The organism is Micromonospora sediminimaris (assembly GCF_016863575.1).
GTDB classification, from domain to species: domain Bacteria; phylum Actinomycetota; class Actinomycetes; order Mycobacteriales; family Micromonosporaceae; genus Micromonospora; species Micromonospora sediminimaris.
The window spans coordinates 1-55405 of sequence record NZ_BOPD01000023.1 but is presented as its reverse complement, the minus strand read 5'-3'; the positions used below and the strand labels follow the sequence as shown (position 1 = coordinate 55405).

Genomic DNA, 55405 nt, shown 5'->3' with positions numbered 1-55405 from the left:
TGTGCTCGACGCCGAGTACGAGGGGTTGGTCTTCGGCCGACTCGACCTGCGTGACGGGCAGACCCTGTATGTCGGGCGACTCGGTATCCGCGACGAGGACGCCACCACGCTTGTGGTGGACTGGCGGGCCCCGGCTGCCGCCGCCTTCTATCGGGCGACCCCGGCCGAGCCGCTGGGCGTCGTCCGGCGTCGGACGATCCAGTCCAGCGGGGAGCGGGTCACCCGGATCGAGGACGACCTGCTGGACCCGGACGCGGCCCCGCCGGACATGCCGGTGGTCGGCGACGGCGCGCTGCTGGCCACCCTGTCCCGGACCACCGGCCGGGGCATGCGGGACATCGTGGCCACCATCCAGCGCGAGCAGGACGAGGCGATCCGCTCCCCCGGCTCGGGAGTGACCCTCGTTTCCGGCGGCCCGGGCACCGGCAAGACGGCGGTGGCGCTGCATCGCGCGGCGTACCTGCTCTACGCCGACCGCAGCCGGTACGCCGGAGGCGGCATCCTGGTGATCGGTCCCTCCTCGGTCTTCGTCGAGTACATCGCCTCGGTGCTGCCGTCGCTGGGCGAGGACACCGCCACCCTGCGCTCGCTGGGCACCCTGTTTCCCGGGGTGGTGGCCACCCGCACCGACCCGCCCGAGGTGGCGGCGATCAAGGGCTCGCTGCGAATGCGCCGGGTGCTGGAACGGGCGGCCCGGGACGCGGTCCCCGACTCCCCGACCGAGCTGCGCCTGCTGTACCGGGGCACGTTGCTGCGGTTGGAGCAGGCCGAGCTGGACGCCATCCGGGACCGGGCGCTGCCCCGCGGCGCCCGCCGCAACGAGGTGCGTCGGGCCGGCTTCGACGGCGTGCTCGCCGCGCTCTGGGCGCAGGCTCGCCGGCTGGGCATCGCCGGGTTGCCCGAACAGCGTGCCTTCGAGGACGAGCTGATCGACCGGACGGACTTCCGCGAGTTCCTCAAGGCGTGGTGGCCCCGGCTGCATCCGCGGCATGTGCTCGCCTGGTTGGCCGAACCGCAGCGGCTGCGCCGGTACGGCGGGGGCCTGCTCTCCGGTGCCGAGATCCGGCTGCTCGGTGCGGCGTACCGGGAGCTGGCCACGGACGGGCCGACCGTGGCCGACGTCGCGCTGCTGGACGAGTTGGACGCGCTGCTCGGCAAGCCGATGCGTCCCGCCCGCCCGAAACGGGATCCGTTCCAGCTGGCCGGCGGGGTACGTGAGCTGAGCACCCATGCCGACCGGCAGCGGGCTGCCCGTCAGGCCGCCCGGGAACGCCCCGAGGACTACCGCGACTACGCCCACCTGGTGGTCGACGAGTCCCAGGACGTCTCACCGATGCAGTGGCGGATGGTGGGCCGGCGCGGGCGGCTGGCGTCCTGGACGGTGGTGGGTGATCCGGCGCAGACCGCGTGGACGGGAGATCCGCAGGAGTTGGCCCGGGCCCGCGACCAGGCGCTGGGGCGCCGCCGCCGGCACCGGTTCACGCTCACCACGAACTACCGCAACTCGGCGGAGATCTTCGCGGTGGCGGCGGCCGAGATCCGGCGGGCGTACCCGGATCTCGCATTGCCCACCGCGGTCCGTTCCACCGGGATCGATCCACTCCAGCTCGAGGTGCCGGCGCCCGAGCTGGAGACCACCGTCGTGACGGCCGCCAGCGCCCTGCTCGGCGAGGTCGAGGGGACCGTCGGCGTGATCACTCCGGTGCCCCGACGGGACCAGGTCGCGGCCTGGCTGGGGGCGCTGGGCGGGCAGCGGTTGCAGGTGGTGACCAGCCTGGAGGCCAAGGGCATGGAGTACGACGGTGTGGTGCTGGTCGCCCCGGCGGAGATCCGGGCGGAGCCGGGCTCCGGTGTCCGTACCCTCTACGTCGCCCTGTCCCGGGCCACCCAGCGGTTGACCACCGTCGACCCGACCGGTTGAAACCGAGCACGGCGACCCGCCCGACGATTGCACACATAGCGATGTTGGCATAGCTCCGTCCCCGGTCCGGCGGACGACGCAAGGTGTCTGGGTGGGCGCCGGCCATGACCACCACCACGCTGCGGTGTCGAACGCCGCCCACCGCCACTCCGGCCGGCTGTGGGCAGCGTTCGCCCTGCTCAGCGCGCTGATGGTGATCGAGGCAGGCACCGCTCTGCGGACCGGTTCGCTGGCCCTGCTCTCCGACGCCGGGCACATGTTCACCGACGTGTTGGGCATCGGGATGGCCCTCGCGGCCGTGGCCGCCACCCGTCGGGCCGACACGGACCCGCAACGCACCTTCGGGCTCTACCGACTGGAGGTGCTCGCGGCCCTGGCCAACGCCGTACTGCTCTCCGGCGTCGCGGTGTACGTGCTGGTCGAGGCGGTACGCCGAATCGGCGATCCGCCCGAGGTGCTCGCCGGCCCGGTCCTGGTGGTGGCCGCACTCGGCCTGCTCGCCAACGTCGCCGCGTTCGCCCTCCTGCGTCCGGGGGCGCGGGAGAGCATCAACCTGCGCGGGGCGTATCTGGAGGTGCTGGCGGACCTGCTCGGTTCGCTTGGCGTGATCACGGCCGCCCTGCTGATCGCCGTGACCGACTGGTGGTGGGCCGATCCTCTGGTGGCCACCGCGATCGCCACGTTCATCCTGCCCCGGACCTGGCGCCTGGGCCGGGCCGCGGTACGCATCCTGGTCCAGGCCGCTCCGGAACACCTTCAGGTCACCGCGGTGTACGACCGGCTGGCCGCGGTGCCGGGCGTGGCCGGCGTCCACGACCTGCACGTCTGGACGTTGACCTCCGGCATGGAGGTCGCCTCGGCGCACCTCACCGTCAGACCGGGCGCCGACGTCGGCGCCGTGCTGGCGGCGGCCCGCTCGGCGCTGCACGAGGACTTCCAGATCGAGCACGCGACCCTCCAGATCGAGCCGCGGTCGGATCCCGGGCACTGCGGGGCGGCGCAGTGGTGACCGGAAGAATCAGAGAAAAGGGGTTATTGTCCGCTTTTGGTCTGTTCTACTAGTCAACAACTGAACACCAGCAGTAACAGCAGCTGCACCGGTCACATGGGCACCGGTAGGCTCGGACCCGGCCTCCGCCAGGCGGCACCCACAGGTGCCGGCGGCGGCCGCCGCCTAATCGCCCGCCAGGGCGAACCGGGGAACCAGGTTCCTGGGGTGTATCCGCGTCAGCGGTAGGGATCTTCCGTCCCGAACCCGTCAGCTAACCCGGTCGGCGGCTGACGGAAGGAAACGTGCATGCCAGCAGTGGCAACGGTAAGACCGGCCGCCCGTACGGCGGCCCTGATCGCCGCCGCGCTCGCCCTCACTCTCGGCGTCGCGCTGGCCCCCTTCACCCCCGCCGCCGCGGCATCGCCGCCATTGCGGGCGGCTGCCCCGGGCGACGTGGACGACGAGGGCGGCACCCCGGCGCTGCGGGCCCAACTGGAGGCCGCCAGCAAGGGCTACCTCGACGCCAAGACCGCACTCGACCGCTCGGTCAAGCGCCAGAAGAAGCTTGCCGAGCAGCTCAAGACGACCGAGAGTCAGGTCGCCGAGCGGGGCACCAAGGTCGCCGAGATCGCCGCACAGGCGTACCGCACCGGGCGGCTGGGCGCCGCGTCGGCTCTGCTCAACAGCGGTTCACCGGCCGGCTTCATGGACCGGGCGGCAGCGCTGGACGCGGTGGCTGCCAACGAGGATCGCGCGCTGCGTGAGCTCCAGGTGGCCCGGGACGAGGTCAGCGCCACCAAGCAGGCCCTGGACGTGGAGATCCAGGAGCAGCGCAAGCAGGTGGCCGTGATGGCCAAGCGCAAGGACCAGGCCGAGCGGGCGTTGACCGTGGCCATCGAGCGGGACGAGGCGGCCGAACGGGCCCGGGCCGCCGAGCGGGCCGCCCGGTCACCGTCGCGCAGCAGCGGGTCGAGTCCCACCGCCAAGCCCGCTCCCCGCAACTCCGACGGGTCGTGGCCCTCGGAGTCGTGCAGCGTCAACGACCCCACCCCGGCCAACGGCTGCATCACCCCACGCACCCTGCATGCGCTGAAGCAGGCCAAGTCGGCTGGCTTCACCCGGTACGTCTCCTGCTACCGCTCCGGCGGCTCGGGCGAGCACCCGAAGGGTCGGGCCTGCGACTTCGCCGCCCAGAAGAACGGCTTCGGCGGGGACGCGACCGGAGGCGACCGGACCTACGGCAACAACCTGGCGGCGTACTTCGTCAAGAACGCCGACCGGCTCGCGGTGCTCTACGTGATCTGGTACAGGCAGATCTGGCTGCCCAGCAGCGGCTGGAAGTCGTACAGCGGTGCCCGGGGTGACCCGTCCAGCGACCACACCAACCACGTCCACCTGTCGGTGTACTGACTTCCTCTTCGCGCCGGGTGAACTGCTCTTCACGAGCGGTTCACCCGGCGCTGCGTTTCACCGTTGGCCGGCGGGGCACCGTCCCTTCGGCGCGCATCGACGCGCCTCCTTGGTTACCGTCGTACCAGGAAGCGGTATTTGTCCGCTAACGGGAGGAACGCCATGAACGAGCGAATCGCCAGACCCGGCGGCGGTACGGACAACGGGGAGCGGTCATGACCGGCCGCGTCATGATCTTCGCACCGACACCGCTGCTGACCGTGACCATCGACCAGCCGAGCGACGCACCGGAGTTGCACCTGCACCCGGGCGGGCAGGGGGTGTGGCAGGCCAGGATGGTGTTGTCCCTCGGCGTCGACGTGGTGCTCTGCGCGGCGCTCGGCGGCGAGGTCGGGCAGGTACTGCAACCGTTGCTGGTAAGCGAGGGAGTCGACCTGAAGGTGGTGGCCCGCGACTCCGGCGGCACCGGCGGGTACGTGCACGACCGCCGCGAGGGGACCCGTCAGGAGATCGTCGACGTCATCGGCCAGCCGTTGAGCCGGCACGAGTTGGACGAGCTCTACAACCTCGCACTCGGCGAGGGCCTGCGCGCGCCGGTGAGCGTGTTGAGCGGGCCGAACCATCCGTCCCTGGTCCCCGCCGACCTCTACCGGCGCTTCGCGGCCGATCTCGGTGCCAACGGTGGCCGAGTGGTGGTGGATCTCTGCGGCGAGCACCTCGCCGCCGTCCTGGAAAGCGGTGTCTTCTTTCTCAAGGTCAGCCACGAGGAACTGATCGCCGACGGGCGGGCCGACGGCGACGACGAGGAGGAGCTCACCCGCGCGATGTACGACCTGCACGCCTCCGGCGCCGAGAACGTGGTGGTCAGCCGGGCCGACAAGCCCGCGTTGGCGCTTGTCGACGGCGAGGTGTTCGAGGTGCGGATGCCGCGGCTGGAGGCCGCCGACCCGCGCGGGGCGGGCGACTCGATGACCGCCGGGGTGGCCGCCGTGGTGGCCCGGGGCGGCGACGTCCGCACGGCGATCCGTACCGGCGCGGCGGCCGGCGCGCTCAACGTCACCCGACACGGCCTCGGCACCGGCCGCCTCGACTCGATCAACGGCCTCGTCGACCGGGTCCGGTTGGAACCGGCGGGCAGCCGTCCCCAGGAGCGGACCACCCCCGACGAACTGGCGCAACGGGCGGGTGGCCGATGACGCTGCGGGTGTTGATCACCAACGACGACGGGATCGCCGCGCCGGGCATCCAGGCGCTGGCTCGGGCGGCCGTCGACCGGGGCCTGGACGTGGTGGTGGCTGCCCCACTGGAGGAGGCGAGCGGCACCAGCGCCGCGATGAGCGCCATGGAGCAGGACGGGCACGTGGTGGTCCACGACCATCCGTTACCGGAGCTCGACGGCGTGCCGACGTTCGGCGTCGGTGGCTCGCCCGGGTTCATCGCGCTCATCGCCGTACACGGTGCCTTCGGACCGCCGCCGTCGGTGCTGCTGTCGGGCATCAACCGAGGCGCCAACGCCGGCCGCGCGGTGCTGCACTCCGGCACCGTCGGGGCCGCCTTCACCGCTGCGGCCAACGGCTGCCGGGCGATGGCGGTGTCGCTGGACGTGCTCTCGGCGGGTGAGGCGACGGCGGCCAGCGGAGGTGCCGCGGTGGCGGCTGCCGCCCGGGTTCGCGACGCCGAACGGAACTGGGCCACCGCCGCCCACGTCGCCCTGGATCTGCTGCCCCGGCTGACCGCCGCGCCGACGGAGAGCGTGCTCAACGTCAATGCGCCCGATCTACCGCTGGCTCGACTGCGTGGGGTACGCCATGCCACCCTGGCGACCTTCGGCCAGGTGCAGATGACCGTCGCCGAATCCGGGCACGGCTTCGTGCGTACCTCGCTGGAGGAGCCGGGACAGGCGGTACAGCCCGGCACGGATCTGGCTCTGCTCGCCGACGGCTACGCATCGGTGACCGCGGTCCGGGCGGTCACCGAGGTGGCCGACGTGGACCTGTCCGGCCTCGACCGGGAGTGATCAGGTGCCCCTGCGGTAGTCGATGCGGTCAGGCCCCGGGGAGCACCTCGGGAGCCGTGGCCGCCCCGGCGTAGTAGGGCTCCGGCGCGCCGAAGAGGCCGAGCAGGCCGGTCACCCAGAGCTGCCGGTGCACGAACCGGCTCGGCTCGGTGACGATCAGCTTCACCCCGCTGACCTCGGCGGTCTGGAATCCGGCGACCATCGCGCTGATGCCCACCGAGTCGATGAAGGTGACCAGCCGCATGTTGAGCTCGATCCGGGCCGGCCGCCCCTTGGCCAGCACCTCGGCGATGGCCTCTTTCACCTCGTACGCGGTGTCGACGTCGATCTCACCCCGAGGGGCGATCTCGATGACACCACCGGGCCGAACCGTCTGCAGGATCGACAGGCTCACGCGAGCACCTCCACTCGCCCGTACGACGGGCGCCTCATCAGTACGCGGGCCGCGACCGACAGTATTCCTTCAACCGCCTCGGTCGCCACCCCTCGGGATGAGCAATTCACGGATGCGGGCACAACAAATCACCCATATCCGAACTATATTGGCCTTATCACTCAGCGTTCGACCTCTGCCGACGCCGCCGAACCAGGGTAGCGGGCCGACGCCATCCCCGTCGTTTTCCAGCACTGCCGGCGTGCCCACGAACAACCGGCCTGACCTGCGCTGGGCGCGCGATAGTGGCGCGGTGTGCCTAGCATCACGAGTGACCCCTATGACGGGAGGACCACATCATGCTCCGCAGACTCGCCGCGCTCGCCGGTGTCAGCGCCCTGCTCGCCCTCGTACTGGCCTGCGGTTTCGGCGGCGGCGACGGTGACGACGACGATGACGATGACGACGACTTCGCCCGCGCCGCGGCGGTGGCGGTCGCCGTCCGCTGACCAATGCGACGAACCCGGCGTGGTCCGGACCGCACCGGGAAACGCGCCTGCCCTTCCGGTCGGGTCGGGCGTTTCGATGGTTTGCGTCCGGGCCGGTGTGGGCACAGCCTCCGATGCGAACCGCCACCGGCCGGACAACGCCGCCGACAGCTGATGCGTGCACCGGCTCCGGCACCGTCGAGGAGGGAACCACCATGTTCGGAACACATCTGCTGGAGCGCCGCAGCAAGCCGGAGCGGGTCGCGGACCAGGCGTGGCAACACCTCGTCTCGGCGGTGAACAACGCCGGCGACAGCCTCCGCGGCACCGCCCGCACCGCCCGCCACAGCTCCGCCGGTTTCGCCGGCGACGCTGGTGACCTGGTCGAGTCGGCCGCCGAGGAGGCCCGTCACCGCGCCAGCCGCGCCTTCGACGCGCTCGCCGGACGCCGCCCGGCGCTGCCCTGGACGCTGCTGATCGGCGCCGCCCTGGTCGGTGCCGCGGTCGGCTGGGCCGCCGGCACCGCGGCACGCGCCGCGGGGAGCCGGGACCGGGCCCTGGAGGACATCGAGTTCGTCGACGTGGACCGACCCGACTCCCCCGCCGACCCGACAAATCCCGTCAGCTGACGGTTCTGTGTGACGACGGGCCCCACCGACCGAGGCGGTCGGGCGGGGCCCGTCGTGCTGTCATGCATCAGCCCTTCGCCCGCTGGAACCTCCCGGGCAGCTCAGGTCGGGAACGGCCGACCTCGTCCGATCCGGGTGAGGCCGATTCATCCGGACGGTCACCAGGCTCGGTCGCGGCGGGCCTGGCGTGTCGGTCCGCGCCACCGTGGTGAGAAGGGAGCGACCGATGGCCAGCATCTCGACGATCAATCGCACCGACCAGGACATCCGGTCCGCGGTGCTGGACGAACTCGACTGGGAGCCCCGGGTCCGGCCGCACGAGATCGGGGTGGCCGTCACCGAGGGCGTGGTGACGCTGACCGGGCATGTGGACAGCTACGCCAAGAAGTGGGCGGCCGAGCGCGCCGCGCACCGGGTCACGCAGGTGCGGGCGGTGGCCAACGACCTCGCGGTGCGCCTGGTGACCGGCGCGGAACGCACCGACCCGGAGATCGCCGCCGCGGTTCAGCACGCCCTGCAGTGGCAGGCGTTCGTGCCGGTCGACGCGCTCGACGTCACGGTTTCCCAGGGCTGGGTCACCCTGCACGGCGAGGTCGAGTGGGAGTACCAGCGCCGCGCCGCCGAACAGGCCGTCGGCCAACTGCACGGCGTACGCGGGGTCAGCAACGGCATGAGCGTCCGGCCGTCGGTACGCCCCGACGGTGCCCTGCTGGCCCGGCGCATCGTCGACGCGCTGGCCCGCAACCGCGCCACCGACGCGGAACAGGTGACGGTACGCGTACACGGCGACACGGTGCTGCTCGGCGGACTTGTGCACTCGATGCCCGAACGCGCCGAGGTGGAACGGGTCGTCTGGTCCGCCCCCGGCATCCGGGAGGTGCAGAACCACATCGCGGTCGCCCCGGTGCTCCGCTGAGTCGCCCGGAACCACCCGGGTCGGGTGAGTCGCGCTCACCCGACCCGGCCCGAGGCTGGGGGGTATGACCGATCAGCTGACCACGCCCCTACAGGTCACTGCGCGACTCCGCACACCCGTCACCGAGCACGACCACATCCGTGGTCCGCTGAAGGCACCGGTGACGATCGTCGAGTACGGCGACTTCCAGTGCCCCTTCTGCGCCCTCGCCCACGCCAATCTGACGGAGGTGCTACGGCAGCGCGCCGACACCGTCCGCCACGTCTACCGTCACTTCCCGATCACCAACATGCACCCGTACGCCGAGCGGGCCGCCGAGGTCGCCGAGGCCGCCGGACGGCGGGGTCGGTTCTGGGAGATGCACGACTGGCTCTACGAGCACCAGGACCAGCTGGATCCGGTGCACCTGACGCTCGGTGTCGAACAGCTCGGCCTGCCGGTCGACGAGGTGGAGGCGGAGATCGGACGGCACGCCCATGGCGACCGGATCCGGCACGATTTCGTCGGCGCCATCCGCAGCGGGGTGGACGCCACCCCTACCCTCTTCGTCAACGACATCCGCCACGACGGCGAGTTCACCCCAGCCAGCCTCCTGACCGCCGTCGACGCCGCCGCCTGACCTTTCACGAGGGTCGGCCGCACAGTCAGATGAGGCGGAGTTGGCGGGCGCGGCGGACGGCGTCGCGACGGCGGGTTGCATCGAGCTTGCGGTAGATGTTGCGGACGTGGGTCTTGACCGTGTTGACGGAGACCGACAGTTCGGCGGCGATCTCCACGTTGGACAGGATGCTCTGCAGGTACCGCAGGATCGTCAGCTCCCGCTCGGTGAGCGGCTCGTCCAGCGACGGCACCGCCGCGTCGGCGGCACCTGAGCCGCCCGTCTGTCCGGCCGGCGCGTCGACGGCGCGTACCAGGTCACTCACCAGCGACCAGTGGGCGGTACCGGAGTCGAGGTGGGCGGTGAGCAGTTCCCGCAGTCCCGGCTCGGCCTGTCGGAACGGGCGACGGTAATCCTCCGGCGCGGCCAGGTCGAGCGCCTGTTCCAGCAACCGGCCCGCCCGACGGTCGTCACCGGACCGGACGGCCAGCACCGTGGCCAGCAGCGCGGCGTCGAGGCGTACCGGCAGCGGCCAGTCGGCCGCAGGTGCGGCGGTCCAGTCCGGCAGCAGACGGTCGGCGGCACGGGGGTCACCGGCCCGCAGTTCGGTCCGGGCCGCCGCGACGGCCAGCGCCGCCGCCGCACCGGTCATCGGCTCGGCCAGCGGCTCACCGGCCAGTTCCCGGGCCGTCTGTACGTCGCCCCGCGCGCTGTGCAGGTCCAGTTCGGCGGCGCGCAGCCACGTGCCCAGCTCACCGCCGCGTGCCCCCCACCCGGTGCGGGCCTCCACCAGCAGCCGGTGGCCGACACTCGGCTCCCCCTCGTCGAGGCGCAGGTACGCGCGGCACCAACCGGCCACCGCGCCGGGCACCGGTTCCGCGCCGGCCGGCGCGGCCAGCCCCAGGTGCGCCTCGGCCTCCGCCGGCTGGTTCCGGTGCAGCGCCACAACGGCCAGCGCCAGGTGCGCGTACCCGCAGTCGAGCAACGCCGCCCAGCCCTGGCAGGCCGGCAGGGCCAACGCCGCCCGGGCCAGTTCCTCGGCGGCGCGCAGCTGTCCACGCAGCGCCGCCACCAGGGACCATCGGCTGGCGCAGACCAGTTCGGTGCGCGGACGTGCCGCCTCCCGGGCGGCCGCCAGCGCTTCGGCGAAGCCGGTCGCCGCCCCGGTCAGGTCGCCGTCGTCCAACGCGAGCAGGGCGAGCGCGGTGCCGGCCACGGCCCGTACGTCAGCGTGCTCGATGGCATGGTCGGCTCGCGGGTCGCCGGTCGGGTGTCCACCGTCGGTGGCGAGCAGGCGGGCGGCGGCGGCGCGTACGGGCGGCGGGTCACCGGCGAGTCGGGCCAGGGTGAGTTCGACCGCGGCGACCAGCCGACCGAACCGGGCCCGGCGCGGTTGCGGCAGCCGCCGGAGGTGCCCGCCGGCCAGCCGTAGGTAAGCCTCGGCCGCCCCGGTGTCGCCGTCGAGGGCCCGTTCGGCGGCGCAGGCCAGCGCGAGTTCCGGGTCACGTTCCACCGCCTCCGGCGGGGGTGGCGCGGGCACCGGCCCGACGCCGGCCGGCCGCTCGTAGGGCACCAGTTCCGGCCAGCGGATCACGAACAGATCGGTGGCGGCGGTCCAGTCACCGGCGGCGAGCGCGTGGCGCAACGCGTCGGCGGGTCGGCCGTTGCCGGCGTACCATCCGGCCGCCCGCAGGTGCAGGTCGCGCAGCTCCGCTGCGGGTAGCCGGACCAGCTCGCGGTGCAGCAGGTCGGTCAGCAGCGGATGGCACCGGTACCACACCGGCCGGCTGCCGTCATGGTGGAGCAGACCGCTGTCGTCGGCGAGCGTGCGCAGGCGTTCCTCGGCGTCCGCGTCGCCGCTGAGTGCGGCGGCGAGGCCGGCGCAGACGGCGTCGACGATCGCCGCGCGGCGCAGCAGCTCACGGTCCGTCGGCTCCAGCCCGGCCAGCGGCTCCGCCCGCAGGTAGCCGGCGATCTCCGGCTGGTCGGCGCCGAGTTCGCTGATCCAGCGCTCCGGGTCCGGTTGGTCCCGCAGGGCGAGGGCGGCGATTCGCAGCACGGCCGCCCACCCCCCGGTCCGCTGCCGCAGCCGGGCCACCGCGGCGGCCGGCACCACCACCCCGTGCGCGGTGAGCAGGTCGGCGATCTCGTCGCCGGTGAAAGCCAGATCGTCCGGGCCGATCTCGGTCAACTCCCCGGCCAGCCGCAGCCGGTGCACCGCCATTGGCGGACCGGTCCGTCCGGCCGCCACCAGCCGTAGCCGCTGCTCGCTGTGGCGGAGCAGGAACTCCAGACCGGCCAGCGCCGCCGGTTCGGTGATCAGGTGCAGGTCGTCCACGATCAGCACCACCGGCCGTTCCCGGACGGCGAGGGCGGCGGCCATGATCTCCAGCTCGTCCGGACGTGGCGCCCGGTCGGGCATCGGCGTCTCCGCCGGATCCGCGACGGAGCGCAACGCGGCGCCGAGATACGACCAGAGGCGGTCCGGGTCGTCCCCCGCCTCGACCGACACCCAGGCCGGAACCGGGGCCTCCGATTCAGCCTCCTGCCGCATCCGTCGCCAGGTGGCCAGCAGCGTCGTCTTACCCCAGCCGGCGGGTGCCCGGAGCACGGTGACCGGGCGGGCCACCGCCTCGTCGAGCAACCGGGCCAGCCGGGGCCGGAGCACCATCGTCTCTCCCGGCGCGGCGGGTGCCAGCCGGGAGGCCAGCAGGGGTGGGCCGCCCGGTGGGCGGACCCCTGCGTCGGCCCGGACGGTGCTGCGGTCATCCGGCATCCGGCCCACCCCCACGGACGCGTGCTTCCTCCCCCGGCCCTGCGGCGGGCGGTTACCCGACCCGCGACGGTTCACCCCTTCCGGGGGAACCGGGTTCACCCCGCCAGCGGCAACGCTGGCCCTGAGCTGGGCGGACGCGTCGCGGATCCCACCGGGTCACCCGCCGACCCGTTCGTTGGGACGGACCACACGGTGCGGAAGCGGGATCGGAGGTACGAGTGGGACAGGTCGGGACTGTTGTCGCGGTGGCCGGCGCCCTCGGCGTGGCGGCGGCCCGGGCCGCGCGTACCGCCGTCATCCGGCAGCGCACCCGGCGTGCCCGACACCCCGGAGGTTGGCAGGTGGTGACGGTCGACCGGCCGCCGGAGCAGGTGCTGCCCACCGGGGCCTGGCCGGTGCCGCTCCGCCGCCTCGACGGTGCCGTCGAGGTCGCGGTGGCACCCGCGCCGGGTGGCCGGGGTACCGAACTGGCGGCCCGGCCACGGCCGCACGCGGCCTGGCCCGGGCTCGCCGCGCACCTGCTCGGCGACGATCCCGGCCTGCTGGTACGGCAGGCGTTGTGGCAGGTCAAACAGCTCGCCGAGACCGGCGAGGTGCTGCGCGTCGACCGGACACCCGGCGAGCGCGGGCCGGTGGCGCCGACCCACAGCTTTCCGCCGCGAGCGGACGGGCCGCCACGGTGAGAGCGCTGTGCTGGACCACCGGTGGCGAGTTGGCCGTCCGCCAGGTGCCCGATCCGGAGCTGCGTAACGACCACGACGTGATCGTCCGGGTGCGGCGCAGCGCCACCTGCGGTGCCGACCTGCCGCTGCTCACCGGGCAGGTGCCGGGCCTGGCCGCCGGTGACGTGCTCGGCCACGAGTTCCTCGGCGACGTGGTCGAGGTCGGCCCCGGCGTACGCCGGCACCGGATCGGCGACCGGGTGGTGGTCTGCGCGTCGGTGGCCTGCGGTGCCTGCTGGTACTGCCGGCGAGGGCTACCGTCGTGCTGCGACAACGGCAGCAGCGACCCGACCGCGAGTGAGGCGGAGTGGGGTCACCCGGTGGCGGGCTGCTTCGGCCAACCCCGGGCCGCAGGTGGTTTCGCCGGCAGTCACGCCGAGTATGTCCGGGTGCCGTACGCCGATGTCGGGGCGTTTCCGGTGCCGGAGTCCGTCGGCGACGACCGGGCCCTGTTCGCCTCGGACGCCGCACCGGCCGGCTGGCTGGGTGCGGAGGGTGGCGAGGTGCGCCCCGGTGACGTGGTGGCGGTGTGGGGAGCCGGCGCGGTCGGTCAGCTGGCCGCCCGGGCAGCCTGGCTGCTCGGCGCCGAGCGGGTGGTCGTCGTCGACCGGCACCCCGGGCGGCTGCTGATGGCACGGCAGCACGTCGGCGCCGAGACCATCGACCGGCGGGACACCGACGTCGCGGCGCAGCTGCGGGAGTTCAGCGGTGGGCGGGGGCCGGACGTGTGCGTCGAGGCGGTCGGCGGTCCGGCGGGGGAACACCGGTCGCTCGCCGACCGGTTCACCGGCCGCGCCCGGGTGCCGGAAGCGGTCCGGGAGGCGGTGTACGCCTGCCGCAAGGGTGGCAGCGTCTTCGTCCTCAACGGCGGCGCCCGCCACGTCGACGCGTTCCCGGCCGGCACCGTCGTGCACAAGGGACTGACCGTGCGCGGGGGACGCCAGCACGGCCAGCGCCACATCCCGATGCTGCTGGACCGCATGGCCCGCGACGAGCTGCGTACCGAGCACCTGGCCTCGCACCATTTCCCGCTGGAACGGGCCGCGGAGGGGTACGCCCTGTTCCGGGACCGGCCCGAGGAGTGCCTCCGGGCCGTGTTCACCCCGCAGTGACCGGGACCGGGCGGATCGGCGGCGACGGTGGCATGATCGCGGGATGGCTGCCCAACGTTCGTACGACGTGGTGCTGTTCGGGGCGACCGGGTTCACCGGTGGGCTCACCGCCCGCTACCTGGCCCGGCACGCGCCACCGGGACTGCGCTGGGCGATCGCCGGCCGCAACCCCGACAAGCTGGCCGCGGTCCGGGACCAGTTGACCACGATCGACCCGGCGCTGGCCGGGTTGCCGCTGCTCACCGCCGACGTCACCGACCCGGCCTCGCTGCGTGCGGTGGCCGCCGACGCCCGGGTGGTGGCCAGCACCGTCGGCCCGTACGTCCACCACGGTGAGCCGCTGGTGGCCGCCTGCGCCACCGCCGGCACCGACTACCTCGACATCACCGGCGAACCGGAGTTCGTCGACCGGATGTACCTGCGCCACCACGCCGAGGCGGTGCGCACGGGTGCTCGGCTGGTGCACGCCTGCGGCTTCGACTCAGTCCCGCACGACCTCGGTGTCTGGTTCACGGTCAAGCAGTTGCCCGCCGACACCGCCGTCACCGTGGACGGGTACGTGCGGGCGGGCGGACGGTTCTCCGCCGGCACGTACCACTCGGTACTGACCGCCTTCTCGCGTACCGGTGAGGCGTCGCGGGCGGCCCGCGAACGCCGCGCCGCCGAGCCACGCCCGACCGACCGCCGGGTCCGGGCCGTGCCGGGCCGACTTGCCCGCTCCCGGGACCTGCCGGTCTGGGCGGTACCGCTGCCGACCATCGACCCGCAGGTGGTCCTCCGCTCGGCGGTGGCCCGCCCCGAGTACGGTCCGGATTTCCGCTACCGGCACTTCGCGGCCGTGCGGCGGCTGCCGACGGTGCTGGCCGCCGGTGCGGGACTCGGAGCCGTGGTCGGGCTGGTGAAGCTGCCGCCGACCCGACGCTGGCTGCTCGGCCGGCTCGCCTCCGGGCAGGGACCGAGCGCCGAGCAGCGGGCGAAGTCGTGGTTCACGTTGCGTTTCGTCGGCGTCGGCGGCGGGCGACGCGTGGTGACGGAGGTGACCGGCGGAGACCCCGGCTACGACGAGACCGCGAAGATGCTCGCCGAGTCGGCGCTCTGCCTGGCCTGCGACGATCTGCCGACCACCTCGGGTCAGCTCACGCCGGTCACCGCGATGGGCGACGCGCTGCTGCACCGTCTCACCGCGGCCGGGATCACCTTCCGGCTGCTGAAGGAGGAGCCGGCGGCTTGACCCTCGACCAGGTCGAGGGGGCAGGATCGGCCCGTGGACAGTGACCTGCGCAGCATCGGTGAGCTGGCCCGGGCCAGTGGGCTGACGGTGAGCGCGCTGCGGTTCTACGACGCCGCCGGGGTGCTGGTCCCGGCCCGGGTCGATCCGGTCACCGGGTACCGCTGGTACGCCGACGACCAGGTGGCACCGGCCCGGCTGGTGGCCGGGCTGCGCCGGATCGGTCTGCCGGTGGCCGAGATCGCCCGGGCGGTACGCGCGGAGCCCCCGGTGGTGCGCCGGCTGCTCGACGCGCACCTGGGGCGGCTGGCGGACGGACTGGCCGAGGCGCGGCGCGAGGTCGCCCGGATCCGTCGCCTGCTCGCCGACGACCAGCCCCCGCCGGCCACCCGGCTCGTCCTGACCGGGTGTGCGTTGTCCGCCGCCGTGGACGCCGTCCGGTTCGCGGTCGGCACCGACCCGGCGCTGCCGGGGCTGGCCGGCGTGCTGCTCGACGTGACCGACGAGGGGATCCGGCTGGTGGCGACCGACCGGCATCGACTGGCGGTGGCGACGGCCGGCGCGACGGTGCACGGTCCGGCGGTGCGTGCGCTGCTGCCCGTGGCCGCTGTCGACCGGCTGCGCCGGCTCTCCGACGAGGCGGTCACCGGCGAGGTACGGCTGACCCTGGTCGGACGGCAGGTCGTCGCCGACGTCGCCGGGCGTCGGTTGCGGGTGACGACGCTGCCGTACGACTTTCCCGACTATCACGCCCTGCTGCCGGGAGCGACCGGCGGGCCGGCCCGGCGGGTGCCGGTGGACGCGCCGTGGCTGGTCGCCGCGCTGCGCTCGGGTGCCTCGACGGTGACCCGGGAGCACGCGGGCGGCCCGCTGCCGGTGACCGTGCTGGGGCTGGGCGGCCGGGACGCGCTACGCCTGCTCGACCCGGACGAACTGACCGACGATCCGGCCGGTCGGGCCGACGCCGAGCTGCGGGTCGGCGTCAACGGGGGGTACCTGCTCGACGCCCTGCACGCGGCGGGTGGCCCGCGCCTGGTGCTGGAACTGGACGGCCCGGTCACCCCGCTGGCCATTCGCCGGCCCGACGATCCGGCCGCCTTCTCCATCCTGATGCCGATCCGACTCTGACCGCGGCGACCCGTCCGGTCCGGCTCGGACCGGACGTCGAAACCGCCGGTCCGCGGTGGGTCGGGTGCGGGAGGCGGGGCGATTCGGGCGCGACGGTAGCATCTGGAGGTCCACCCGAGCCCGGACGGAGGCGTACGGAGCAGCATGCTCGACATGGAGTTGATCCGGAAGGATCGCGACGCGGTGGCGGCCGCGCTGGCGAAGCGGCTGGACGCCGCCGAGGTCGACCGGGTGCTGGAGGAGATCCAGCAGCTCGACCGGGAGCGTCGCCGGCTCATCAGTGAGATCGACGGGGAACGCCAGCGCCGCAAGGCCGAGGCCCGGGCGTACGCGCAGGCGAAGCGAGCCGGTGTCGAGCCGCAGGTCACCTCCGACGACGGTCGGAAGCAGGTCGCCGAGCTGGAGGCGGAACTCGACGAGGTGCAGGCGCGGCTGCGTACCACCATGAGCGAGCTGCCCAACCTGCCCGCCGAGGACGTGGTGCCCGGCGGCAAGGAGGCCAACCGGGTGGTGAAGACCTTCGGCGCGCCACCGGCCATCGAGAAGGTCCGCGACCACGTCGAGCTGAGCCGGATGCTGGGTCTGGTCGACCACGAACGCGGCGTCAAGCTCGGCGGCTCCGGTTTCTGGATGTACACCGGGGTGGGTGCCCGGTTGGAGTGGGCGCTGATCAACTGGCTGATCGAGCGGAACATCGAGGCCGGGTACGAGTTCCTCCTGCCGCCGCATCTGCTGCTGGACAGCGCAGGTTTCGCCGCCGGTCAGTTCCCCAAGTTCTACGACGACGTCTACCACCTGGACAAGCAGTCCGCGCCGCGTGGGCAGTTCCTGCTGCCGACGGCGGAGACGGCGATCCTCGGTGCGTACCAGGACGAGATCCTGGATACCACGAAGCTGCCGCTCAAGGTCTTCGCCTACACGCCGTGCTACCGGCGCGAGGCGGCCGGCTCGCACTCCGACGAGCGGGGCACGGTGCGGGGGCACCAGTTCAACAAGGTGGAGATCTTCCAGTTCACCCTGCCCGAGCAGGCCGACGCGGCGCTGGAGCAGATGGTCAACCACGCGGAGAGCCTGGTCGAGGGGCTGGGTCTGCACTACCAGCGCAGCCTGCTCGCGGCCGGCGACTCCAGCGCGTCGATGCGTAAGACCCTCGACATCGAGGTGTGGATGCCCAGCACCGGCAAGTACAAGGAGGTCTCGTCGGTCTCCTGGGGCGGTGACTACCAGGCCCGTCGGGCGGCGATCCGCTACCGCGAGCCGGGCGGCAAGCAAACCCGCTTCGTGCACACCCTCAACGGCTCGGCCCTCGCCACCAGCCGCCTTCTCCCCGCCATCCTGGAGCAGTTCCAGCAGCCCGACGGCTCGGTCCTGGTCCCCGAAGTCCTCCGCCCCCGCCTGGCCACCGACCGCCTAACCCCGCACTGACCGCCCCCACCCCAGTGCGTCGGCGAGGGGGCAGGGGCGTCAGGTGGCCAGCGCGGTGACGCGGCGGGTGAGGTCCTCGCCGTCCAGCCAACCCTGGTGGATGATCCGGCCGTCGCGGTCGATGATGACGAAGGTGCTCTGCTCGACAACCTCGAAGCGCCGCCAGATCACCCCTTCGCGATCCTCGATCTGCGGCATCGGGCCCAGTTCGAACTCGGTGACGAAGTCGGTCATCGCCTTGCGTTCACCGAGCCCCGCGACGCCGATGATCGGCACGGTCTCCCGGAAGCCGGGCTCGATCTCGGCGATCGTCCACGCCTGGCTGGCGCAGGTGGCGCACCAGGGCGCCCAGAACCAGAGCACCACCGGCCGGCCCGCCAGGGTGGCGGCGTCGAAGGCCGCGCCGTCCAGGGTGGTGCCGGTGAACCGCAGGGTGTCCGGCACCGGGCCGGTCGACGGGGACGAGGCGGTGGCGGACGCCGGACCACCGGCCTGCGGGGCCGCCTCGGCGTCCGGACCGGTGCCGCATCCGGCGGTGGCCAGCACGGCGGCGAGCAGGGCGGCGGTGACCGCCCCGGTGACCCGTCCGGTTCGTGGAACCGACCCCATCGGCGTCTCCTTCGGTTCGCTCGCCCGTCGACCCGGGCAGCCGTGCCACCCGGTCGACCGGCTCAGGCTTCGGTCAACCGCAGCGCCAGCGCCGGGCAGACCTTGACCGCCTTCACCGCGCCCTCCCGCAACCAGGTCGGCACGGGGGTGGGCGGGAAGGCGGGGTATCCGTTCTGGTCCAGCCGGATGAAGTCCGGCACCACGTGGGCGCAGAGGCCGTGGCCGTCGCAACGGGACCAGTCCAGGACCAGTTTCTGTGGGTCGGGGTCGGGAGCGCCGGGTAGACCCATCATGCCCTTGACCCGCCGTCCGCAGCCCTCGCCGGTGGTGTGCTTCTTCAGGTCGTCGGCGAAGACCTCCATCGCCGAGAGCGCGAAGCGGGACGTACCGTCGGGGTGGCTGCACGCGCCGCGGCCCTTGACGTCGCCGGCGGCGGCCCGGACGACCTCCACCGGCGCGCTGCCGGAAACCGCCAGGTCGACGGCGCGGGCCAGGTCGGGCAGGCCCCGCTTGCACGGGCCGCACTGCCCGGCCGACTCGCCGGCCAGGTAACGGACCACCTGCGCCGCCTCGCCGAGCGGGCAGGTGTCGTTGGCCAGCGGGACGATGATGCCAGCGCCGAGCGTACCGCCGACCGCGGCGAGCCCCTTGCGGGAGACCTCGGCCCGCTCCGCCGCCTCCCGGGTGATCCACTTGCCGTGGTAGCCGCCCATGAGGATGCCGGGACCGTCCGGCACCTCGCACAGTTCGAGGATCTCGGCCAGCGGAGTGCCGGCCGCGCACTCCACCACCGCGTGGCGCTTTGCCGCGCCGGTGATGCTGAGCAGCACCGTGCCGGGTTCGTCGTCGGTGCCGAGCGCCGCGTACTCGTACGGGCCGAGTCGGGCGGCGATCGCCATCTGGGCGTACGTCTCGGCGTTCGACAGCAGGGTCGGCATCCCGCCCACGCCGGAGTCGCTGGACCGCTTCTTGGTGCCGGGCGGGATGTGCGGCAGCCCGTTGATCCCGTTCACCAGGGCGCCGCCCTCACCACTTATGAACCGGTGCGGCACCGTCACGACGCTTGTCGGCGCCGGCATCCGGCGCTCGTCCAGGGCCTCCATCAGGGAGTCCCGGCCCACCAGGTCGTCGGCCACGCAGAGCACGATCTCCTCGGCGTCCAGCGCGAATGCGGCCAGCGCGGCACCGTCGAGAATCAGGTGCGGTGCCCGGGTGAGCAGGACCTTGTCCTTCCAACTCGCTGGCTCACCCTCGGTGGCGTTGACCACGACCACGGGCGGTAGATCCTGACGTTCACAGGACTCCAGCACCGCCCGCAGCTTGCGGGCGAACGGGAATCCGGCTCCGCCCTTGCCCTTGAGCTGGATGCCCTCGGCCAGACGCAGCAGGTTGGACGGCTCCATCGGGCTGATCGGCCCATGCACCAGCTCGTGGGCACGCAGGTCGAGCCGGCCGAACTCGGCGAACCCCGCAGTGAGCCGCGGCTCACCCACGGCAGCCACCGGGGGAACGGTGGTCCGCATCGTCACTTGGCCTCACCCCGCAGCCCGGCCCAGTAAGCGCCGTCCACCGAGTCCGGGTCGGCGCGGCGGCGACGCCGGCTCTCCGCCGACGAGGCCCGGCGGGCACGTCGGGAGGCCAGGTCGACAAGGGTCGGAGTGTCGTCGTCGTCGGCCACGTCGTCCGGGGCATACCGGGCCGGCGGGCGCCAGTAGTCGGTCTCCGCCGCCGGCAGGTCGTCCTCGGCGCTGTGCCGCCCTCCGCCGCTGCGCGGCGCGGCGGAGATCGGCGAGCCGGAGATGGGCGCACCGGAGATCGGGTCGACCGAGATCGGGGCGGCCGACTCCCACCGGCGAGGGCTGTCCCAGGGCTCCTCCGGCTCGTCCTCCATCCGCTGCGGAGGAGCCGAGTACCGGCTGTCGGTCCGGGACCGGCGGGAACGGCCGTACTCCTCCTCGTCGTCGAAGTCGCGGCGGCGGCGACGCACCGGCTCCTCGTACTCCATCAGGTCCTCGTCGCGACGGGACGCACGACGGCCCACCGGCTCGCGCTCCTCCTCGCGCCGCGACCGGCGGCCGGTCGGTTCCTCGTCGCGCCGCGACCGGCGGGCGACCGGCTCCAGTTCCTCCTCGACCCGCGCCGCACGCCGCCCGGTGGTCTCCAGCTCGTCGTCGCGGCGGGAGGACCGCCGCCGGGGCTCGGCGTCGCGGCGGCGGCGAGCCACCGGCTCCAGCACCTCGGTCTCGCGGCGCACCACCCGCTCCAGTTCCTCCTCCTCGCGGCGCGAGGCGCGCCGGACGACCGGCTCGAACTCCTCGTCGCGACGGTCCCGGCCGGACCGCACCGGTTCACGCAGCGTGCCCGGCTCGGGAACCACCGGCACGGTGAACCGTTCCGGGTCGTTGCGCCGGATGGTGGGGCTGGCCCAGGTCCCGGAGGTGCTGTCGGCCCAGCTGGTGTCACGACGGACCCGCTTCTCGCGACCGTCGTCGGCTTCGTCGCGCCGGCCGGTCAGGGTGCCGAGCAGGGACTTGCCCCGGGTCTCCTCGGTGGACTTGGCCCCGCTCATGACCTCGTTCAGAACTGCGGCCTGCTGTTGCTCGCGGCTGCGCCGCTGCAGGGTGACCGAGAGCCGGACCATCAGGGCGAGCACGACCAGCAGCACGCAGGCGAAGTAGCTCAGGCCAACCCAGGTGGCGGGCGGACGGCCGGCGAGCAGGCCGTGGAAGATGGCGAACGGCCAGGAGACGTACGCCATGGAGTGCAGGGCACGCCACACCCACTTCGGGCCGACGTCCGCGAACCGCGCCCGGATGATCCCGGTCCAGAGCACACCCACCATGAGCAGCGCGGCGATGGTGCCCAACCCGATGTAGAGGCCCCGACCACCGACGAACGGCACGGCTGCGTCGGTCACCCCCGCCCGACCACTGGCGATCTTCGTGATGACGTGGAAGGCCAGCCCGGCCACGCCGAGGATGCCGGTGGCCCGGTGCGCGGACTGCAACAGCACCCGGTGCCGGATGAGCAGCACCAACCGGTCGGTGGCGAGCAGCCCCATCATCACCGTGAGGCTCAGCGCGACAAGCGCGATCACGCCGGCGAAGAACTCGGTGAAGAAGAAGCCCATCGCGTACATCTGCTGGCCGGCGCCGGTGAGCATCGTCAACGCCCACAAGGCGGCGAGCCCGGACGCGGAGAGCGCCATGATCTGGCCGCGGGACCGGACGCGGATCCCTCGACTGCTGCTGCTGGTACGTACGGCAGCTGCCTTCTCGTTCTGCGTAGCCCGGACCATCTGCTCCTCGATCGTCTCGCGGCGGCGCACCGCCGGCCGACCCTGTTCCCCACTCCAGTACGCAGCGCGGCTCCGGTCGGATCAGTGTCGTAAGAAAAAATCTCGCCGAGTTGTCGAACCGCCCCGCCACCCGGCGCGTATAACGGCCCCGCCGCCGACCGTCCACACCAGCGCATTGACAGGCGTTGAAATCAGCTTGTAACCTTTCCGAAATTTTCAGCCCTGATTGCAAGATCCGGGCAACAGCAGCACCACCTCCCCGTCCCCCGGCACCCCTGGAGCACCCGATGCATCGACGTCGACTCCGCCCCGCGATCGTCGCCCTCGCCGTGATCGCCGGCCTCCTCGCCCCCGGCGTGGTCACCGCACCCCCGGCCGCCGCCGCCCCGAGTGGTGGCAAGAAGGTCATCGCCAACCTCTTCGAGTGGAACTGGCCCTCGGTGGCCGGCGAGTGCAGCAGCACCCTCGGCCCGAAGGGCTACGGCTACGTCCAGGTGTCACCACCGCAGGAGCACGTGCGCGGCAACCAGTGGTGGGTGGCCTACCAACCGGTCAGCTACCGGATCGAGTCCCGCAAGGGCACCCGCGCGCAGTTCAAGTCCATGGTCGACACCTGCCACGCGGCCGGCGTGAAGGTGATCGTCGACGCGGTCATCAACCACATGTCCGGCCAGGACAACGGCGGGACCGGCTGGGCCGGCTCGACCTACCAGCACCACGTCTACCCCGGCATCTACCAGTCGCAGGACTTCCACTACTGCGGGCGCAACGGCAACAACGACATCGCCAACTACAACGACCGCTACGAGGTGCAGAACTGCGAGCTGGTCAACCTCTCCGACCTGAAGACAGAGTCCGACTACGTCCGCTCCCGGCTGGCCGCGTACCTCAACGACCTGCTGTCGCTCGGGGTGGACGGTTTCCGCCTGGACGCCAGCAAGCACATGCCTGCGGCCGACATCGCCAACATCCGCAGCCGGCTCAACCGGTCGGCGTACATCGTGCAGGAGGTCATCTACGGCGCGGGCGAGCCGATCACGCCGAACGAGTACACCGGCAACGGCGACGTGCACGAGTTCCGCTACGGCAAGGACCTGGCCCGGGTGTTCCGCTCCGAGCGGCTGGCGTACCTACGCAACTTCGGCGAGGGCTGGGGCCACCTGCCGAGCGCCGTGTCCTCGGTCTTCGTGGACAACCACGACACCCAGCGCGACGACGGCGGGGTGCTGACTTACCGCGACCGGGGCATCTACGCGCTGGCCAACGCGTTCATGCTGGCCTGGCCGTACGGCTCCCCGACGGTGATGTCGAGCTACACCTTCAGCAGCCGCGACGCCGGCCCACCCTCGGACGGCAGCAACAAGACGCGCAACACGGTCTGCTACTCCGGCTGGGAGTGCGAGCACCGCTGGCCGGTGATCGCGAACATGGTCGGCTTCCGCAACGCCACCGAGGGCGCCGGGGTGAGCAACTGGTACGACAACGGCAACAACCACATCGCCTTCAGCCGCACCGGCCGGGGCTTCATCACCATCAACGACGAGGGCTCGGCGATCAACGGCCGCTCCTACTACACCGGACTGCCGGCCGGCCGCTACTGCGACGTCATCCACGGCACCTTCACCAACGGCACCTGCTCCGGCCCGGTCGTCACCGTCGACGCCAACGGCTGGTTCGCCGCCAACGTCCCCGCCCACGACGCCATAGCCCTCCACCTAAACGCCCGCCTCCCCTAACCCCCCACCCCACCCACCCCCGCCCTTGACCGCCCGCGTTGATCAAGAAGTTTTGGTCGCCCCGCCCGCTCAACCCCGACGCAAACTTCTTGATCAACGGGGCAGGGGGCGGGGGCAGGGGGGCGGGGAGGGTTGGGGTTTTGGGGTTGTTTGGGGGTTTTGGGGGGTAGGGTGGGTGGGTGGGGGTTTTGGGAGTTCTGGGGTCTCGGGGGCGGCGGGGGGTCGCTTTCGGGGTGGGCGTGGCGGTGCTGATGGGTGGGGCCGCGTACACGGGATGGGCGCTGACGCCGACGCCCGGGACGACACCCGTCGCCGGGCCCACCGGTGAGGCGCTGGCGCCGACGGCGGAGGTGCCGCCGTCGGCCGACGCTGAGCGGGTGCTGCCCGCGGCACCGGCGCCGGACGGGCTGCCGGAGATCGACTACGACCCGGCCCCCGCCGGCTTCCCCGACGACCCGGACGCCCTCGACACCACACCGCTGACCCAGGGCCTGCACCCGACCCGCAAGCTCGCCGCGTACGACGCACCCGGCGGTCGACCGTTGGCCTTCCTGATGCCGACGATCAGCGAGGTGGAGCTGACCGTACCGATCGCCCGCCGCGAGTCCGGCTGGACGGCGGTGCTGCTCCCCTCGGCCAACCGCAAGCTGGCCTGGCTACCACCCGGCGGTTTCCGCACCGTCGCGCTGCGCGACCAGATCGTGGTGGAACGTACCCCGTTCCGGCTCACCTGGTACCGCGACGGCACCGCCCAACGCTCCTGGCAGATCAGTCTCGGCCAACGCGGCCAGGAAACCCCACTCGGCCGGACCTTCGTGCTGGGCCGCACCCCACCGCCGGAGTCGGTCTACGGCGGGGTGGACATCTACGCCCTCGGCTCGATCCCCGACGACCTGGACTCGGTGCCCGCCGGGCTGCGCGGCGCCCACATCGGCATCCACACCTGGTACCACGACGGTGAGCTGGGCCAGCAGACCACGAACGGCTGCATCCGGTTGACGGCCAGCGGCCAGCGCCTGTTGCTGGAGAAGCTACGTCCGGGCACGCCGGTGGTCGTCGTCGACGAGCTGCCGGCCCAACCCGCCACCGCCTGAGCCGATGATCGGACGCCGGTGACAGGGCGGTACAGACACCGTCCGTCACGCTGCGGGGCGATGTGACGCTGGGCAGCCGGTACGAGCGTGGCGCGATGGACTGTTCCAGGTTCCTGGGGTCAGTACGCGATGTTGCGAGCTTCGCCGCTGGCGGGTGTCCATTCCTCCGGCCGGATGCGCTGGGCGGGCACGGCTTCGGCCGAAGGGTCCAGTTTTCTCCAGAGGAACTCCAGTGACAACGCCTCGATGAAGGCGCGCTGCTCGTTGTTTGCCGCCGCGCCGTGTCCACCCTCGACGTTCTCGTAGTACGACACGTCGTGGCCGTGCTCGCGCAGCCGGGCGGCCATCTTGCGGGCGTGCCCGGGGTGCACCCGGTCGTCGCGGGTCGAGGTGATGAACAGGACCGGCGGGTACCGCTCGTGACTGCGCACGTTGTGGTACGGCGAGTAGTCCCGCAGGAAGGCCCAGTCCTCCGCGACGTCCGGGTCGCCGTACTCGGCCATCCAGGAGGCGCCGGCCAGCAGCCGGTGGTAGCGACGCATGTCCAGCAATGGGACGTTGGCGACGACGGCGCCGACCAGCGACTGGTAGCGGGTCAGCATCGCCCCCATCAGCAGGCCGCCGTTGCTGCCGCCCTCGATGCCCAGCATGGCCGGCGTGGTGATGCCCCGGCTCACCAGGTCGGTCGCCACGGCCGCGAAGTCCTCGAAGGCGCGGGTTCGATGGGCGCGCAGCGCGGCCCGGTGCCAGCGCGGGCCGTACTCGCCGCCGCCGCGGATGTTCGCCACCACGTAGGTGCCGCCGTGGGCCAGCCAACCCCGGCCGACGATGCCGTCGTAGCCGGGGGTCAGGGACACCTCGAAGCCACCGTACCCGTGCAGCAGCGTCGGTCCGGCGGGCGCGGCCGGATCCCCGACCACGAAGTACGGCACCCGCGTGCCGTCGGCGGAGGTGGCGAAGAACTGGCGTACCGCCAGGCCGTCGGGGTCGAAAAACGCAGGTGCCCGCTTGAGCGTCTCGACGCTGCCACCGACCCGTCCGAGCCGCAGCGTGGCCGGCTGGAGGAAACCCTCCGAGGCGATCAGGTACGCGTCGTCCCGGTCCGGATCCGTCTCCACGACGCAACTTTCCTGGTCAACCGGCACCCCGGGTAGCGGTTCGCGCCGCCAGCCGCTCTCACCGGGGCTGAGCAGTTCCAACCGGCTGCGGACATCGGTGAGGGTGGTCAGGATCAGGTGGTTGCGGGTCCACGTGTACCCGTCGAGCGAGGTCCGGTCGTCCGGCTCGAACAGCACGTTGAAATCCCGGTCACCGGCGAGAAAGCCGGCGAACCGGATCGCCAGCAGCGCACCCGCCGGGTGGCCGACCTCGCCCACCTGCCACGGCGTACGCGGCCGGACCAGCAACCATTCCCGGTGTACGTCCCAGCCGGCGTCCTCGGGCACCGGGATCCGAATCCGCTCCCCCGCCCCGGTGAGCAGGTAGCTCTCCGACCGGTAGAAATCCACGGTGCGCGTGACGAAGTCGCGCTCGAATCCGGGCGTCAGGTCATGCCAGCCGTACGCCCCGATGTCGGTGGTGGACGCCTCGAAGACGATCTCGGCCTCGGTCAGCGGGGTGCCGCGCCGCCACCGGCGCACCACCCGGGGATACCCGGAGTCGGTAAGCGATCCTGGCCCGAGGTCGGTGCCGATCCAGATGTGGTCGGCGTCGATCCAGCCGACGTCGGTCTTGGCCTCCGCCACGGTGAACCCGTCCGCCACGAAGGCCCGATCACCCAGGTCGTACTCGCGCACCACCACCGCATCCGCACCGCCCCGGGAGAGGCTGACCAGGCAGCGCCGGTGCTGCGGCGGCAGGGTCGCCACCCCACCCCAGACCCAGTTCTCGCCCTCCCGTTCGGCAAGCGCGTCAAGGTCGAGCAGGACATCCCACTCCGGTTCCGGCCGGCGGTACTGGTCGAGCGTGGTACGCCGCCACAGCCCGCGTGGATGGGTCGCGTCGCGCCACAGGTCGTAGTAGTAGCCGTCGCCGCGCCAGGCCGGGTACGGGATGCGGTTGTCCGCGTCGAGCACCTGCCGAATCTCGGCCTGCCGGGCGGCGAACGCCGGACCGCCGGTCAGGGCCGCGACGGTCTCGGCATTGCGCTCCCGGACCCACGTCGCAGCCTCCGGGCCGTCCAGGTCCTCCAACCAGAGGTACGAGTCATCGCTGTCGTCGGTCGAGATCGCCACCCTCGAACTATCGCCGACATCCGTGTCGGCACCCGACCCGCCGGCTGTCGACATGGCGACTCGGCTGATCGGCGCCACCCGTTCGGCGCTGTGGGCTGATCAGCCGACTCGGGTGCGGGAGGCGTCGGTCGCCTCGATCCAGCCTCCGCGAGGTAGAGCGTCTGGCTGGCCGGCGGTGAGTACGAGTGCGTCGACCTCATTGATGGAGCCATCGGTGCCGACGAACTCGACGTTCGCCCACCCGTGGTACGGGTCGACATCCGGGCCGACTCCTCCACCCCGTCCGGCAACCACCGGCTCAGCCTTCGCCCCTCACCGGTCACACGTCCGCGCAGCGCACAACAGGCGTCAGCGTCAGAGCGGCAACACGTTCCGCACTTGAACGAACACTTTCTGCTTCATAGACTCGCACCTACGCGCTTTCCCGCCCCCTCCGGGAGGTCGCATTGGGCACATCGACTCGACTACCCGGCCCGACCGGTGGCGGCTGGACCAGCGCGAAGCGCAGCCTCAGCAGCTGGACCCCGCGCCCGCAGAGCCAACCCGGGTCGCTCGTCGAGGACGACCGCCGAGAGGCTGAGCGAACGGCGGAGAAGTTCCGAGACGCGCTGCGTGATGCGCTCCGCGAGGACCCGGAGCGATTCGGCATCCAGAGTTCCGCCAGGGCGAGCGGAGACCGTCTCATCACCGTGTTGGACGACCTGCGCCAGCCGGACCCGGCCCTGCTCCGGGGCATCGCGGATCACCCATACCTCGCTCCGGCGGACGAGTTCGTTCGTCGGTTCGTCGCCGAGGTCGGCGGCGACGGCCGACTGGTTGTCGACGCAGCCACCCGCCGGGCCGCGCGCCGCGTGGTCGAGCGGCTGGTGGACCACGACGGCCCGCTCGCCGACCCGCTGCGACCAGGGGGTATCAGCGGTGAGCTGTTCTGCGCCCTCTACCAGTCCTTCTTCGGGGATCTGGTCGGCCAGTTCGTGCACATCCTGATCGCCGAGAACGTCAAACTCGCACTGCCGGTGCTGGCGCTCGACCCCACCGACACGGTGGCCGGCTTCGTCGCCGACCAGATCGTCAAGGTCCTGCCTGATCCCTGTGCGGTGGCGAACGCACGCGAGCCCGAACAGCCACGCCTCGTCGACATTGCCCGGGACCTGCTCGCAGAAACCGTCGCGGAGGCGCTGGGCTTAGGCGACTCCGGTCTGGAGCTGGCAGCATGAGCCCCGCCAGTTTCGCTTACCAGTATCCGAGCAAGACGAGGTTCTCAGGTCCAGGTCGACCAACGGGACTTGACCCACAACTGCTGTTACCTGCTGATCGTCGACTACAGCAGCTCGCCGAAGTTCCGGGCGACCGACCAGGCTGGGCTCAGGACCTGGTCCAGATCGCGCGTGCTGTCTACCTGGCGGACAAGCTGTCCTCGCGGGCACTCTCCGACGACGGCTGGACCCGACACATCGAGCTCTCGGTAGAGGTGGTGGAGCCAGATCGATGGACTGAACGGACGCTCGTGCTCTTGTCCCGGCTGCTGGAGGCCTTGTCCTCGGACCACTGGGCCATCAACGTTCGTCCTGGGGCCGTTCGGTGGCCGCATCAGGGCCGAATGCTTTCGGCCCAGCAGGTGCAGGAGGTCGCGCTGTTCTCCGGTGGCCTGGATTCCACGGCACACGCGGTTGAGCGTTCCACGGCAGGTGCGGGTGACCTCCTGCTCGTCTCCTACTACGAACCTCATTGGGGAAGGCAGCAGGACGTCGTACTGGAGACGATCCGGACGGCAGCTTCACGGGGAATTCAGCAGTTCAAGGCGTCACAACAGGTACGCGCCCCTAATGTCGAACTGGAGAAGTCGGCACGCACGCGGGGGCTGTTGTACATGGCGACCGCCGTCTACCTGGCGGCGGTACACGACGTCTCGAACGTCGCCGTACCGGAGAACGGTCAGCTGGCCATGAACCCGGCGTTGACCCCCGCTCGGTCCGCTGCTTGCTCGACCCGCTCAGTGCATCCCGGCACGCTGAGCCTCCTCAACGAGATGATCGGGGCGGTCGGAGGTACGACAAGCGTCATCAACCCGTACCTGCACCTCACCAAGGGTGAGGTATGTCGACGGGCGTTGCGGGCAGGGCTGGATGGCACGACGCTTACCAACGCCACTGTCAGCTGTGGTCGCCCGCCCAGAGATCGGCCGGACCCACACTGCGGATGCTGCTACCCCTGTCTGGTACGACACTCCGGTCTGCTCACCGCGCTCGGAGACGACGACACGCCGTACGTGAAAGACGTGTGGGCCATGGCGGACCGGCTAGCTGCGACCGATGATCGGCGGGCGTTGCAGCGCTGGCTGAGCGAACCGTTCGGCGTGCGTGATCTGTTCACCGACCTGCCCGTACCGGAGGGGTCTGACCTGACCGCCCTTGTTGACGTCGTGCAGCGCGGCCGTACGGAGCTGACCCGGATGTTCGTCCGGCATCACAAATTGGTCAGGGCAGCGATTCGGTGACGTTCGGCCCTGGCATGGGCACGGACTGCGGGGGTATGACCGACACATGAGGGCGAGTTTCCGGCTCGGCAGGATCGTGGGCGTACCGGTCGGGGTCAACTGGAGTGTCCTGGTCATCTTCGCGCTGATCTGGTGGGGGCTGTCGGCCAACCTGTTCCCCGAGTCGTACCCGGGTCGGTCGGTGTTCGCGTACCTGCTGGCCGGGCTGACCGCCGCGGTGGTCTTCTTCCTCGGCCTGCTCGCCCACGAGGTGTCCCACGCGGTGGTGGCCAAGCGCAACGGCCTGGGCGTGCAGGGGATCACCCTGTGGCTCTTCGGCGGGGTCGCCGAGCTGCGCGGCGAGGCCCGCTCGCCCGGTGCCGAGCTGCGCATCTCCGGGGTAGGGCCACTGGTCAGCCTGATCATCGGCGCCGTCTTCGGGGCGATCGCGATGCTGCTCGCCCTGGCCGGGGTGCAGGGGCTGCTGCTGGGCGTGATGGCCTGGCTCGGCGGCATCAACCTGCTGCTTGCCGTGTTCAACATCCTGCCGGCGGCACCGTTGGACGGCGGGCGGCTGCTGCGGGCGGCGGTGTGGAAGGCCACCGGCGACCGGACCCGGGCCACGGTGGTCGCGGCCCGGGCCGGCTGGATCCTCGGCCTGGCGCTCATCGGGTTCGGGCTGTGGCGGTTCCTCACCGGTGCCGGCGTCGGCGGGCTGTGGCTGGCGCTCATCGGCTGGTTCCTGATCGGCGCGGCGACCATGGAGGAGCGGCAGGCCCGGGTGGGCGACGCGTTGCGCGGCATCCGGGTCGCCGACGTGATGAGCCCGCAGCCGCAGACCGCCTCGGGTGAGCTGACGGTGGCCGACTTCGTGGACAACTACCTCTTCGCGTACCGGCACACGGCGCTGCCGCTGACCGAGGACGGCCGGCCGGTCGGGCTGGTCACCCTCGACCGGGTACGCGGCGTGCCGTCCGGCGAGCGGGGCAGCACCACCCTGGCGGCGGTGGCCTGCCGCGCCGACGACCTGGTGCTCGCCTCTCCCGACGAGCCGCTTACCGACCTGCTGCCCCGGCTCAGCGACTGTGCCGACGGCCGGGCCCTGGTGGTCACCGACGGTCGCCTGGTCGGCATCGTCTCCCCCAGCGACATCAGCCGCGCCGTGCAGCGCAGCAGCATGCGCGACCAGCTCACCACCGGCCGCTGACCGCCGACCGCGCTGACTCAGTCGAGGTGGTCGGCCGGGGCGGTCTGCAACAGCCAGGCCAACGGCATGCGGGCCTGCTCGACGTACCGACCGTCGCCGCCGAGTTCGTGCAACGTGACAGTCTGCGCGTCGTCCCGGTCCACGATCCGGAATCCGACCACCGTTTCCGTCCGGCCCGGGATGCGTACGCCGACCGCCTGGAGCACCTGTTCCGCGGGCCAGCCCGCCATGATCAGCCAGGCGAACAGTCGGCTCGCGATCGTCGCGTGCTCCGAGTCGGGCGGCGGTATGACCGACAGAACCCCTTCGGGGCTGGTCTCGTAACGATGACCGTTCGCGTCGGCGGCGTTCATCGCCGCCACGTCGTCGAGCGTCACGACGGCGGGCATGTGCATGCCGACAGCCTCAGCGCTCATGGGCTAATCCTAGTTCGATGTCCGGGCACGTCCACCGGCCCGCGCCGCGTCGGCACGCCGGGGCGTGGTCAGCGGGGAAGCAGCTGGTCGAGTTCCTCGGTGCGGAATTTTCCGTTGGGGTCGAGGCGGTTGACCAGCGCGGCGAAGTCGGTCCAGCGGCTGTAGGTCGCGGCGATCGTCCCGGTCGGCATGGTGAAGACCTTGCCCCAGTGCGGCCGGGGCGCGAACGGGGCCAGTGCCCGCTCGACCTCGGCAAGGACCGGCAGTACCGCCGCCGCGTCGGCGATCCAGGTGAAGTGCACCGCGAGGCTGTCGCGGTCGTACTGCGGGCTGAGCCACAGCTCGTCGGCGGCGATCGTGCGCAGCTCGCTGGTCTGCGCGACCGGGGCGATCAGGTGCGCCACCTCGTCCAGCGCGACGAGCGCGTCGGCGGCCACCGCGCGGGGCAGATGGTACTCGGACTGCAACTCGTCACCGTTGCTCGGCGTGAAGCCGAGCCGGAAATGCGGTAGCCGCTCGTGCCAGGGGCCGGGCACGCCGAGCTGCTCGGTGCAGTTGGCCACCGGCATACCGGGCACCGGGTGCCAGGGCCGGTCGGCCGCCGCGGTGCCGAGCCAGTCCGCCGGGGGCGCGGGCTGGTCCGCGAGCTGCTTGCGCCAGACCTGGGTGCCGCGGGTGGAGCGCCAGTCGGTGAAGACACTGACGCTGTACGCCGAGGCGAGCGCCTCGTCCAGCGCCTCGCGGGGCAGGTCGAGGCGGACGTACTGGCGTACCTCGAAGGTCGGCACCACGTCCAGGGTGAGTCGGGTGACGATGCCCAGCGCGCCGAGGGAGACCACCATGCCGGTGAAATCGGGGTCGGTACGGTCCACGGTGAGCAGGTCACCGGCGGCGGTGACCAGTTCCAGGCCGGCGACGGCGGTGGCCAGGTTGCCGACGGTCTCGCCGGAGCCGTGGGTGCCGGTGGCGACCGCGCCGGCCACCGAGATGTGCGGTAGTGAGGCGAGGTTGGCCAGCGCGTACCCGCGCTCGTGCAGCCAGGTGGCCAGGTCGCCGTAGCGCAGCGCGGCCGGCACGTGCACCACCCGCCGCTGCTCGTCGAGTCGCGGGGTGGCCGGCAGTCCGGCCAGCGTGACCAGGTCTCCGGTGGTGTCGCCGAGTCGGTTGAACGAGTGTCCGCTGCCCACCGCCCGGATCCGGTCGCTGCCGGCGACCAGTTCCCGCAGCTCGTCGATCGAGGACGGCCGGCGGTACGCCCGGGCTGCGTACTCGACGTTGCCGGCCCAGTTGCGGTGCGTCGACACTCCCGACCCCCTCTGCACGCCGGCGGTTACCGCCGGCTCCGTCGGGGAACCCTACGCCGATGAGCAGCTACCGTGATCCCGCCCCTCGCGGCGACGTGTATCCCTCCGAGGAGGAGATCGACCCGGCCGGCAACGGCGTGGAGCCCGCCACCGGTTTCACCGGCACCGTCGACGGCTCCCCGGTCACCTGGTCCGATGCGGGGCCGTGGGCGAGCCAGCCGGATCCGCAGCCCAGCCCCACCCCGGAGCCGGTGCCGGAACCGCCGCCCGCCCCCGGCCCGCCGCCCCGGGTCGAGACCGGCGCCCGGTCGATCGTGACCCGGCACATGGACGGTTCGGTGCAGGTGGTCACCGATTTCGACGGCGACGGCGTCGCGGACCAGGTGCAGTTCGACCTTGACGGCGACGGGCTACCGGACGTCACCTACCTCGACCGCGACCGGGACGGCCAGCTCGACACCGTGCTGCGCGAGGAGCACCGGGTCTGACGCGCCGCCCCGGCCCGCCCGGCCCGACTCGACCGGTCAGGCGGGCGGCATCTGGGCGAGATCGACTCCGATTGCGGCATGCCGGGGTTTCCAGGGCCGCTGATACCCCGACTTGCCGCAATCGGAGCCGCCCCGCGACGAACAGCCGCGCCGCGACGCACGGAGCCGCCCGGGGCGGGACGGTCAGAGCTGCCGCATCACCTCGGTGGCGACCAGGTCCAGGTGGTCCAGGTCGGCCAGGTCGAGCACCTGGAGGTAGAGGCGCTGGCTGCCGATCTCCGCGTACCGGCCGATGGTGTCGATGACCTCGGCAGGGGTGCCGGCGAGGCCGTTGACGCGCAGCTCGTCCGGTTCGCGGCCGATCGCGGCGGCCCGCCGCGCCACCTCGGCGTCGTCCTTGCCGCAGCAGAGCACCAGCGCGTTGGACCAGGTCAGCTGCGCCGGGTCGCGGCCGATGTCGGCGCAGGCGGCACGGACCCGCTCGAACTGGGCCACCGTCTCGTCGATCGAGACGAACGGCAGGTTGAACTCGTCGGCGTAGCGGGCGGCTAGCTGCGGCGTACGCTTCGCGCCCTTGCCACCGAGCAGGATCGGCGGGTGCGGGCGCTGAACCGGCTTGGGCAGCGCGGGCGAGTCGCTGACCTGGTAGTGCCGGCCGGTGAAGTCGAACGTCTCGCCCGGCGGGGTGCGCCAGAGACCGGTGATCACCGCCAGTTGCTCGTCCAGCCGGTCGAACCGCTCCCCCAGCGGCGGGAAGGGAATCCCGTACGCCTGATGCTCGGCGTCGTACCAGCCGGTGCCGATGCCCAACTCGACCCGGCCGCCGCTCATCTGGTCGACCTGGGCGACGGTGATCGCGAGCGGGCCGGGCAGCCGGAACGTCGCGGCGCTCATCAGCGTGCCGAGCCGGATGGACCGGGTGTCCCGGGCCAGCCCGGCCAGCGTCGTCCAGGCGTCGGTGGGGCCGGGCTCGCCGCTGACCGACCCCATCTTCAGGTAGTGGTCCGAGCGGAAGAAGGCGCCGAAGCCGGTCTCCTCGGCACGTCGGGCCACGGCGAGCAGGTCGTCGTAGCTGGCGCCCTGCTGGGGTTCGGTGAAGATCCGCAGTTCCATGGGTCGAGCATAGGTAAGCCACCGGCGGTGGCGCTCGGGGACGCTCGCCGGCCACTTCCGGAAGGATAGCCGGAAATCCTTGCAGGTCTTGCAGTTGGCCGCAAGGGACGGCCTCGCCTTGCATCGTGTTGTGAAAGATAGGTTCCCAACCATCGATGCCACTGTTACGGTCACGCAACCACCGCAACTTCTTGCACACCTTGCAGGAAGACGGACTTTCGCCGACGTCTGCCTGACCGTCCCCCGAGGAGGGCACCGTGCGTATCCCCCGTCCCCGCGCCGCGATCCCCGCGGCCCTGGCCGCGATACTTGTCGCGGTCGGTCTCACCTCCGTCGCCGCCGGCACCGGGCCTGCCAGCGCCGCCGACGTACGCGTCAACGGCGACGCCATCGTCCATCTGTTCCAGTGGCGGTGGAACTCCGTCGCCGACGAGTGCGAGCGCAACCTCGGTCCCAACGGCTGGGGCGGCGTACAGGTCTCCCCGCCGCAGGAGCACGTGGTGCTGCCCAGCGCCGAGGGCGCCACCTACCCGTGGTGGCAGGACTACCAGCCGGTGTCGTACCGGCTCGATCAGACCCGGCGAGGCACGAAGGCCGATTTCGTCGACATGGTCCAGCGCTGTCGCGCTCAGGGCGTCAAGATCTATGTGGACATGGTGCTCAACCACATGAGCGGCACCGGCTCGGCCGGCAGCGGCCCGGGCAGCGCGGGCACCGTCTACAGCAAGTACAGCTACCCGAACCTGTTCGACGACGGCTCGGGCGACAGCTACGGCTACGCCGACTTCGGGCCCTGCTACCGGCGGATCAGCAACTGGGGCAACAAGCAGGAGGTGCAGGACTGCGAACTGCTCGACCTGGCCGACCTCAACACCGCCGACCCCGAGGTACGGCGGAAGGTCGCCAAGTACATGAACGCGGTGATCGACCTCGGGGTGGCCGGGTTCCGGGTGGACGCCGCCAAGCACGTACAGGAGGCGCACCTGGCCGACATCATCAGTCGGCTGCGGGACGTGCCCGGCTTCGGCGGCCGGCCGGACCTGTTCCACGAGGTGTACGGCGACGGCACCATCCCCTACACCGCGTACGCCCCGTACGGCGGGGTGACCAACTTCGACTACCAGCGGGCCGTGTCCTCGGCGTTCCGCGACGGCAACATCGCCCAGCTGGGCAACCTGCCCAACTACGGCGGGCTGACCGCGCAGCAGGCGGTGGTGTTCATCGACAACCACGACACGCAGCGGGAAAACCCGACGCTCACCTACAAGAGCGGCGCCCGCTACTACCTGGCGGACACGTTCATGATGGCCCACCCGTACGGCCGGCCCCAGCTGATGTCGAGCTACGCGTACGGCTCGGTGCACGGGCAGGGCCCGCCCAGCAGCGCCAACGGCACCACCCTGGCCACCGACTGCGCCAGCGACGCGTGGATCTGCGAGCACCGCGACCCCGGGGTGGCCGGCATGCCGGGCTTCCGTAACGCGGTCGCCGGCACCGGCATCGGGTCGGTCACCACCGAGGGCAACGGTCGGCTGGCGTTCGCCCGGGGCGACCGGGGGTACGCCGCCTTCAACGCCACCGGCAGCACCTGGAGCCACAGTTTCGCCACCTCGCTGCCGGACGGCCGCTACTGCAACGTGGGCCGGGGCGCGTACGACCGGTCGACCGGGGCCTGCCCGGGTGGCGCGGTCACCGTCACCGGTGGCAGCTTCACCGCCGCCATCCCGGCCGACCAGGCGGTCGCCCTGCACGTCGAGGCCCGGCTGGACGGCGTCACCCCGAGCCCGACGCCTACCGCGACGCCGACCACCACGCCGACGCCGACCGCGAGCCCATCCCTGCCGGCCGGGTCGACCCGGTTCACCGCGACCGTCTCCACCGACCCGGGCCAGGAGGTGTACGTGGTCGGTTCGGTTCCGCAGCTCGGCTCCTGGAACCCGGCCAACGGGGTGAAGCTGTCCACCACGTCGGGCAGCTACCCGACCTGGACCGGGTCGGTGGACATTCCGGCCGGCACCGCGTTCGAGTGGAAGCTGGTGAAGGTCGGCAACGGCACGACGCAGTGGGAGAACGATCCCAACCGCACCGGCCTCGGCGGTACCGCCGTGACCGCCACCTGGAACCAGCCCGCGAGCGACCCACCGGGCGACGCCACGGTCTCCGTACGGGTCACCGCCGACACCACGTACGGGCAGCACGTGTATCTGGTTGGGGACCTGCCCGCCCTCGGGGGCTGGGATCCGGCCCGAGGGATCCGGCTGTCACCGACGGAGTATCCGGTCTGGACCGGTGCGGTGCGCCTGCCCGCCGGCACCACCTTCGCCTACAAGTACGTCAAGCGGACCGACTCCGGGCAGGTGGTGTGGGAGTCGGGCGCGAACCGTACCGCCACCGCCTCCGGTTCGCCGACGCTCACCGACACCTGGCGCTGACCGCACCTGGCACCGCCCGCACCGTGCGGCCCCTCCCGATCCCCGACCGGGAGGGGCCGCCCCCGTCCCACGGTGCGCCGAGCGGCCGGCGTCCACCCACTCCGGACGCCGGCACGTCGACGGTCAGGGCGTTGCGCGTCGGATGGTCAGATAGCTGAGGCCGGCGAGCAGCAGGGTGAGCAGAGCCGGCCAGCCGACCAGCAGGGCCCAGCCCGGCTGGTCGGCGAACCAGCCACCGATCGCCGACCACCAGCCCCGCCAGGTGGCGAGCACGACGAGCCCACCGATCCCGGCCAACGCGACGGTGCTCAGCATCAGCAGGCCGTTGACGCCCCAGCGCTTGAAGACCAGCGCGATGGCGATGCCGATGAAGCCGAGCAGCAGGAACGGGATCGCGAAGCTGAGGAACCGCAGCACCGGGTTGTCCACCAGCAGGAAGGGAATACCGAAGAAGCGCAGGTTGACGCCCCACCCGTCGGTGGTCTCCTCGATCACGGCCAGCAGGTAGAGCACCGCCGCGTAGCTGACCGCCTGCCCGAGGTAGTTGAGCACGTTGCCGAGGTAGAAGCTGCGGCGGGAGACGCCCAGCCCGATGGCGAACGGAAAGTCCTGGGTGATCGCGTTGATGCTGGCGACGAACATCACCACGTAGATGCTCATCAGCCCACCGGTGGTCGGCTCGAAGTCGTCGGCCTCGTTCATCGCGCTGAACAGGGCCAGGTTGATGAGGAAGCTGAGCGCGAGGATCCCCCACGGCCAGCCGACCACGCTGCGCCAGCCGACGAACTGGAGCCGGGCCACGGTCAGGGCGCGGTTCATCGGACAGCCTCCTTGTCTGCCGCGGCGGCGCCACCGGCCGCGTGCCCGTTGTTCGAGGTGGTCAGGCGTACGACGATGTCCTGGAGCGAGGACGCTTCGAGGTCGAGGCCCAGCGACCGGGCGCGGTCGGGCGCGGCCGGGCCGAAGTCGCCGCGTACGGTGGCCCGAGCCGTGCCGCCGAGCGACGCCCGGTGCAGTTCGGTGCCGGTACGGGCGAACTCGTCCACCGCCGCGACCGGGCCGGAGACGGTGACCACCTGGCCGCGCAGCGCCTCCGCCTCGACGTCGAGCAGCAGCCGACCCCGGTCGATCAGCAGGATGTGCTCGATCAGGTCGCTGACCTCGTCGATGAGGTGCGTCGACAGCACGATGGTGCGGGGATGTTCGGTGTAGTCGGCCAGCAGGTGATCGTAGAAGAGCTGCCGGGAGACGGCGTCCAGCCCGAGGTAGGGCTCGTCGAAGAAGGTCAGCGGGGCACGCGAGGCGAGCCCGACGACGATGCCGAGCGCCGAGAGCATGCCGCGGGAGAGCTTGCGGACGTTGCGCCCGCGCGGCAGTTGGAACACGTCGACCAGTCGCTGGGCGAGCGCCTCGTCCCAGCCTGGATGCACCAGGCGGGCCGCCCGCAGGACGTGCGCGACCCGCAGGTGCGACGGGTAGGTCTGGCTCTCCTTGATGAAGGAGATCCGGGAGAGCACCTGTTCGTTCTCGTACGGGTGCTGCCCGAAGACGCTGACCTCACCGCTGGTGGCGAAGTTCTGCGCGGTGAGGATCTGCATCAGGGTGGTCTTGCCGGCACCGTTGCGCCCCAGCAGGCCGTGGATCCGATGCTCGGCAAGCGAGAAGCTGACCCCGTCCAGGGCGGTGACTCCCTGGTACCGCTTGGTCAGGTCGGTGACGGTGACGACCGCGCTCATCGGCCCTCCTCCCAGGTGTCGATCATGTTCTTGAGTTCGGCCGGTTCGATGCCGAGCTTGCGCGCCTCGGTGAGCAGCGGCCGGACGTACTGCCGGGCGAACTCGTCGCGGCGCCGGCCGCGGAGCTTCGCGCGGGCGCCGGGAGAGACGAACATGCCGATTCCTCGCTTCTTGTAGAGAGTTCCGTCGTCGACCAGCTTGTTGACCCCCTTGGCGGCGGTCGCGGGGTTGATCCGATGGAAGGCGGCCAGCTCGTTGGTCGACGGCACCTGACCCTCCTCCGCGAGGGTCCCGTCCAGGATCGAGTTCTCCAGCAGTTCCGCGATCTGGAGGAAGATCGGCCGACCGTCCTCCATCACGCCCGCCGTCCCCAGACGCCACCCTGGTTGACTGGTTCATCACTCATGTAACTAACCATGCAACCAGGGTGGTTCCCCTGTCAAGGGGCGGACGGAGAGCGGCCCGGTCCGGAAGTCACCCCGGACCGGGCCGCCCTACGGGGTTCAGCTTCAGCCGTACGGAGGGCGGGCGTACGCGGCCCGCAGCGCGGCCAGACCGGTCGCCTTCGGACTGAGGGTGCCCCAGCCGGAGTTGAAGTAGTTCGTCCGGGCGATCAGCGGGCCACGCTCGGCGTTGAGCCGGGCGATGGCCGGCGGCACGGTGGCGATCCAGGCCGCCTGGTCGGGGAACTCGATGACCCGTACGCCCCACTCGGCGATGAGCACCGGACGGGACAACGCCACCGGGCCGAGATCGGCCACCGCCCAGTCCTTGGTGCGCCGGAACCGCTCCAGCGCGGTGTGGCTGGGACTTGTCGCGTAGACGTTCCACTGGAGGTAGTCCAGCCGGGTCATCAGCGCCTCCGGGTGGGTGCGCCGGAAGCAGTCCCGGTTGAAGCCACCGACCCCGACCGAGAAGGTGCTGCCCTGGGGCAGCCCCTTGGCCCTGAACCAGTTGACGATGTACGTCACGGCCTGCACCGCCCGGGCGTCAGACTCGGCCCAGGTGTACGCCTTTCCGGCCTCCGTGGTGCCGAACTCGTGATCGGTGTCCAGCTCGGAGGCGAGTTGGATGTTGACCCCGAAACCCATCGTCAGGTACTGCGACAGCGCCCGGGCGAACAACCCGTCACACTGCCCGGCGAGGACCTGGCCGTAGCCGTACGCCTTCGGCCAGACCGCGCCGGGCCGCTGCTGGATGGTCATCGCCGGCGCCGGCACGGTGTATCGCACCCCGTCCACGGTGAAGGTCTGCGGCCCGGTGTCGGGCGCGCCGTAGTGCTTCAGTTCGAGCACCATGTTGAGCTGCACCCCGGCGCGCCCCAGCGTGATCAGCCAGGGGCGTTGGTAGCCGGGGAAGGTGTAGCCGTCGGCGAAGCTGCGGTACTGGGTCAGCGACCGGAAGTTGCCGCCGGCCATGTCGGCCGTCGGGTCTGCGCCGCCGGAGAGGTAGTACCCGCCCAGCACCGGCGGCAGCACGGTGTAGGCGACGCTGGCGCTGGCGGTCCGGCTGGCGGAGTCGCGCACCGTGACGGTCACCCTCGGCATCACGCCACCGCCCGGAACACGGCGACCGCGCCGTTGTCGGAGACCCGGGACCAGGTGCGCCCCGAGTCGTCGGCGACGGTGACGGTGAGCGGATCGATCACCGCGGTCACCGAGACGGGGGCGCTACGGTTGCCCTGCGCGTCGGCCACCGTGACCGTCACGGTCAACCGCTGGTGGTCCGGGTCGCCGTAGTTGACGGTCAGCAGCATCTGCTCGCCCGGCGAGTAGGTGGTGGGATTCATCGAGGCGTTGGCGGTGGGAGCGGCCATGGCGGCTCCTTCCTGGCTTGGTCGCCGTGCCCAGCGGGTGCAACACCGTCGGTGCGGCTGGTCTACGGCGGCGGGCCGGAGCCGGGTGGCGCAGCGGCGCGCCCCGGCGGGATCCGTACTGGCGGCCGGCGGGACGTCGCGGTTCCCACCCCGGCCGGAGGATCGGATGTGGCCCGCCATCCGCAGCCTCGCTACCTGCTACAACAGTGCGTCGGGGTACGCTCCGCCGTCTTGTCCGTTTCCGGACATATTGACCATTATGGAGGCGACACGTGAAGTATCTGATGTTGATTTACGGCAACGAGGAGATCTGGGGCAGCCTTCCGGACGGTGACCTGACCACCCTGATCGGGAAGGTCGACGCCTTCACCGAGGCGCTGCGGGCCTCGGGCGAGTTGGTCGACGTGCAGGGGCTGGTGTCCCGCCCCCGGTCGGTGCGGATCAGCGCCGACGTTCCGGTGGTCACGGACGGGCCGTACCTGGAGGCCAAGGAGTACGTGGGCTCGTACCTCGTGGTCGACGTCGAGGACGAACAGCGGGCGTTGGAGATCGCCCGTGACTATCCGGGCCTGCGGTTCGGCACCGCCGGCGGCGGCTTGGAGATCTGGCCGCTGATGACCGGAGCGGACCACTGAGCCTCGACGCGACCACTGTCGATTTATTACGCCGGCTCGCGCCGCAACTGCTGGCCGCGCTCGTCCGCCGGTACGGCGACTTCGGCCGGGCCGAGGACGCCGTGCAGGAGGCCTTGGCCGCCGCCGTCGAGAGGTGGCCACTCGACGGCGTACCCGAGCAGCCGTCGGGCTGGCTGCACACCGTCGCCGCCCGCCGCTACGTCGACCTGGTACGCAGCGAGTCCGCCCGCGCCCGCCGCGAGCGCACGGCGCTGGACCTCACCCCACGCGACGCGTTTGTCACCCCGCCACCCGACGCCGAGGCGCCCCGGGACGACCTGCTGGAGTTGTTCCTGCTCTGCTGCCATCCGGCACTGCCGGCACCCGCGCAGCTGGCACTGACCCTGCGCGCGGTGGGTGGGCTCACCACCGCCGAGGTCGCCGCGGCCTTCCTGGTGTCGGAGCGGACCATGGGGCAGCGGATCTCCCGGGCCAAACAGCGGCTGCGGGAGGCGGGCGCCCGGTTCGCACCGCCGCCGACGGCGGAACGGGAGGCCCGGCTGGCCGTCGTACGCCAGGTGCTGTACCTGATGTTCAACGAGGGCTACAGCGCCAGCAGCGGCCCCCAGCTACGTCGCGCCGACCTGACCGGGCAGGCCCTGCGGTTGACTCGCCGGCTGCATGAGCAACTGTCCGGCGACGGGGAGACGGCCGGCCTGCTCGCGTTGATGGTGCTGACCGAGGCCCGAGCGGCGGCCCGGGTCAGCCCCGACGGCGAACTGGTGCCGCTGGCGGAACAGGACCGCGGGCGGTGGGACCGGACGGCGATCGACGAAGGGCGCGCGCTCGTCGAACGCAGCCTGGCCGCCACACCACCCGGGCCGTACCGGATCCAGGCCGCCATCGCGGCGGTGCACGCCGAAGCGCCGAGCGCCGAGGCCACCGACTGGCCCCAGGTGCTCGGCCTCTACGAGTTGCTGGAGCGGATCGCACCCAACCCGGTGGTCACTCTGAACCGGGCGGTGGCGGTGGGCATGGTCCACGGGCCGGCCGCCGGGCTGGCCCTGCTGTCCGAGGTGGAGTCGGGGCCGCTGACCGGGCACCACCGACTGCACGCCGTCCGCGCCCACCTGCTGGAACTCGCCGACGACCGGACCGCCGCCGCTGCGCAGTGGCGGGCGGCGGCAGACCGTGCCGGCAGCGATCCCGAACGGCGGTACCTGCTGCGCCGCGCCGCCAACGCGAGCGACAGGAGCCGGCGTCAATGTGAGCCAGGTCACTCTCGGGTCCGGTAGAAGCGGGCCGTCCGGCTCCGATCCACAGGTGGAACGGCACCCACGGTGGGTGCCGACGGATCCGGGAGGAACGGACATGACGAAGGTGACCGCCCAACTGTCGGTGTCGCTGGACGGCTACTACGCCGGGCCACAGCACGACGGCGACGGCGACTGGCTACGGTCCGCGGAGAGCCACGGGTTCTTCCGGGTGACCCGGTGGGCCACCGAGGCGATGGCGTGGCGCGAGCGGCAGGGCTTCGCCGGCGGCCGGCACGACGCCGACTCCGAGATCATCGCCGAGTCGTTCGCCGCAGCCGGCGCGTACGTGATGGGTCGCCGGATGGCCGACGGCGGCGAGGTGCCGTGGGGCGACGAACCACCGTTCCGCGCTCCGGTCTTCGTGGTGACGCATCGGCCCCGCCCGACCCTGCACCGTCAGGGCGGCACCAGCTTCACCTACGTCACCGACGGGCTGGCCAGCGCGGTGGCACAGGCGCGGGCCGCGGCCGGTGAGAAGAACGTCGCGGTGGCCGGCGGTGGGAGCCTGGTCCGGCAGGTGCTGCGGGCCGGGCTGCTCGACGAGTTGGAGCTGCACGTGGTGCCGGTCGTCCTCGGTGCCGGGCTCCGGCTCTTCGACGACCTGGGCCTCGACGATTTTGAGGCGATCGAACTCACCCCTGACCGGGTGGTGCCGAGCCCGCAGGTCACCCACATCCGGTACGCGGTGCGCGGCCGCGCCCCGCTGGTCCTCGACGACCGCGGCCGTGGCACCGGCACCCCGTAGGGCATGCCGTCAGAGGGCGGCGAGGAAGGCGAGCACCTCGGACCACCCGTCCCGGCGGGCGGCGGCGTCGCCCGCCCGGGTGCCGCCGTGTGTCTGCTCGCCGGTGCGCCCCTGGTGCACCGTCTTCGACGGCAGGTACGGGAAGGTGCCCACGCCGTGGCCCGCGTCCGGGTAGAGCAGCACACGGTGGGGTGGGCCACCGAGGGCCAGCAGCAGCTCGGCGGCGTAGCTCGGCGCGTCCCAGAGCAGGTCGTCCGCCCCGGCGATGGCCAGTACCGGTCCGTCGATCCGGTCGACAGGTATCGGGCCGCTCGGGACAGGTCGGCCACGGTAGGTCCAGGCGGGCGCTCCGGTGTACGGGTAGCCGAGGTGGACGACGCTGCTCGGGGCGTAGGCCACGACGGCGCGTACCAGGTCGGGACGCTGTTGCGCCAGCAGCAGCGCGGCCTCGGTGCCGCGTGAGTAGCTGATCACCGCCGGCTCGCCACCGGAGTACGGGGCGAGCAGTTCGGCGGCGGTGACGAAGTACTCCAGCGGTATGTCGTGCAGGCTGTCCGGCAGTCCGGACGCTCCGAAATAGCCCAGGCACAACACCGGGTGCCCACGGGAGGCGAGCAACGGTGCGTCGTACAGCCCGCCGACGCCGCCCTCCGAGCCACCGAACCACAGCAACCCGCGCCGGCGGGGCACGTCCGGCGGCGGAAGGACGAGCAACCCGCGAACCCCGTCGGCCGCCGGGGTCAGTTCGGTGAAGGAGACCTGACCCGCCGTCCAGTCCCGCCGCACGGTGACGGTGGCGGGCTCGCGCCCACCACCCACGGCCGACAGCCGGACCGGGAAGTCACGCCGCAGGTGCGGCCAGATGGGCGCGAAGGAGGAGGCGTCGCCGTCGGGCGGATCCATCGACCAGAACAGACCCATCGGGTCGACACCCGAGTAGGAGCCGTGCACCGGGGCGTCCCGCGACACGTCCACCACGCCGTTGGCGTCGGCCACGAACGTCGCCTCCGCCCGCCACACGCGCCCCGCGTGATCCTCCGCGTCGGCGGCGATCACCGCCCGTTCCCTCGCGGCCAGGCCATTCACGCGTATCCGCAGCGGCTGGTCGACGAGCGCCACGGCCGGCGTCACGTCCAGGCGCAGGCGCGCCGCACCGCCCCTGCCCCGGTCGCCGACGAGCAGGGTCGCGACCAACAGCCCCACCAGGACGGCGGGCAGGATCCTCGACGCTCTCCACCAACGCGGCATCGACAACACCGTATTGCCGACTGTCCACCAACGTCCGTCCCGCCGCCATCGGGTGTCGGCAGGGCGACCGCGCTGGTGCCGAGCACCCGCCTCGCCGGTGTAGGCAAGCCGACTGTGACCTTGACCGGCGCCCGGAACAGTGGCAGCAAGCTTCGACTACCACCGATTGGAGTGGCCCATGTCTCTCCGTCTCCGTCTCCGTCACCTTGCCGCCGTCCTAGCCGTGGTGCTGGCCGCGGCGCTGTCGATCACCGGCGCACCGGCCACGGCCGCCACCGCCGACCGCTTCGGATTCGCGTACGTCGACGATCCGACGGTGCCGCTCTGGACGCCGCTGCCCGCGGCCTACCAGTTCGGCAGCTGGGCCCCGGGGCCAATGGCCACCGGCGGCAAGGTCGCCCCCGGCCGGTTCCTGGTGAGGTTCCCGGCCATCGGCCTGGGTTCGCGCGGCAACGCACACGTCACCGCCGTGGCGAAGGACGGCCGCTTCTGCGAACTCGTACGGTGGGGCAGTTCGGGCGCCGACGAGATCGTCGACGTGCAGTGCTTCCGACCCGGGGGCACCCCGGCCGACACCCCGTTCACGGTGTTGTGGACGGTCAGCTCCGGCATCCTCCCGGCGGGCGTCGGCGCGTACGCCTCGGCGCAGGTGTTGTCAAACGTCCTCGCCCAGTCGTACAACTCGACAGGTGCGCCCGTCACCGTCGCCAACGTCGCGGTGGGCATCTACGACGTGCGCTTCCGGGCGGTCGGCGCGCCACCCGGCGTGCTGTCCGGAAACGTCCAGGTGACCGCCCAGCAGCCGAACGCACAACCGCGCCGATGCAAGATCCTCCGCTGGGGTGCGGCCGGTCTGGACGCGGTGGTCTACGTCGCCTGCCATGATCCGTTCACCGGCGCGCGGATGAACAGCGACTTCACCGTGTCGTTCCATCGGGAGCGCTCGGTCTACGCGTCGTTCGGCCCGCCGAAGCACTTCGGGTACCTTGCGACGCCGTTCGCCGGCCCGACGAACTACTCGTACCCGCTCGGCGTCGGCGCGAACGGCTTCGGTCCCACCGGCCCCGGCACCTTCGTCGTCAAGTTCCCGGCCCTGCACGAGAAGAGCACCACCGCGCAGGTGACCGCGATCGGTGACGACCCCTCGTACTGCACGATCCAGGAGCTGTGGGCGCAGTTCGGCAGCGACGCGGTGTTGCCGGTCGCCTGCTTCAGCAACGCCGGCCGTCCGCAGGACGCCCCGTTCAGCTCGACCTTCTCGTCGAGCGTCTGAGCCCGTCGGTCCCCGCCCAGGCACACCTGGGCGGGGCTTTCGGCCGGCGCGACAGTTGCACGCGGCGTCATCTTCCCCGCTGCCCGGCGGCGGAGCTGGCCGGACGACAGGATCCGGCCAGCTCCGCCCCGGGCAGGTCGCTGGCGGCGGCGCGCAACGCGACGATGCTCGCGGCGACCGCAGGATGGCCGCCCGCGCCCTGTCGGTAGGCGATCCGGGTCCGCCGCCGGATGGTGAGCGGAATGAGGACCACCCCGCTGGGCGGCCGATCGACCGCCAGTTGGGGTACCAGTCCGACGCCCTGACCGGCGGCGACCAGGGCGAGCACGGCGGCGAAGTCGTCGGCGTGGTGCCGCACGGTCGGGCGGAAGCCGGCCAGCTCACCGGCGTGCAGGGTCACCGCGTGACAGAGCGTGCCCGGGCTGCCGACGATCCAGTCCGCGTCGCGTACCGAGCGCATCGGGTCATCGGTGGGGTGGCGGTCCGCCCCGACGGCCAGGAACACCGTCTCGTCGAGCAGTGGCACCGAGTCCAGGGCCGGATCCGGCTCGACGGGCACGATGTCGTAGTCGTGCACGAGGGCCACGTCGAGGCGGCGGTCGCGCAGCGCGTCGGGCACCGCGACCGGGTCCAACTCGGTGACCATCAGGTCCAGCGCCGGATGGTCACGGCCGAGCGCGACCAGGGCGGGCAGCAGCAGCGTACGCACGGCACTGGGGTACGCGCCGATGCGTACCGTGCCGGAGAGCCCGCCCCGGGCGGCGGCGAGGGTCGCGTCGGCCGCCTCCAGCGCGGCGAGGACCACCTCGGCGTGCCGGACCAGCGCCTCCCCGGTCGGGGTCAGGGTGACCCGCCGGCCGGCCCGTTCCAGGAGCGCGACACCGGCCTCGCGTTGCAGCGCGGCGAGCTGCTGGGAGACGGCGGACGGCGTGTACGTGTGCGCCTCGGCCACGGCGGCGATGGTGCCGAGGTGGGACAGGTCCCGCAGCAGGCGCAGCCGGCGAACGTCAAGCATCAGCTCAGCTTACGTATTCTGTGAGCAATCGGAACTGGTGCTTCATCTTCCGCTGGCGGAGGCTGGCAGCATGACACCTGCCGGGCTCTACGTACCCATGATCACGCCGTTCGACGGGAACGGTGCCGTCGCCCTCGACGCGCTGAGCGCTCTCGCCCACGAGGTGCTGGCGGCCGGCGCGGTCGGTCTGGTCGCCCTCGGCACCACCGCCGAGCCGCACGCCCTCAGCGCCGTCGAGCAGCGGATGGTGGTCGACGCGGTCGCCGCGGCCTGCCGGGAGCACCGGGCCGGTCTCCTGGTCGGCGCGCACACCGCGCCGGAGCTGCGGGCACTCGCCGGGCGACCCGAGGTCACAGCGGCGCTCTGCCTGGTCCCGCCGTTTCTCCGCCCCGGCGAGGAGGCGGTACTCGCGCACTACGCCCGGTTGGCCGAGGAGTCCCCCGTGCCGCTTGTCGCGTACCACGTCCCGTACCGCACCGGGCAGCAGCTTGGCGTCAGCACGCTGCGCCGCCTCGCCGGGCTACCCGGCCTGGTGGGCGTCAAGCACGCGGTCGGCGGCATCGACGCCGACACGATCGCCCTTCTCGCCGACCCGCCGTCCGGCTTCGCGGTGCTGTGCGGCGAGGACGCGTACGCCTCGCCGCTGCTCGCTCTCGGCGCGGCCGGCGGCATCCTCGCCTCCGCGCATCTCGTCACCGCCGACTACGCCGAGCTGGTCTCGGCCTGGCGGTCCGGCGACGTCGCCCGGGCCCGGCCGCTCGGCCACCGGCTCGCCGCCCTATCGGCCGCGCTGTTCGCCGAGCCCAACCCTGCCGTGGTCAAGGCGGTGCTGCACGCCCAGGGGCGGATCCCGACGCCGCTCGTCCGTCCGCCGCTGCTGCCCGCCACGTCGACCGCCACCGCGCGGGCGCTGACCTGCCTGGCCAGGGTGCCGGCGGTACCGGTGTGAGGGCGTCCGGCGGATCTCAGCGAGAAATTTCCCGGCGGCATGTCGAGAAGCCGGGTCGGGCTCCGTCCTCGTTGCGAACGCGGCCACAATGGCCCCGTACCGAGAAGGAGCATCCGATGGCCAAGTACCTGCTGCTCAAGCACTACCGTGGCGGCCCGACCCCGCTGCACGACGTGCCGATGGACCAGTGGACGCCCGAGGAGATCTCGGCCCACGTGCAGTACATGCGCGACTTCGCGGCTCGGCTCGAAGACACCGGCGAGTTCGTCGAGGGTCAGGCGCTCTCCCCGGAGGGCACGTTCGTCCGCTACGACGGCGAGGGGCGACCGCCGGTCACCGACGGCCCGTTCGCCGAGACCAAGGATCTGATCGCCGGCTGGATGGTGATCGACGTCGAGACCTACGACCGGGCGCTGGAACTGGCCGGCGAGCTGTCCGCGGCACCAGGTGCCGGCGGGAAGCCGCTGCACGAGTGGCTCGAGGTGCGGCCGTTCCTGACCGAGCCGCCGACCATCTCGGAGTGACGCACGGTGGATGAGGCCGTCCTACGGACCCTTACTCCCGCCGTGATCGGCATCCTCGTCCGTCGCGGAGTCGACTTCGCGACGGCCGAGGATGCCGTGCAGGACGCGCTGGTCGAGGCCGTCCGGGCATGGCCGACCGACCCGCCGCGCGACCCCAAGGGCTGGCTGGTCGCCGTGTCCTGGCGGAAGTTCCTGGACGCGGTTCGCGCGGACACCTCGCGGCGACGGCGCGAGGCGCTGGCGGAGGTCGAGCCCGCGCCCGGCCCGGGCGAGCTGGTGGACGACACGCTCGCCCTCTACTTCCTGTGCGCGCATCCGTCGTTGACCCCGGCCTCGGCGGTGGCGCTGACGCTGCGGGCGGTGGGTGGACTGACCACGCGGCAGATCGCCCGGGCCTACCTGGTGCCGGAGACGACCATGGCGCAGCGGATCAGCCGAGCCAAGCGGACCGTCTCGGGAGTCCGGTTCAACCAGCCCGGTGACGTCAGCACCGTGCTGCGCGTGCTCTACCTGGTCTTCAACGAGGGCTACTCGGGCGATGTCGACCTCGCCGCGGAGGCGATCCGACTCACCCGCCAGTTGGCGGCCAGGATCCGGCACGAGGAGGTGGCCGGCCTGCTCGCGCTCATGCTGCTCCATCACGCCCGTCGCACGGCCCGGACCGCCGCCGGCGGCCGGCTGGTGCCGCTGGCCGAACAGGACCGCAGTCGCTGGGACACCCGCCTGATCGCCGAAGGCGTGCAGGTGCTCCAGAACGCACTGGCCCGCGACCGCCTGGGCGAGTTCCAGGCGCAGGCCGCCATCGCCGCGCTGCACGCCGACGCCCGCACCGCCGAGGAGACCGACTGGGTGCAGATCGTCGAATGGTACGACGAACTGGTGCGCCTCACCGACAGTCCGGTGGCCCGCCTCAACCGGGCCGTCGCGGTCGGCGAGGCCGACGGACCACGAGCCGGCCTGGCTGCCCTGGCGGATCTCGACCCGGCCCTGCCCCGGTACGCCGCTGTCGCCGCCTACCTGCATGAGCGTGACGGCGACCTGGCGACCGCGGCGCGGCTCTACGCCAAGGCCGCCCGATCGGCGCCCAGCCTTCCCGAAATCGACCATCTCACCCGGCAGGCCGCCCGACTCAACGCGCTGCTACGCGGTTGATCGGTCGCTGTGGCCGCATCATCTTCAAGGAGACAAGCATGGCGATCCAGCGGTTGGACAACGTCCTCATCGTGGTCCACGACCTTGACCGGGTCATCTCGTTCTTCGTCGAACTCGGCATGGAACTGGAGGGCAGGGCGCCGATCGAGGGGCGTTGGGTGGAACGCGTCATCAGCATCGACGACGTCCGGCAGGAGGTCGCGATGCTCCGGACCCCCGACGGCCACGGGCGCATCGAACTGGCGAAGTTCCACACGCCGAGGGCGATCACCCCCGAGCCGCAGGAGGCACCGGCGAACACCCTGGGCATCCGGCGCATCATGTTCGCCGTCGACGACATCGAGGACGTCACCGCCCGCCTGCGCGCCCACGGGGCCGAACTGGTCGGCGAGCTGGCGCAGTACGAGGACAGCTACCGGCTCTGCTACGTGCGCGGCCCCGAGGGCATCGTCGTCGGCCTGGCTCAACAGCTCGGCTGAAGGCCGACAAGCGGCTCAGGGCAGTGGGACGACGTAGGAGTCGACGCGGGCGATCAGTCCGTCGCGGAAGGTGAACAGGTCGTTGAAGGCGAACCGGAACGGTCCGTGCTCGACGCTTGTCCCACGCCCCTCGCCGGTGGTGACGACCACCGGGCCGTCCTCGTACACGCGCTGGACGTCCAGGTCGGGGCTGCCGGTGAAGGCCGGATTCTCGATCTCGCTGTCGAACTCGGTCTTGCCTCGGGTGGTCCGGTGGCCGTGGATGACCCATTCGACGTCTTCGGTGAGGGTGGCGAGGATTCGCCGGTGGTCGCTCGTTCGGAAACCTTCGAGGTAATCCGCGACGAGGTCGCGCTGGGTCTGCTGCGTCATGATGTGCTCCGTCCTGTGGGGGCGTCGGGTTGTTGCAGGTGCGCCGCCAACGCGTCGAGGATCGAGGCGAGCCCATCGGCCGCCTGGGTCGTGCGAAGCTCAGCGGGCAGTCGGCGTTGGTGCACGGTCAGTTCGGTGCCGCCGCCAGCGGGGTGGAGACTCACGGTGGTCCGCAGCCCGGTCAGCGGCTCGTCGAACACGAGCTCGTGCGGTGCGGTGACGCGCACGTAGACGAAGCGGAGCCGACGGGTGGCGCCGTCCGGCGCGCGGGTGTCGAGCGCGAACTCCCCGCCGGGACGCAGGTCCACGACCACGGACTCGGGCGGTACGACGGCGTGCGAACCGCCCCAGAATGCTGCGATCCCCGCCGGTGAGGTGAAGGCCACCCAGACGCGATCGGGCTCGGCCGGAAGGTGGCGGCTGGCGACCAGTTCGTCGCCGCGAAGCTGCGACCTGGCGGTCATCGGGCCGCCTCCTCGTCGGCGAGGTGCCGCTCCAGGGCGTCGAGCCGGTCGTTCCAGACCCGGCGTTGCTCGTCGATCCAGGTGCCGAGCAACGACAGCTGATCGACCCTCAACCGGCAGGGACGCCTCGTGCCCTCGCGCCGCTGCTCGATGAGGCCGCACCGGCGCAGCACCCCGACGTGGTGCGAGATCGCCTGTGGGGTCAGGTCGAAGGGCGCAGCCAGCTCCCCCACCGTGGCGTCACCGCGCGCGAGACGGGCCACCAGGGCACGCCGGACAGGGTCACCGAGGGCGGCGAAGGCGGAGTCGAGCTCCGGGGCGGGTGCCAACGAGATGGACATGCCCCCACGCTAACACAAACAATCATTTGCAAAAGATGTGGTTTGCCTTTCGCTGCCGGCAGAAGCACTCGCCTTCCGGTCCGTACCCGGCGGCCACCGCCCCTGCACCCTCCAGGCCGACGCTCAAGAACGGCCTCGTACCGTCGTACGGTCAGGTTCGGTCAGCCGGCGCTCAGCCGGTCGGACGGGCGTCGACGCGACGGAGTGGGGCGGATGGTCGAGCGGGAGATCCTGACGGGCGGCGGCGTCAACGAGGTCGTTCGAATCGGCGACACGGTGCGTCGACCTACCGGACCCTGGTCCGTCCGGGTCCACGAACTGCTGCGGCATCTCGCCGCCCAGGGCTTCCCGGCGGCGCCCCGGGTACGCGACACGAGCGAGCCCGGCTTCGAGATCCTCGATTTCCTGCCGGGCGAGGTGTCGAACTATCCGCCCACCCCCGCGGCGGCCTCGGTCGAGGCGTTGGAGAGTGCCGCCGCGCTGCTGCGGGCGTATCACGACGCGACCGCCGAGTACGCGCGGCGAGCGCCCCGCGACGGCTGGCAGGTGCCGGCGACCGAACCGGTCGAGGTCATCTGTCACGGTGACTACGCGCCACACAACTGCGTGCTCGACGGCAACCGCGTCGTGGGCATCATCGACTTCGACCACGCCCAGCCCGGGCCCCGGATCTGGGATGTCGCCTACGCGGCCTACCGATGGGTGCCGATGACCGCTCCGGAGAACACGGACGGCTTCGGGACCACGGAGGAACAGGCCGCTCGGCTCCGGACGTTCTGCGACCGTTACGGGCTGGACGACAGCGCCCGATCCGACCTGGTCGACGTCACCGTCGCCCGGTTGCACGCACTCGTCGACTTCATGCACGCCCAGGCAGCCGCCGGCAACACCGCCTTCGCCGGCCATCTCGCGGACGGACACCACATCCAGTACCTCAACGACGCGGAGTACGTACGCTCCAACCGCCTGGTCTTCGAACGCGCCCTGCACCCCTGAGCCGGCCTCGCCTGCGGCGGCCGTCACCAGTCCGATAGCTGATCTCGCAGGGGGCGGACCTGCATAGGGGACAGCGCCGCGTCCGGGTGGACGCGGCGCCGTTTCGTACGATCGGCTAGCTGATCTTCTTGCGGTAGATCGCGGTCGCGGCGACGTAGGCCACCACGAGCAGGCCGACACACCAGGCGAGGGCGATCCAGATGTCGTTGCCGACGGGTTGCTGCGCGAAGAGGCCGCGGAGGGTGTTCACGATGGACGTCACCGGCTGGTTCTCGGCGAACCAGGCGACCGGGCCGGGCATCGAGTCGGTGGGGACGAACGCCGAGCTGATGAAGGGCAGGAAGATCAGCGGGTAGCTGAAGCCGCTCGCGCCGTCGATGGTCTTGGCGGTCAGGCCCGGCATCACGGCGACCCAGCTGAGGGCGAGGGTGAACAGGACCAGGATGCCGGCGGCGGCGAGCCAGTCGACAACTGACGCGCCGGTGCGGAATCCCATGATCAGCGCGACGCCGATGACGATCACGAGCGAGGCGAGGTTGGCGATGAGCGAGGTCAGGACATGTGCCCAGAGCACGGAGGGACGCGAGATCGGCATCGACTGGAAGCGCTCGAAGATGCCACCCTGCATGTCCAGGAACAGGCGGTACGCGGTGTAGGCGATGCCGGAGGCGATGGTGATGAGCAGGATGCCCGGCAGCATGTAGTTGATGTATGACTCACCGGTGCCGGTGTTGATGGCCCCGCCCAGCACGTACACGAAGAGCAGCAGCAGTGCGATCGGGGTGATCGCTGTGGTGATGATGGTGTCCGGGCTGCGGAGGATGTGGCGCAGGGAGCGACCGGTGAGGGTTCCGGTGTCGCTGAGGACGTGGGCGGTCATCGGGATTCCTCTCCCGCAGGAATGGCCGCCTCGTCGGTGGTGTCACTGCTGCCGCCGACGAGGGCGAGGAAGACGTCTTCAAGGGTCGGCTGCTTCTCGACGTACTCGACCTTGGCGGACGGGAGGAGCTGCCGCAGCTCGGCGAGGGTGCCGTGCTGGATGATGGTGCCTTTGTGCAGGATCGCGATTCGGTCGGCGAGTTGCTCGGCCTCGTCGAGGTACTGCGTGGTCAGCAGGATGGTGGTGCCATCCTTGGCGAGTTGCTTCACCGTCTGCCAGACCTCGATGCGGGCCTGCGGGTCGAGGCCGGTGGTCGGCTCGTCGAGGAACACGACCGGCGGTTTGCCGACCAGGCTCATCGCGATGTCCAGCCGCCGGCGCATGCCGCCCGAGTACGTCGCCGCCCGGCGGTTTCCGGCTTCAGTGAGCGAGAAGCGGGCGAGCAGGTCGTCGGCGATCGCACCGGGATTCCTCTGATGGCGGAGCTTCGCGATCAGTACCAGATTCTCCCGACCGGTGAGCACGCCGTCGACTGCGGCGAACTGGCCGGTCAGGCTGATCGACCTGCGTACGTCGGCCGGCACCGAGGAAACGTCGAAGCCGTGGACGCTCGCGCTGCCGCTGTCCGCCTTCAGCAACGTCGACAGAATCCGCACCAGCGTGGTCTTTCCGGCGCCGTTCGAGCCGAGCAGCGCGAAGATGCTCCCGGCCGCCACGTCGAAGTCGACACCCCGCAGCACGTGCAGGTCCTGGTAGGACTTGGTGACGGCCCGCACGCTGATCGCGGGTTCACGCGTCTGGGTGGTCACGGCCTGTCCTCCTGCCCGCTGTTGTGGTCGGCGGCGTCGATCGCCTTCCGGAGACGCTCGCGCTCCTTGTCGATCCACTGCCGGCCGGCGTACGCCTGTAGGAACGTCTCGGCGAACTCGACCGGGTCGTCGCCGACGACGGCACGGACCGGCGTTCCGTCGGCGACCGCACGCTCCCAGAGGTCGACGAAGTCGCCGAGCATCGTGGTGATCGTGTCGCCGTCGAGGATGCCACCGTGGTACATGAAGTACCGGTGCAGCGCCTTGGCCGAGCCGCGGTAGGGCTCCGGCAGGGCCTCGATCCGGGCCATGTGGTGCTTGTACTGCTTCTTCTGCTCCAGCGATCCGACGATCGTCTCGATCCACTTCGCGGCCATGCTCATGCTCCCTGGTCGTGTTGGTTGCCGTTGTGACGGAGTTGCTCGATGCGATCCGTGAGGACGCTCCAGGTCCTCCAGAACTCGGCGAGTTGGTCCCGCCCCTTCGCGTTCAGCGAATACACCTTCCGCGGGGGCCCCTTCTCGGAGGGCACCTTCTCCACGTCCACGAACCCCCGTTGCTCCACGCGGACGAGCAGTGCGTAGATGGTGCCTTCCGCGATGTCCGAGAACCCGCGGTCGCGCAGCCACGCGGTGATCTCGTAGCCGTACGCGGACCTGCGGGCCAGGATCGCCAGGACGATGCCTTCGAGGGTGCCCTTCAGCATCTCGGTCATCTGGTTGCCCATGTCCTCATCCCCTCGCTACCAAGCGACGCTGACTACTGGTAGACAGTAGCGCTAGGTACCGGTAGATAGCAACACTGAATACCGAGCGATTCGACGCGGGCTCCATCCTGAAGACGTCGCTGCCGGACGCCGTCGGAGGCGGCGTTACCGTTTGGCGCGGTCGAGCGAGGCGAGCACCTGACGTGCAGCTGCCGCTGACGCTGAACGAGCTGCGGGCCGGACGAGCGAGGGGAACTCAGCGATGGGCGACGGGGTGAGCGGTGCGCGGGTGCGGTCCGATACGGCCCCGGAAGTCCGGGATCGTGGTCCGGTGGCGCTCGCGCTCCGGCCCTTCGGCTACCTGTTGATCGGGCTCGTGTGGGCGGCGCTCTCGACGGTGATTCTCGCGCTCGGACCGGGGATGCTGGCCTTTCTGGTCTGGGCCGATGTCACCGGCGCCCTCGGCGAGGTCGAGCTCATCACCGGGGGCGTCGCCGAGTCGCTGCACAACCCGGCAGAGGTGATCGCGATCGTGATCTCGCTCCCGCTGCTCGCGCTGCTCTGGGGCGCCGGCGTGCTGTGGATGCTGCCGTGCGCGGCGCTGCCCCCGATGCTGCTGTCGTTCACCTTTCTGGTCCGGTCGCTACGCCCCTCCTACGCCGACGACGCCCTGTCCTTCACGACGCGAGGGGCGCGTGGCAGCACCATGGGTGTCACGTTGACGCAGGTGTCCCTGTCGCTGCTGCCTGTCCACCGGTCCCGTTGGACGGACACCCTCATGCGTTTCTACGTGGCCGGCTGGGCCGTAAGCCTGCGAGCGATGACCGCCGCGATCCCCGCAGGATTCGGCTGGCTGGCAGCCGTCCTCGCCACCATGGAAGACCTGCCGACGACCGTACGCGTACTGCTCGCCGCCGCGGCCGTCGGCTCGGTCGGCTGGTCCGCTGTGCTGCTGCGCAAGCACTGGCGCGCCCGGTTCCACGGCGAATCGACCGGGCGGTCGGAGCGGCCGATCACCGACCTCTCGGCCGACGAGCGCGATCGCCGTCGTCGGGCTCTTGAGAAGCGTCGGGCAGCGCGCCTGTCGCGTCGCTGACCACGAAAAGCGCTGTCCATCGCCGTCGAGGCGGCCAGTCGCTGGCGGAGTAACGCCGACCTTGTGGCGGAGGACCGCTGCTGAGGCGTCCACTAACGTTGGCCGGACGGGGAACGGGACTCCTCGCGCGACGACTTGTGCGATGTGGACTCTCATGGAGGCTGGCGTGGTCTGGATCGGCCCGGCGAGCGAGAGGGAAACGACGGTGCCTGACCTTGTCGGCCTGACCGTTGAGGCCGCGTGGCAGGTCACTACGGATCACCATGTGAAGATGACCAGCGGTGATCCCGACGGGCCGCCCCTGAGTCAACTGACCTCGACGGGCGTCTGGCTCATCACAGACCAACAGCCGCCAGCCGGGACGACGATGCGCCGCTTTGGCTCGATGGCGGTCGTCGTTGAGCAGATACCGGACAACCTGGCTGGCGACCGTGACCACGCCGCCCGCTACCTCGCTTGGATGGCCTCGGCGCCGACCTGAACCCCGCCACAGACGGTGATCCAATCCAGTAGACGTCAGCGCACTCGCCCGGCCACCGTCAGGACCCAGCGAGTAGTCGGATCTCGCAGCGGACGCCGCTGGCTGTGGCGAGCCGACCGTCACCGGTAACGAGTGGGCATGCCATCGACTCCGCCGCCGCGCCACTAGCTTGAAGGTCTGTCCCGAGATCAGCCGATGAACCCGGCGACGTACGCCGCGAGCGACATGCCGCCCGACCCGCCACCGCCGACC

Annotated in this window: 55 protein-coding genes, 1 pseudogene and 1 riboswitch (1 of these 57 cut by a window edge); of the genes and pseudogenes, 32 read left to right on the top strand and 24 right to left on the bottom strand. The window is 71.6% G+C overall.

The window, feature by feature from the left end; translation table 11 throughout:
• The 5 genes from Vse01_RS19075 to surE form a co-directional block, all read left to right on the top strand.
• Positions 1 to 1921: the 3' portion of a HelD family protein gene (locus Vse01_RS19075; protein WP_093401323.1), read on the top strand. 194 nt of this gene lie to the left of the window's left edge; the window shows 1921 of its 2115 coding nt (coding positions 195–2115); its start codon lies off the left edge, out of view; it ends in the stop codon at positions 1919 to 1921.
• A gap of 91 nt (positions 1922 to 2012) precedes the next feature.
• Complete coding sequence (locus tag Vse01_RS19070; RefSeq protein WP_093401324.1) at positions 2013 to 2930, top strand: cation diffusion facilitator family transporter; 918 nt, start codon at positions 2013 to 2015, stop codon at positions 2928 to 2930.
• A gap of 152 nt (positions 2931 to 3082) precedes the next feature.
• Positions 3083 to 3214, top strand: a riboswitch (cyclic di-AMP (ydaO/yuaA leader).
• A gap of 4 nt (positions 3215 to 3218) precedes the next feature.
• Positions 3219 to 4322: a coiled-coil domain-containing protein gene (locus Vse01_RS19065; RefSeq protein ID WP_093401325.1), complete on the top strand. Its 1104-nt coding sequence runs from the start codon at positions 3219 to 3221 to the stop codon at positions 4320 to 4322.
• Positions 4323 to 4537: 215 nt separating this feature from the next.
• Positions 4538 to 5518, top strand: a complete 981-nt coding sequence (locus Vse01_RS19060; RefSeq protein ID WP_170863262.1) for a 1-phosphofructokinase family hexose kinase — start codon at positions 4538 to 4540, stop codon at positions 5516 to 5518.
• Positions 5515 to 6339, top strand: a complete 825-nt coding sequence (gene surE / locus Vse01_RS19055) for a 5'/3'-nucleotidase SurE (RefSeq protein ID WP_093401326.1) — start codon at positions 5515 to 5517, stop codon at positions 6337 to 6339. The genes Vse01_RS19060 and surE overlap by 4 nt, the downstream gene beginning before the upstream one ends.
• 28 nt (positions 6340 to 6367) lie before the next feature.
• Here the strand turns inward: surE and Vse01_RS19050 are convergent, their stop codons facing one another.
• Positions 6368 to 6733 carry an STAS domain-containing protein gene (locus tag Vse01_RS19050; RefSeq protein WP_093401327.1) on the bottom strand — a complete coding sequence of 122 codons (366 nt, stop codon included), beginning with the start codon at positions 6731 to 6733 and terminating at the stop codon, positions 6368 to 6370.
• A 338-nt stretch (positions 6734 to 7071) separates the two neighbouring features.
• Here Vse01_RS19050 and Vse01_RS19045 point away from each other — a divergent pair, with 338 nt between their 5' ends.
• The 4 genes from Vse01_RS19045 to Vse01_RS19030 all read left to right on the top strand — a co-directional run bounded on the left by Vse01_RS19045 (position 7072) and on the right by Vse01_RS19030 (position 9364).
• Positions 7072 to 7221 (top strand): hypothetical protein, encoded by a 150-nt coding sequence (locus Vse01_RS19045; protein ID WP_170863263.1) that lies wholly within the window; start codon positions 7072 to 7074, stop codon positions 7219 to 7221.
• Between the two features lie 194 nt (positions 7222 to 7415).
• The gene (locus tag Vse01_RS19040) at positions 7416 to 7829 is read left to right on the top strand and encodes a hypothetical protein (RefSeq protein WP_093401587.1); all 414 of its coding nucleotides are present in this window, start codon (positions 7416 to 7418) and stop codon (positions 7827 to 7829) included.
• A gap of 226 nt (positions 7830 to 8055) precedes the next feature.
• On the top strand, positions 8056 to 8745 hold the full coding sequence (locus tag Vse01_RS19035) for a BON domain-containing protein (RefSeq protein WP_093401328.1): 690 nt from the start codon (positions 8056 to 8058) through the stop codon (positions 8743 to 8745).
• 76 nt (positions 8746 to 8821) lie between these two features.
• On the top strand, positions 8822 to 9364 hold the full coding sequence (locus Vse01_RS19030) for a DsbA family protein (RefSeq protein ID WP_093401588.1): 543 nt from the start codon (positions 8822 to 8824) through the stop codon (positions 9362 to 9364).
• A gap of 25 nt (positions 9365 to 9389) precedes the next feature.
• Here Vse01_RS19030 and Vse01_RS19025 read toward each other — a convergent pair whose 3' ends face one another.
• Positions 9390 to 12119, bottom strand: coding sequence for a LuxR C-terminal-related transcriptional regulator (locus Vse01_RS19025; RefSeq protein WP_093401329.1), 2730 nt, complete (start codon positions 12117 to 12119; stop codon positions 9390 to 9392).
• 218 nt (positions 12120 to 12337) lie between these two features.
• Here Vse01_RS19025 and Vse01_RS19020 point away from each other — a divergent pair, with 218 nt between their 5' ends.
• The 5 genes from Vse01_RS19020 (at position 12338) to serS (ending at position 17734) form a co-directional block, all read left to right on the top strand.
• A complete protein-coding gene (locus tag Vse01_RS19020) occupies positions 12338 to 12802 on the top strand; it encodes a hypothetical protein (protein WP_198413112.1) in 465 nt (154 codons plus the stop codon).
• Positions 12799 to 13953 (top strand): alcohol dehydrogenase catalytic domain-containing protein, encoded by a 1155-nt coding sequence (locus tag Vse01_RS19015; protein WP_093401330.1) that lies wholly within the window; start codon positions 12799 to 12801, stop codon positions 13951 to 13953. Before Vse01_RS19020 ends, Vse01_RS19015 begins: the two co-directional genes overlap by 4 nt.
• Before the next feature lie 43 nt (positions 13954 to 13996).
• On the top strand, positions 13997 to 15184 hold the full coding sequence (locus Vse01_RS19010) for a saccharopine dehydrogenase family protein (RefSeq protein ID WP_093401331.1): 1188 nt from the start codon (positions 13997 to 13999) through the stop codon (positions 15182 to 15184).
• Between the two features lie 45 nt (positions 15185 to 15229).
• Positions 15230 to 16309 (top strand): DNA polymerase III subunit beta family protein, encoded by a 1080-nt coding sequence (locus tag Vse01_RS19005; RefSeq protein ID WP_093401589.1) that lies wholly within the window; start codon positions 15230 to 15232, stop codon positions 16307 to 16309.
• 144 nt (positions 16310 to 16453) lie between these two features.
• On the top strand, positions 16454 to 17734 hold the full coding sequence (gene serS, locus Vse01_RS19000; RefSeq protein WP_093401332.1) for a serine--tRNA ligase: 1281 nt from the start codon (positions 16454 to 16456) through the stop codon (positions 17732 to 17734).
• Positions 17735 to 17773: 39 nt separating this feature from the next.
• Here the strand turns inward: serS and Vse01_RS18995 are convergent, their stop codons facing one another.
• From Vse01_RS18995 to Vse01_RS18985, 3 genes are all read right to left on the bottom strand, one after another.
• On the bottom strand, positions 17774 to 18343 hold the full coding sequence (locus Vse01_RS18995; protein WP_093401333.1) for a TlpA family protein disulfide reductase: 570 nt from the start codon (positions 18341 to 18343) through the stop codon (positions 17774 to 17776).
• Positions 18344 to 18405: 62 nt separating this feature from the next.
• Positions 18406 to 19866, bottom strand: coding sequence for an NADH-quinone oxidoreductase subunit NuoF family protein (locus tag Vse01_RS18990; RefSeq protein ID WP_093401334.1), 1461 nt, complete (start codon positions 19864 to 19866; stop codon positions 18406 to 18408).
• Positions 19867 to 19868: 2 nt separating this feature from the next.
• Positions 19869 to 21671 carry a ferric reductase-like transmembrane domain-containing protein gene (locus tag Vse01_RS18985; RefSeq protein WP_232510998.1) on the bottom strand — a complete coding sequence of 601 codons (1803 nt, stop codon included), beginning with the start codon at positions 21669 to 21671 and terminating at the stop codon, positions 19869 to 19871.
• A 257-nt stretch (positions 21672 to 21928) separates the two neighbouring features.
• On the opposite strand from Vse01_RS18985, the gene Vse01_RS18980 reads away from it, so the two are divergent.
• Both Vse01_RS18980 and Vse01_RS18975 read left to right on the top strand, forming a co-directional pair.
• On the top strand, positions 21929 to 23377 hold the full coding sequence (locus tag Vse01_RS18980) for an alpha-amylase (RefSeq protein ID WP_093401335.1): 1449 nt from the start codon (positions 21929 to 21931) through the stop codon (positions 23375 to 23377).
• A 239-nt stretch (positions 23378 to 23616) separates the two neighbouring features.
• Positions 23617 to 24471 (top strand): L,D-transpeptidase family protein, encoded by an 855-nt coding sequence (locus tag Vse01_RS18975; protein ID WP_232510999.1) that lies wholly within the window; start codon positions 23617 to 23619, stop codon positions 24469 to 24471.
• A gap of 119 nt (positions 24472 to 24590) precedes the next feature.
• Here the strand turns inward: Vse01_RS18975 and Vse01_RS18970 are convergent, their stop codons facing one another.
• Positions 24591 to 26705, bottom strand: coding sequence for a prolyl oligopeptidase family serine peptidase (locus Vse01_RS18970; protein WP_232511000.1), 2115 nt, complete (start codon positions 26703 to 26705; stop codon positions 24591 to 24593).
• Between the two features lie 446 nt (positions 26706 to 27151).
• On the opposite strand from Vse01_RS18970, the gene Vse01_RS18965 reads away from it, so the two are divergent.
• From Vse01_RS18965 to Vse01_RS18955, 3 genes are read left to right on the top strand one after another with little or no spacing between them, the layout of a single operon-like run.
• On the top strand, positions 27152 to 27922 hold the full coding sequence (locus Vse01_RS18965; RefSeq protein WP_139233056.1) for a hypothetical protein: 771 nt from the start codon (positions 27152 to 27154) through the stop codon (positions 27920 to 27922).
• Positions 27919 to 29202, top strand: coding sequence for a hypothetical protein (locus Vse01_RS18960; RefSeq protein ID WP_139233057.1), 1284 nt, complete (start codon positions 27919 to 27921; stop codon positions 29200 to 29202). Before Vse01_RS18965 ends, Vse01_RS18960 begins: the two co-directional genes overlap by 4 nt.
• 46 nt (positions 29203 to 29248) lie before the next feature.
• Positions 29249 to 30388, top strand: coding sequence for a site-2 protease family protein (locus Vse01_RS18955; RefSeq protein WP_093401339.1), 1140 nt, complete (start codon positions 29249 to 29251; stop codon positions 30386 to 30388).
• Between the two features lie 17 nt (positions 30389 to 30405).
• Here the strand turns inward: Vse01_RS18955 and Vse01_RS18950 are convergent, their stop codons facing one another.
• Entirely contained in the window at positions 30406 to 30804 is a 399-nt protein-coding gene (locus Vse01_RS18950) for a hypothetical protein (RefSeq protein WP_093401340.1), read from the bottom strand.
• Positions 30805 to 30872: 68 nt separating this feature from the next.
• Positions 30873 to 32108 carry a D-arabinono-1,4-lactone oxidase gene (locus Vse01_RS18945; protein WP_093401341.1) on the bottom strand — a complete coding sequence of 412 codons (1236 nt, stop codon included), beginning with the start codon at positions 32106 to 32108 and terminating at the stop codon, positions 30873 to 30875.
• 59 nt (positions 32109 to 32167) lie between these two features.
• Between Vse01_RS18945 and Vse01_RS18940 the strand changes: the two genes are divergently transcribed.
• Positions 32168 to 32596: a hypothetical protein gene (locus Vse01_RS18940; RefSeq protein ID WP_093401342.1), complete on the top strand. Its 429-nt coding sequence runs from the start codon at positions 32168 to 32170 to the stop codon at positions 32594 to 32596.
• Between the two features lie 183 nt (positions 32597 to 32779).
• Here Vse01_RS18940 and Vse01_RS18935 read toward each other — a convergent pair whose 3' ends face one another.
• Positions 32780 to 33709: an LLM class F420-dependent oxidoreductase gene (locus Vse01_RS18935; protein WP_093401343.1), complete on the bottom strand. Its 930-nt coding sequence runs from the start codon at positions 33707 to 33709 to the stop codon at positions 32780 to 32782.
• A 257-nt stretch (positions 33710 to 33966) separates the two neighbouring features.
• Between Vse01_RS18935 and Vse01_RS29630 the strand changes: the two genes are divergently transcribed.
• On the top strand, positions 33967 to 36141 hold the full coding sequence (locus Vse01_RS29630) for a carbohydrate-binding module family 20 domain-containing protein (RefSeq protein ID WP_093401344.1): 2175 nt from the start codon (positions 33967 to 33969) through the stop codon (positions 36139 to 36141).
• Positions 36142 to 36264: 123 nt separating this feature from the next.
• Here Vse01_RS29630 and Vse01_RS18925 read toward each other — a convergent pair whose 3' ends face one another.
• From Vse01_RS18925 to Vse01_RS18905, 5 genes are all read right to left on the bottom strand, one after another.
• Positions 36265 to 36960, bottom strand: coding sequence for a hypothetical protein (locus Vse01_RS18925; RefSeq protein ID WP_093401345.1), 696 nt, complete (start codon positions 36958 to 36960; stop codon positions 36265 to 36267).
• Positions 36957 to 37877, bottom strand: coding sequence for an ABC transporter ATP-binding protein (locus Vse01_RS18920; protein WP_093401346.1), 921 nt, complete (start codon positions 37875 to 37877; stop codon positions 36957 to 36959). The genes Vse01_RS18925 and Vse01_RS18920 overlap by 4 nt, the downstream gene beginning before the upstream one ends.
• Positions 37874 to 38233 (bottom strand): GntR family transcriptional regulator, encoded by a 360-nt coding sequence (locus tag Vse01_RS18915; protein WP_093401347.1) that lies wholly within the window; start codon positions 38231 to 38233, stop codon positions 37874 to 37876. Before Vse01_RS18915 ends, Vse01_RS18920 begins: the two co-directional genes overlap by 4 nt.
• 153 nt (positions 38234 to 38386) lie before the next feature.
• The gene (locus tag Vse01_RS18910; protein WP_093401593.1) at positions 38387 to 39424 is read right to left on the bottom strand and encodes a hypothetical protein; all 1038 of its coding nucleotides are present in this window, start codon (positions 39422 to 39424) and stop codon (positions 38387 to 38389) included.
• Positions 39424 to 39693, bottom strand: a complete 270-nt coding sequence (locus Vse01_RS18905; protein ID WP_093401348.1) for a hypothetical protein — start codon at positions 39691 to 39693, stop codon at positions 39424 to 39426. The genes Vse01_RS18910 and Vse01_RS18905 overlap by 1 nt, the downstream gene beginning before the upstream one ends.
• Positions 39694 to 39965: 272 nt before the next feature.
• On the opposite strand from Vse01_RS18905, the gene Vse01_RS18900 reads away from it, so the two are divergent.
• The 3 genes from Vse01_RS18900 to Vse01_RS18890 all read left to right on the top strand — a co-directional run bounded on the left by Vse01_RS18900 (position 39966) and on the right by Vse01_RS18890 (position 42368).
• Positions 39966 to 40328 (top strand): YciI family protein, encoded by a 363-nt coding sequence (locus Vse01_RS18900; protein WP_093401349.1) that lies wholly within the window; start codon positions 39966 to 39968, stop codon positions 40326 to 40328.
• Entirely contained in the window at positions 40325 to 41602 is a 1278-nt protein-coding gene (locus tag Vse01_RS18895) for an RNA polymerase sigma factor (RefSeq protein WP_093401350.1), read from the top strand. The genes Vse01_RS18900 and Vse01_RS18895 overlap by 4 nt, the downstream gene beginning before the upstream one ends.
• 76 nt (positions 41603 to 41678) lie before the next feature.
• Entirely contained in the window at positions 41679 to 42368 is a 690-nt protein-coding gene (locus Vse01_RS18890; RefSeq protein WP_093401351.1) for a dihydrofolate reductase family protein, read from the top strand.
• A 9-nt stretch (positions 42369 to 42377) separates the two neighbouring features.
• Here Vse01_RS18890 and Vse01_RS18885 read toward each other — a convergent pair whose 3' ends face one another.
• Complete coding sequence (locus tag Vse01_RS18885; protein WP_093401352.1) at positions 42378 to 43616, bottom strand: acyl-CoA thioesterase/bile acid-CoA:amino acid N-acyltransferase family protein; 1239 nt, start codon at positions 43614 to 43616, stop codon at positions 42378 to 42380.
• 178 nt (positions 43617 to 43794) lie between these two features.
• Here Vse01_RS18885 and Vse01_RS18880 point away from each other — a divergent pair, with 178 nt between their 5' ends.
• Positions 43795 to 44889 carry a hypothetical protein gene (locus Vse01_RS18880; protein WP_093401353.1) on the top strand — a complete coding sequence of 365 codons (1095 nt, stop codon included), beginning with the start codon at positions 43795 to 43797 and terminating at the stop codon, positions 44887 to 44889.
• A 67-nt stretch (positions 44890 to 44956) separates the two neighbouring features.
• On the opposite strand, the gene Vse01_RS18875 is transcribed toward Vse01_RS18880, so the two are convergent.
• Positions 44957 to 45904: a LysR family transcriptional regulator gene (locus tag Vse01_RS18875; RefSeq protein ID WP_093401354.1), complete on the bottom strand. Its 948-nt coding sequence runs from the start codon at positions 45902 to 45904 to the stop codon at positions 44957 to 44959.
• A gap of 70 nt (positions 45905 to 45974) precedes the next feature.
• Here Vse01_RS18875 and Vse01_RS18870 point away from each other — a divergent pair, with 70 nt between their 5' ends.
• The 4 genes from Vse01_RS18870 to Vse01_RS18855 all read left to right on the top strand — a co-directional run bounded on the left by Vse01_RS18870 (position 45975) and on the right by Vse01_RS18855 (position 49008).
• Entirely contained in the window at positions 45975 to 46853 is an 879-nt protein-coding gene (locus tag Vse01_RS18870) for a dihydrodipicolinate synthase family protein (protein WP_093401355.1), read from the top strand.
• 116 nt (positions 46854 to 46969) lie between these two features.
• On the top strand, positions 46970 to 47377 hold the full coding sequence (locus Vse01_RS18865; protein WP_093401356.1) for a YciI family protein: 408 nt from the start codon (positions 46970 to 46972) through the stop codon (positions 47375 to 47377).
• A gap of 6 nt (positions 47378 to 47383) precedes the next feature.
• Positions 47384 to 48529, top strand: coding sequence for an RNA polymerase sigma factor (locus Vse01_RS18860; protein ID WP_093401357.1), 1146 nt, complete (start codon positions 47384 to 47386; stop codon positions 48527 to 48529).
• A 38-nt stretch (positions 48530 to 48567) separates the two neighbouring features.
• A complete protein-coding gene (locus tag Vse01_RS18855; RefSeq protein WP_093401594.1) occupies positions 48568 to 49008 on the top strand; it encodes a VOC family protein in 441 nt (146 codons plus the stop codon).
• A gap of 15 nt (positions 49009 to 49023) precedes the next feature.
• Here Vse01_RS18855 and Vse01_RS18850 read toward each other — a convergent pair whose 3' ends face one another.
• From Vse01_RS18850 to Vse01_RS18840, 3 genes are read right to left on the bottom strand one after another with little or no spacing between them, the layout of a single operon-like run.
• Positions 49024 to 49380, bottom strand: coding sequence for a nuclear transport factor 2 family protein (locus Vse01_RS18850; RefSeq protein WP_093401358.1), 357 nt, complete (start codon positions 49378 to 49380; stop codon positions 49024 to 49026).
• Entirely contained in the window at positions 49377 to 49844 is a 468-nt protein-coding gene (locus Vse01_RS18845; protein ID WP_093401359.1) for an SRPBCC family protein, read from the bottom strand. The genes Vse01_RS18850 and Vse01_RS18845 overlap by 4 nt, the downstream gene beginning before the upstream one ends.
• On the bottom strand, positions 49841 to 50185 hold the full coding sequence (locus Vse01_RS18840) for an ArsR/SmtB family transcription factor (RefSeq protein ID WP_093401360.1): 345 nt from the start codon (positions 50183 to 50185) through the stop codon (positions 49841 to 49843). Before Vse01_RS18840 ends, Vse01_RS18845 begins: the two co-directional genes overlap by 4 nt.
• 213 nt (positions 50186 to 50398) lie before the next feature.
• Here Vse01_RS18840 and Vse01_RS18835 point away from each other — a divergent pair, with 213 nt between their 5' ends.
• Positions 50399 to 51181, top strand: coding sequence for an aminoglycoside phosphotransferase family protein (locus Vse01_RS18835; RefSeq protein ID WP_093401361.1), 783 nt, complete (start codon positions 50399 to 50401; stop codon positions 51179 to 51181).
• 115 nt (positions 51182 to 51296) lie between these two features.
• Here Vse01_RS18835 and Vse01_RS18830 read toward each other — a convergent pair whose 3' ends face one another.
• The 4 genes from Vse01_RS18830 to Vse01_RS18815 are packed head-to-tail and all read right to left on the bottom strand — an operon-like array spanning position 51297 to position 53597.
• The gene (locus tag Vse01_RS18830; RefSeq protein WP_093401362.1) at positions 51297 to 52061 is read right to left on the bottom strand and encodes an ABC transporter permease; all 765 of its coding nucleotides are present in this window, start codon (positions 52059 to 52061) and stop codon (positions 51297 to 51299) included.
• Positions 52058 to 52870, bottom strand: coding sequence for an ABC transporter ATP-binding protein (locus Vse01_RS18825; RefSeq protein ID WP_093401363.1), 813 nt, complete (start codon positions 52868 to 52870; stop codon positions 52058 to 52060). Before Vse01_RS18825 ends, Vse01_RS18830 begins: the two co-directional genes overlap by 4 nt.
• Positions 52867 to 53247, bottom strand: a complete 381-nt coding sequence (locus Vse01_RS18820; RefSeq protein WP_093401364.1) for a DUF1048 domain-containing protein — start codon at positions 53245 to 53247, stop codon at positions 52867 to 52869. Before Vse01_RS18820 ends, Vse01_RS18825 begins: the two co-directional genes overlap by 4 nt.
• A 2-nt stretch (positions 53248 to 53249) precedes the next feature.
• Positions 53250 to 53597 (bottom strand): PadR family transcriptional regulator, encoded by a 348-nt coding sequence (locus Vse01_RS18815; RefSeq protein ID WP_093401365.1) that lies wholly within the window; start codon positions 53595 to 53597, stop codon positions 53250 to 53252.
• 310 nt (positions 53598 to 53907) lie between these two features.
• On the opposite strand from Vse01_RS18815, the gene Vse01_RS18810 reads away from it, so the two are divergent.
• Positions 53908 to 54672: a hypothetical protein gene (locus tag Vse01_RS18810; RefSeq protein WP_093401366.1), complete on the top strand. Its 765-nt coding sequence runs from the start codon at positions 53908 to 53910 to the stop codon at positions 54670 to 54672.
• A gap of 166 nt (positions 54673 to 54838) precedes the next feature.
• Complete coding sequence (locus Vse01_RS18805; protein WP_139233058.1) at positions 54839 to 55153, top strand: hypothetical protein; 315 nt, start codon at positions 54839 to 54841, stop codon at positions 55151 to 55153.
• A 58-nt stretch (positions 55154 to 55211) separates the two neighbouring features.
• Here Vse01_RS18805 and Vse01_RS29390 read toward each other — a convergent pair.
• Positions 55212 to 55313 (bottom strand): annotated as a pseudogene (locus Vse01_RS29390) (VapC toxin family PIN domain ribonuclease); the annotation flags it as partial.
• Between the last annotated feature and the right edge of the window lie 92 nt (positions 55314 to 55405).

Excerpts from the sequence above, each read along its gene's own strand:
- Vse01_RS18870 (WP_093401355.1), top strand. The coding sequence starts at position 45,975 with ATGACACCTGCCGGGCTCTACGTACCCATGATCACGCCGTTCGACGGG.
- Vse01_RS18885 (WP_093401352.1), bottom strand. The coding sequence starts at position 43,616 with ATGCCGCGTTGGTGGAGAGCGTCGAGGATCCTGCCCGCCGTCCTGGTG.
- Vse01_RS18990 (WP_093401334.1), bottom strand. The coding sequence starts at position 19,866 with ATGCGGACCACCGTTCCCCCGGTGGCTGCCGTGGGTGAGCCGCGGCTC.
- Vse01_RS19065 (WP_093401325.1), top strand. The coding sequence starts at position 3,219 with ATGCCAGCAGTGGCAACGGTAAGACCGGCCGCCCGTACGGCGGCCCTG.
- Vse01_RS18955 (WP_093401339.1), top strand. The coding sequence starts at position 29,249 with ATGAGGGCGAGTTTCCGGCTCGGCAGGATCGTGGGCGTACCGGTCGGG.
- Vse01_RS18980 (WP_093401335.1), top strand. The coding sequence starts at position 21,929 with ATGCATCGACGTCGACTCCGCCCCGCGATCGTCGCCCTCGCCGTGATC.
- Vse01_RS18815 (WP_093401365.1), bottom strand. The coding sequence starts at position 53,597 with ATGGGCAACCAGATGACCGAGATGCTGAAGGGCACCCTCGAAGGCATC.
- Vse01_RS18920 (WP_093401346.1), bottom strand. The coding sequence starts at position 37,877 with ATGAGCGCGGTCGTCACCGTCACCGACCTGACCAAGCGGTACCAGGGA.
- Vse01_RS18880 (WP_093401353.1), top strand. The coding sequence starts at position 43,795 with ATGTCTCTCCGTCTCCGTCTCCGTCACCTTGCCGCCGTCCTAGCCGTG.
- Vse01_RS18925 (WP_093401345.1), bottom strand. The coding sequence starts at position 36,960 with ATGAACCGCGCCCTGACCGTGGCCCGGCTCCAGTTCGTCGGCTGGCGC.
- Vse01_RS19025 (WP_093401329.1), bottom strand. The coding sequence starts at position 12,119 with ATGCCGGATGACCGCAGCACCGTCCGGGCCGACGCAGGGGTCCGCCCA.
- Vse01_RS18995 (WP_093401333.1), bottom strand. The coding sequence starts at position 18,343 with ATGGGGTCGGTTCCACGAACCGGACGGGTCACCGGGGCGGTCACCGCC.
- Vse01_RS19040 (WP_093401587.1), top strand. The coding sequence starts at position 7,416 with ATGTTCGGAACACATCTGCTGGAGCGCCGCAGCAAGCCGGAGCGGGTC.
- Vse01_RS18875 (WP_093401354.1), bottom strand. The coding sequence starts at position 45,904 with ATGCTTGACGTTCGCCGGCTGCGCCTGCTGCGGGACCTGTCCCACCTC.
- Vse01_RS18940 (WP_093401342.1), top strand. The coding sequence starts at position 32,168 with ATGAGCAGCTACCGTGATCCCGCCCCTCGCGGCGACGTGTATCCCTCC.
- Vse01_RS18865 (WP_093401356.1), top strand. The coding sequence starts at position 46,970 with ATGGCCAAGTACCTGCTGCTCAAGCACTACCGTGGCGGCCCGACCCCG.
- Vse01_RS19010 (WP_093401331.1), top strand. The coding sequence starts at position 13,997 with ATGGCTGCCCAACGTTCGTACGACGTGGTGCTGTTCGGGGCGACCGGG.
- Vse01_RS18840 (WP_093401360.1), bottom strand. The coding sequence starts at position 50,185 with ATGTCCATCTCGTTGGCACCCGCCCCGGAGCTCGACTCCGCCTTCGCC.
- Vse01_RS19045 (WP_170863263.1), top strand. The coding sequence starts at position 7,072 with ATGCTCCGCAGACTCGCCGCGCTCGCCGGTGTCAGCGCCCTGCTCGCC.
- Vse01_RS18960 (WP_139233057.1), top strand. The coding sequence starts at position 27,919 with ATGAGCCCCGCCAGTTTCGCTTACCAGTATCCGAGCAAGACGAGGTTC.
- Vse01_RS18820 (WP_093401364.1), bottom strand. The coding sequence starts at position 53,247 with ATGGCCGCGAAGTGGATCGAGACGATCGTCGGATCGCTGGAGCAGAAG.
- Vse01_RS18850 (WP_093401358.1), bottom strand. The coding sequence starts at position 49,380 with ATGACGCAGCAGACCCAGCGCGACCTCGTCGCGGATTACCTCGAAGGT.
- Vse01_RS18845 (WP_093401359.1), bottom strand. The coding sequence starts at position 49,844 with ATGACCGCCAGGTCGCAGCTTCGCGGCGACGAACTGGTCGCCAGCCGC.
- Vse01_RS18830 (WP_093401362.1), bottom strand. The coding sequence starts at position 52,061 with ATGACCGCCCACGTCCTCAGCGACACCGGAACCCTCACCGGTCGCTCC.
- Vse01_RS18835 (WP_093401361.1), top strand. The coding sequence starts at position 50,399 with ATGGTCGAGCGGGAGATCCTGACGGGCGGCGGCGTCAACGAGGTCGTT.
- Vse01_RS18935 (WP_093401343.1), bottom strand. The coding sequence starts at position 33,709 with ATGGAACTGCGGATCTTCACCGAACCCCAGCAGGGCGCCAGCTACGAC.
- Vse01_RS19060 (WP_170863262.1), top strand. The coding sequence starts at position 4,538 with ATGACCGGCCGCGTCATGATCTTCGCACCGACACCGCTGCTGACCGTG.
- Vse01_RS18915 (WP_093401347.1), bottom strand. The coding sequence starts at position 38,233 with ATGGAGGACGGTCGGCCGATCTTCCTCCAGATCGCGGAACTGCTGGAG.
- Vse01_RS18890 (WP_093401351.1), top strand. The coding sequence starts at position 41,679 with ATGACGAAGGTGACCGCCCAACTGTCGGTGTCGCTGGACGGCTACTAC.
- Vse01_RS18905 (WP_093401348.1), bottom strand. The coding sequence starts at position 39,693 with ATGGCCGCTCCCACCGCCAACGCCTCGATGAATCCCACCACCTACTCG.
- Vse01_RS18855 (WP_093401594.1), top strand. The coding sequence starts at position 48,568 with ATGGCGATCCAGCGGTTGGACAACGTCCTCATCGTGGTCCACGACCTT.
- Vse01_RS18950 (WP_093401340.1), bottom strand. The coding sequence starts at position 30,804 with ATGAGCGCTGAGGCTGTCGGCATGCACATGCCCGCCGTCGTGACGCTC.
- Vse01_RS18910 (WP_093401593.1), bottom strand. The coding sequence starts at position 39,424 with ATGCCGAGGGTGACCGTCACGGTGCGCGACTCCGCCAGCCGGACCGCC.
- Vse01_RS19035 (WP_093401328.1), top strand. The coding sequence starts at position 8,056 with ATGGCCAGCATCTCGACGATCAATCGCACCGACCAGGACATCCGGTCC.
- serS (WP_093401332.1), top strand. The coding sequence starts at position 16,454 with ATGCTCGACATGGAGTTGATCCGGAAGGATCGCGACGCGGTGGCGGCC.
- surE (WP_093401326.1), top strand. The coding sequence starts at position 5,515 with ATGACGCTGCGGGTGTTGATCACCAACGACGACGGGATCGCCGCGCCG.